This is a genomic window from Ruminococcus sp. OM04-4AA (genome assembly GCF_003462585.1).
Lineage (GTDB): Bacteria > Bacillota > Clostridia > Lachnospirales > Lachnospiraceae > Mediterraneibacter > Mediterraneibacter faecis.
Window position 1 is genome coordinate 1 of record NZ_QTZH01000013.1, and the last position, 57,671, is coordinate 57,671.

Annotated in this window: 55 protein-coding genes, 1 tRNA gene, 3 pseudogenes and 1 riboswitch (1 of these 60 running past the window's edge); of the genes and pseudogenes, 12 read left to right on the top strand and 47 right to left on the bottom strand. The window is 40.9% G+C overall.

Features of this window, described 5'->3' with window-relative positions; all coding sequences use genetic code 11:
- Positions 1-180: 180 nt before the first annotated feature.
- On the bottom strand, positions 181-372 hold the full coding sequence (locus DXB52_RS05760; RefSeq protein WP_118106724.1) for a helix-turn-helix domain-containing protein: 192 nt from the start codon (positions 370-372) through the stop codon (positions 181-183).
- A gap of 202 nt (positions 373-574) precedes the next feature.
- On the opposite strand from DXB52_RS05760, the gene DXB52_RS16750 reads away from it, so the two are divergent.
- From DXB52_RS16750 to DXB52_RS05775, 3 genes are all read left to right on the top strand, one after another.
- Positions 575-886 carry a helix-turn-helix domain-containing protein gene (locus DXB52_RS16750; protein ID WP_270370477.1) on the top strand — a complete coding sequence of 104 codons (312 nt, stop codon included), beginning with the start codon at positions 575-577 and terminating at the stop codon, positions 884-886.
- Positions 887-1,135: 249 nt separating this feature from the next.
- Positions 1,136-1,387 (top strand): hypothetical protein, encoded by a 252-nt coding sequence (locus tag DXB52_RS05770; protein ID WP_118106725.1) that lies wholly within the window; start codon positions 1,136-1,138, stop codon positions 1,385-1,387.
- A gap of 3 nt (positions 1,388-1,390) precedes the next feature.
- Complete coding sequence (locus DXB52_RS05775) at positions 1,391-1,936, top strand: TRADD-N-associated membrane domain-containing protein (protein WP_009461571.1); 546 nt, start codon at positions 1,391-1,393, stop codon at positions 1,934-1,936.
- Between the two features lie 261 nt (positions 1,937-2,197).
- On the opposite strand, the gene DXB52_RS05780 is transcribed toward DXB52_RS05775, so the two are convergent.
- From DXB52_RS05780 to DXB52_RS05835, 14 genes are all read right to left on the bottom strand, one after another.
- Positions 2,198-2,758, bottom strand: coding sequence for a thiamine phosphate synthase (locus tag DXB52_RS05780; protein ID WP_330677888.1), 561 nt, complete (start codon positions 2,756-2,758; stop codon positions 2,198-2,200).
- A 28-nt stretch (positions 2,759-2,786) separates the two neighbouring features.
- On the bottom strand, positions 2,787-4,001 hold the full coding sequence (gene thiH / locus DXB52_RS05785) for a 2-iminoacetate synthase ThiH (RefSeq protein ID WP_118106727.1): 1,215 nt from the start codon (positions 3,999-4,001) through the stop codon (positions 2,787-2,789).
- A 12-nt stretch (positions 4,002-4,013) separates the two neighbouring features.
- Positions 4,014-4,787, bottom strand: coding sequence for a thiazole synthase (locus DXB52_RS05790; RefSeq protein ID WP_117825034.1), 774 nt, complete (start codon positions 4,785-4,787; stop codon positions 4,014-4,016).
- Between the two features lie 42 nt (positions 4,788-4,829).
- Positions 4,830-5,477: a sulfur carrier protein ThiS adenylyltransferase ThiF gene (thiF, locus tag DXB52_RS05795; protein WP_118106728.1), complete on the bottom strand. Its 648-nt coding sequence runs from the start codon at positions 5,475-5,477 to the stop codon at positions 4,830-4,832.
- Between the two features lie 6 nt (positions 5,478-5,483).
- A complete protein-coding gene (thiS, locus tag DXB52_RS05800; protein ID WP_020436697.1) occupies positions 5,484-5,681 on the bottom strand; it encodes a sulfur carrier protein ThiS in 198 nt (65 codons plus the stop codon).
- A gap of 161 nt (positions 5,682-5,842) precedes the next feature.
- A riboswitch (TPP riboswitch) is annotated at positions 5,843-5,948 on the bottom strand.
- The gene (locus DXB52_RS05805; RefSeq protein WP_181989168.1) at positions 5,915-8,053 is read right to left on the bottom strand and encodes an AAA family ATPase; all 2,139 of its coding nucleotides are present in this window, start codon (positions 8,051-8,053) and stop codon (positions 5,915-5,917) included. Its footprint overlaps the riboswitch before it by 34 nt.
- A 143-nt stretch (positions 8,054-8,196) precedes the next feature.
- Positions 8,197-8,646 (bottom strand): SDR family oxidoreductase, encoded by a 450-nt coding sequence (locus DXB52_RS16755; RefSeq protein WP_472519985.1) that lies wholly within the window; start codon positions 8,644-8,646, stop codon positions 8,197-8,199.
- Positions 8,647-8,659: 13 nt separating this feature from the next.
- Entirely contained in the window at positions 8,660-8,953 is a 294-nt protein-coding gene (locus DXB52_RS16760; RefSeq protein ID WP_472519977.1) for an SDR family NAD(P)-dependent oxidoreductase, read from the bottom strand.
- Between the two features lie 89 nt (positions 8,954-9,042).
- Positions 9,043-10,905 carry an amylosucrase gene (locus DXB52_RS05815; protein WP_118106729.1) on the bottom strand — a complete coding sequence of 621 codons (1,863 nt, stop codon included), beginning with the start codon at positions 10,903-10,905 and terminating at the stop codon, positions 9,043-9,045.
- Between the two features lie 16 nt (positions 10,906-10,921).
- Positions 10,922-12,193: an alpha-galactosidase gene (locus tag DXB52_RS16765; protein ID WP_472519978.1), complete on the bottom strand. Its 1,272-nt coding sequence runs from the start codon at positions 12,191-12,193 to the stop codon at positions 10,922-10,924.
- A 5-nt stretch (positions 12,194-12,198) separates the two neighbouring features.
- Positions 12,199-13,110, bottom strand: coding sequence for a glycoside hydrolase family 36 N-terminal domain-containing protein (locus DXB52_RS16770; protein ID WP_472519979.1), 912 nt, complete (start codon positions 13,108-13,110; stop codon positions 12,199-12,201).
- Positions 13,111-13,192: 82 nt separating this feature from the next.
- Positions 13,193-14,038, bottom strand: coding sequence for a carbohydrate ABC transporter permease (locus tag DXB52_RS05825; protein ID WP_015529572.1), 846 nt, complete (start codon positions 14,036-14,038; stop codon positions 13,193-13,195).
- Entirely contained in the window at positions 14,038-14,901 is an 864-nt protein-coding gene (locus DXB52_RS05830) for a carbohydrate ABC transporter permease (RefSeq protein WP_472519986.1), read from the bottom strand. Before DXB52_RS05830 ends, DXB52_RS05825 begins: the two co-directional genes overlap by 1 nt.
- 32 nt (positions 14,902-14,933) lie before the next feature.
- Complete coding sequence (locus tag DXB52_RS05835) at positions 14,934-16,226, bottom strand: ABC transporter substrate-binding protein (RefSeq protein ID WP_118106730.1); 1,293 nt, start codon at positions 16,224-16,226, stop codon at positions 14,934-14,936.
- A gap of 223 nt (positions 16,227-16,449) precedes the next feature.
- On the opposite strand from DXB52_RS05835, the gene DXB52_RS05840 reads away from it, so the two are divergent.
- Positions 16,450-17,298 (top strand): AraC family transcriptional regulator, encoded by an 849-nt coding sequence (locus DXB52_RS05840; RefSeq protein ID WP_118106731.1) that lies wholly within the window; start codon positions 16,450-16,452, stop codon positions 17,296-17,298.
- A 41-nt stretch (positions 17,299-17,339) separates the two neighbouring features.
- Here the strand turns inward: DXB52_RS05840 and DXB52_RS05845 are convergent, their stop codons facing one another.
- The 7 genes from DXB52_RS05845 to ftsH all read right to left on the bottom strand — a co-directional run bounded on the left by DXB52_RS05845 (position 17,340) and on the right by ftsH (position 27,893).
- Positions 17,340-18,578: a Wadjet anti-phage system protein JetD domain-containing protein gene (locus DXB52_RS05845; RefSeq protein ID WP_118106732.1), complete on the bottom strand. Its 1,239-nt coding sequence runs from the start codon at positions 18,576-18,578 to the stop codon at positions 17,340-17,342.
- 26 nt (positions 18,579-18,604) lie between these two features.
- Positions 18,605-19,321 carry an AAA family ATPase gene (locus DXB52_RS05850; RefSeq protein ID WP_118106733.1) on the bottom strand — a complete coding sequence of 239 codons (717 nt, stop codon included), beginning with the start codon at positions 19,319-19,321 and terminating at the stop codon, positions 18,605-18,607.
- Positions 19,322-19,382: 61 nt separating this feature from the next.
- On the bottom strand, positions 19,383-22,754 hold the full coding sequence (locus DXB52_RS05855; protein WP_118106734.1) for an SbcC/MukB-like Walker B domain-containing protein: 3,372 nt from the start codon (positions 22,752-22,754) through the stop codon (positions 19,383-19,385).
- The gene (locus tag DXB52_RS05860) at positions 22,720-23,415 is read right to left on the bottom strand and encodes a DUF4194 domain-containing protein (RefSeq protein WP_118106735.1); all 696 of its coding nucleotides are present in this window, start codon (positions 23,413-23,415) and stop codon (positions 22,720-22,722) included. Before DXB52_RS05860 ends, DXB52_RS05855 begins: the two co-directional genes overlap by 35 nt.
- Positions 23,408-24,820: a Wadjet anti-phage system protein JetA family protein gene (locus DXB52_RS05865; protein ID WP_015529547.1), complete on the bottom strand. Its 1,413-nt coding sequence runs from the start codon at positions 24,818-24,820 to the stop codon at positions 23,408-23,410. The genes DXB52_RS05860 and DXB52_RS05865 overlap by 8 nt, the downstream gene beginning before the upstream one ends.
- A 60-nt stretch (positions 24,821-24,880) precedes the next feature.
- The gene (locus DXB52_RS05870) at positions 24,881-25,594 is read right to left on the bottom strand and encodes an HAD family hydrolase (protein ID WP_181989169.1); all 714 of its coding nucleotides are present in this window, start codon (positions 25,592-25,594) and stop codon (positions 24,881-24,883) included.
- A 130-nt stretch (positions 25,595-25,724) separates the two neighbouring features.
- A complete protein-coding gene (gene ftsH, locus DXB52_RS05875; RefSeq protein ID WP_117861039.1) occupies positions 25,725-27,893 on the bottom strand; it encodes an ATP-dependent zinc metalloprotease FtsH in 2,169 nt (722 codons plus the stop codon).
- A gap of 248 nt (positions 27,894-28,141) precedes the next feature.
- Between ftsH and DXB52_RS05880 the strand changes: the two genes are divergently transcribed.
- Positions 28,142-29,617, top strand: a complete 1,476-nt coding sequence (locus DXB52_RS05880; protein WP_117569308.1) for a DUF1846 domain-containing protein — start codon at positions 28,142-28,144, stop codon at positions 29,615-29,617.
- A 271-nt stretch (positions 29,618-29,888) separates the two neighbouring features.
- The gene (locus DXB52_RS05885; protein ID WP_117540572.1) at positions 29,889-31,505 is read left to right on the top strand and encodes a CTP synthase; all 1,617 of its coding nucleotides are present in this window, start codon (positions 29,889-29,891) and stop codon (positions 31,503-31,505) included.
- Positions 31,506-31,620: 115 nt separating this feature from the next.
- Here DXB52_RS05885 and DXB52_RS05890 read toward each other — a convergent pair whose 3' ends face one another.
- Positions 31,621-32,196: a phosphatase PAP2 family protein gene (locus DXB52_RS05890; protein WP_118106737.1), complete on the bottom strand. Its 576-nt coding sequence runs from the start codon at positions 32,194-32,196 to the stop codon at positions 31,621-31,623.
- A 23-nt stretch (positions 32,197-32,219) separates the two neighbouring features.
- Positions 32,220-33,152, bottom strand: coding sequence for a tRNA dihydrouridine synthase (locus tag DXB52_RS05895; RefSeq protein WP_118106738.1), 933 nt, complete (start codon positions 33,150-33,152; stop codon positions 32,220-32,222).
- A gap of 290 nt (positions 33,153-33,442) precedes the next feature.
- Here DXB52_RS05895 and DXB52_RS05900 point away from each other — a divergent pair, with 290 nt between their 5' ends.
- Positions 33,443-35,167 (top strand): ABC transporter ATP-binding protein, encoded by a 1,725-nt coding sequence (locus DXB52_RS05900; protein ID WP_118106739.1) that lies wholly within the window; start codon positions 33,443-33,445, stop codon positions 35,165-35,167.
- A 235-nt stretch (positions 35,168-35,402) separates the two neighbouring features.
- Here the strand turns inward: DXB52_RS05900 and thrS are convergent.
- From thrS to DXB52_RS05920, 5 genes and pseudogenes are all read right to left on the bottom strand, one after another.
- Positions 35,403-37,354: pseudogene (gene thrS, locus DXB52_RS05905) on the bottom strand (threonine--tRNA ligase).
- Between the two features lie 442 nt (positions 37,355-37,796).
- Positions 37,797-38,707, bottom strand: a pseudogene (locus DXB52_RS05910) (magnesium transporter CorA family protein).
- Positions 38,708-38,716: 9 nt separating this feature from the next.
- Positions 38,717-38,842, bottom strand: a complete 126-nt coding sequence (locus tag DXB52_RS16775; protein WP_264466047.1) for a hypothetical protein — start codon at positions 38,840-38,842, stop codon at positions 38,717-38,719.
- A gap of 116 nt (positions 38,843-38,958) precedes the next feature.
- Positions 38,959-39,681, bottom strand: coding sequence for an HAD family hydrolase (locus DXB52_RS05915; RefSeq protein WP_118106740.1), 723 nt, complete (start codon positions 39,679-39,681; stop codon positions 38,959-38,961).
- Between the two features lie 177 nt (positions 39,682-39,858).
- A complete protein-coding gene (locus DXB52_RS05920) occupies positions 39,859-40,725 on the bottom strand; it encodes a LysR family transcriptional regulator (RefSeq protein ID WP_118106741.1) in 867 nt (288 codons plus the stop codon).
- 220 nt (positions 40,726-40,945) lie between these two features.
- Between DXB52_RS05920 and proB the strand changes: the two genes are divergently transcribed.
- On the top strand, positions 40,946-41,743 hold the full coding sequence (proB, locus tag DXB52_RS05925) for a glutamate 5-kinase (RefSeq protein WP_015529532.1): 798 nt from the start codon (positions 40,946-40,948) through the stop codon (positions 41,741-41,743).
- A gap of 93 nt (positions 41,744-41,836) precedes the next feature.
- Here the strand turns inward: proB and DXB52_RS05930 are convergent, their stop codons facing one another.
- The 17 genes and pseudogenes from DXB52_RS05930 to ylxM all read right to left on the bottom strand — a co-directional run bounded on the left by DXB52_RS05930 (position 41,837) and on the right by ylxM (position 54,061).
- The gene (locus DXB52_RS05930; RefSeq protein ID WP_472519980.1) at positions 41,837-42,940 is read right to left on the bottom strand and encodes an aromatic acid exporter family protein; all 1,104 of its coding nucleotides are present in this window, start codon (positions 42,938-42,940) and stop codon (positions 41,837-41,839) included.
- A 173-nt stretch (positions 42,941-43,113) separates the two neighbouring features.
- Positions 43,114-43,848, bottom strand: coding sequence for a GntR family transcriptional regulator (locus DXB52_RS05935; protein ID WP_118106742.1), 735 nt, complete (start codon positions 43,846-43,848; stop codon positions 43,114-43,116).
- Positions 43,849-44,201: 353 nt separating this feature from the next.
- Positions 44,202-44,274 (bottom strand) — tRNA-Thr (locus DXB52_RS05940).
- Positions 44,275-44,407: 133 nt separating this feature from the next.
- Positions 44,408-45,358 carry a mechanosensitive ion channel family protein gene (locus DXB52_RS05945; RefSeq protein ID WP_472519981.1) on the bottom strand — a complete coding sequence of 317 codons (951 nt, stop codon included), beginning with the start codon at positions 45,356-45,358 and terminating at the stop codon, positions 44,408-44,410.
- A 13-nt stretch (positions 45,359-45,371) separates the two neighbouring features.
- Positions 45,372-46,220 carry a peptidoglycan editing factor PgeF gene (pgeF, locus tag DXB52_RS05950; protein WP_118106751.1) on the bottom strand — a complete coding sequence of 283 codons (849 nt, stop codon included), beginning with the start codon at positions 46,218-46,220 and terminating at the stop codon, positions 45,372-45,374.
- 17 nt (positions 46,221-46,237) lie between these two features.
- Positions 46,238-46,603, bottom strand: a complete 366-nt coding sequence (locus DXB52_RS05955) for a YraN family protein (RefSeq protein WP_015529527.1) — start codon at positions 46,601-46,603, stop codon at positions 46,238-46,240.
- Positions 46,604-46,694: 91 nt separating this feature from the next.
- On the bottom strand, positions 46,695-47,453 hold the full coding sequence (locus tag DXB52_RS05960) for a ribonuclease HII (protein WP_015529526.1): 759 nt from the start codon (positions 47,451-47,453) through the stop codon (positions 46,695-46,697).
- Positions 47,446-47,982 (bottom strand): signal peptidase I, encoded by a 537-nt coding sequence (gene lepB, locus DXB52_RS05965; RefSeq protein ID WP_015529525.1) that lies wholly within the window; start codon positions 47,980-47,982, stop codon positions 47,446-47,448. The genes DXB52_RS05960 and lepB (DXB52_RS05965) overlap by 8 nt, the downstream gene beginning before the upstream one ends.
- A 6-nt stretch (positions 47,983-47,988) precedes the next feature.
- The gene (gene ylqF, locus DXB52_RS05970; protein WP_020436872.1) at positions 47,989-48,837 is read right to left on the bottom strand and encodes a ribosome biogenesis GTPase YlqF; all 849 of its coding nucleotides are present in this window, start codon (positions 48,835-48,837) and stop codon (positions 47,989-47,991) included.
- Positions 48,838-48,868: 31 nt separating this feature from the next.
- The gene (lepB, locus tag DXB52_RS05975) at positions 48,869-49,468 is read right to left on the bottom strand and encodes a signal peptidase I (RefSeq protein WP_419029243.1); all 600 of its coding nucleotides are present in this window, start codon (positions 49,466-49,468) and stop codon (positions 48,869-48,871) included.
- Between the two features lie 228 nt (positions 49,469-49,696).
- Entirely contained in the window at positions 49,697-50,044 is a 348-nt protein-coding gene (rplS, locus tag DXB52_RS05980; RefSeq protein ID WP_020436870.1) for a 50S ribosomal protein L19, read from the bottom strand.
- Positions 50,045-50,162: 118 nt separating this feature from the next.
- A complete protein-coding gene (gene trmD / locus DXB52_RS05985; protein WP_118106743.1) occupies positions 50,163-51,023 on the bottom strand; it encodes a tRNA (guanosine(37)-N1)-methyltransferase TrmD in 861 nt (286 codons plus the stop codon).
- Positions 51,023-51,532, bottom strand: a complete 510-nt coding sequence (rimM, locus tag DXB52_RS05990) for a ribosome maturation factor RimM (protein ID WP_118106744.1) — start codon at positions 51,530-51,532, stop codon at positions 51,023-51,025. Before rimM ends, trmD begins: the two co-directional genes overlap by 1 nt.
- A gap of 217 nt (positions 51,533-51,749) precedes the next feature.
- A complete protein-coding gene (locus tag DXB52_RS05995; RefSeq protein ID WP_118106745.1) occupies positions 51,750-51,977 on the bottom strand; it encodes a KH domain-containing protein in 228 nt (75 codons plus the stop codon).
- Positions 51,978-52,056: 79 nt separating this feature from the next.
- Positions 52,057-52,302, bottom strand: coding sequence for a 30S ribosomal protein S16 (gene rpsP / locus DXB52_RS06000; RefSeq protein ID WP_015529518.1), 246 nt, complete (start codon positions 52,300-52,302; stop codon positions 52,057-52,059).
- A 52-nt stretch (positions 52,303-52,354) separates the two neighbouring features.
- A pseudogene (gene ffh / locus DXB52_RS06005) lies at positions 52,355-53,709 on the bottom strand (signal recognition particle protein).
- Position 53,710: 1 nt separating this feature from the next.
- Positions 53,711-54,061, bottom strand: a complete 351-nt coding sequence (gene ylxM, locus DXB52_RS06010) for a YlxM family DNA-binding protein (RefSeq protein WP_015529516.1) — start codon at positions 54,059-54,061, stop codon at positions 53,711-53,713.
- A 279-nt stretch (positions 54,062-54,340) separates the two neighbouring features.
- Between ylxM and DXB52_RS06015 the strand changes: the two genes are divergently transcribed.
- Positions 54,341-55,285 (top strand): S8 family peptidase, encoded by a 945-nt coding sequence (locus tag DXB52_RS06015; protein WP_118106746.1) that lies wholly within the window; start codon positions 54,341-54,343, stop codon positions 55,283-55,285.
- A gap of 110 nt (positions 55,286-55,395) precedes the next feature.
- Complete coding sequence (locus tag DXB52_RS06020) at positions 55,396-55,692, top strand: hypothetical protein (RefSeq protein ID WP_015529512.1); 297 nt, start codon at positions 55,396-55,398, stop codon at positions 55,690-55,692.
- A gap of 60 nt (positions 55,693-55,752) precedes the next feature.
- Here DXB52_RS06020 and DXB52_RS16140 read toward each other — a convergent pair whose 3' ends face one another.
- The gene (locus tag DXB52_RS16140; protein ID WP_020436864.1) at positions 55,753-55,917 is read right to left on the bottom strand and encodes a hypothetical protein; all 165 of its coding nucleotides are present in this window, start codon (positions 55,915-55,917) and stop codon (positions 55,753-55,755) included.
- A gap of 604 nt (positions 55,918-56,521) precedes the next feature.
- Here DXB52_RS16140 and DXB52_RS06025 point away from each other — a divergent pair.
- Positions 56,522-56,806, top strand: a complete 285-nt coding sequence (locus DXB52_RS06025) for a hypothetical protein (protein ID WP_118106747.1) — start codon at positions 56,522-56,524, stop codon at positions 56,804-56,806.
- 132 nt (positions 56,807-56,938) lie between these two features.
- On the top strand, positions 56,939-57,671 hold the 5' portion of the coding sequence (locus tag DXB52_RS06030; protein WP_117835952.1) for a tRNA pseudouridine synthase A. It continues 50 nt past the right edge of the window; the window shows 733 of its 783 coding nt (coding positions 1-733); the start codon lies at positions 56,939-56,941; the stop codon falls past the right edge of the window.

A 57,671-nucleotide genomic window follows, 5' to 3' on the forward strand; every position in this document is an offset into this window, starting at 1 on the left:
GGAGCATATCAAACAATACAATGCTTCCAAATGCGACATGGCTGCATAAAATACTGTACATCCAACGAATCAATATCTTTCAAAAGAACGATATTTTCACCAAGGGGGATGTCTACCCTTTTTTAGCCAGAAAATAAGAGCAATTTTTTCATTTAACTATTGACATTTATTAGCTGGACTTCATACTGCTCTCTGAGAGCATCCATAAAATTTTGTTTCCCAATAAGGACGTGGTATCTTCCCACGAACTGCCACATATCCTTCCTTTGCCAGTTCATCATTAAGCTGCTTCAGAATGGAATATGCCTTACTGCGTTTTACACCTAATTCTTCCATGACATCATCAACAATCATCATATAATTAGTTCTCATATTGTCCTTCTTTCCAGTTACTTTTGTGACTCTTTTGATGTTTTTTACTGCAATTTACTTTTGTGACTTTGTCAATAACCTTTTGCGAATTTTATTTTTATATTCCGTTCTACATTTTCATACTCTGCGAAAATCACCCTCTTTCGTATCATTCACTTTTGTGCTAGAATAGAATCACAAATATTATTAAGGAAACAGCATTATGGTAGGTAAAAAAATCCGGGCATACCGGGAATTCAGAGGGTACAGTCAGATACAGTTAGCCGAGCTGTCCGGCATTAACGTAGGTACGATCAGAAAATATGAACTGGGAATCCGGAATCCAAAACCGGATCAGTTAGAAAAGATAGCAACTGCACTGGGATTAAATGTTAGTGTTTTTCTGGATTTTAATATTGAAACAGTCGGAGATGTGCTCTCCCTGTTGTTTTCTATTGATAATTCAGTGAACCTCTCACTTGCAGAAACACCTGATCAGAAGGTTTCACTGACGTTCGATAATCCTACAATGTAGGACTTTTTCTGGAAATGGTGTCAATTTAAAAATGTCTATGAAAAGGAAAAAGCTGAAATATTAGCTATTGAAGATGAAGATAAAAGACAGGAAGAAATGGGTAAGCTGAACGCTACCCAGGAAGAATGGAAACTGCGTGCCATGGGAACTACGATAGGTTGTCATACTATCGTTAAAAAGGTACCGAGGGCAATACTATCAAGGCATATTCTTTAACTTAATATAAAATGTTTGAAAGGAACGAATACCATGAAAAAAATAAATAACAATGAAATTATAAACTTTTTAAATTCTAAATGGCAAGGAAGTACTTGTCCAATGTGTCATGCTGGAAATTGGAATGTCAGTAATAAAGTTTTTGAACTTCGTGAATTTAACAATGGAGATTTGGTTATTGGCGGTCCCTCAAGTGCTATCACTCCCGTTGTGCCTGTCACCTGTTCGAATTGTGGCAATACAATTTTTATCAATGTTTTATCAACTGGATTGTTAAAGGAGTAGTCAATGTCCGAAATTCATACTAATGATTCAAAAATAATTTCTGAAACCAATAATACATTTTTACACTCAAAAGAGAAAAAATCACAAATAACTATTGCTGACGATACATGGCTACCAGACAAAGCCAAAAACAATTATCACACTCAAAGACTCAAACAGTCAAAGTGGGCATTTTGGCTTAGCTTTTGGGGTGCTATTGCCGGATTTGCTGTTTTAATTATTACAACTTTTATATATATTGCTTCAGATAATCCTTCTGCTGTTGGATATATTTCTGGTATTATTATTGAAGCAACATCTGCTCTATTTTTCACATTGTCTAATAAAGCAAATGAAAAAATATCTGAGTTTTTCGACAAACTCACTTTAGATTCAAATACAACACACGCAATGCATATGACGAAAGAAATTTCCAATTCTGATGTAAGAGATCAACTACTTGTAAAGCTTTCATTACATCTTGCTGGAATTAATGAAGACAAAATTTGTAAACAAACCATCGAAATTTGTACTAACTCGCAGAATGAATCTTCAAATCAAGCTGATTAACTACATATTTTGTTATCATTCTGTTATCACAAACGGTTGTCAGGATACTCTCCCGGCAACCGTTTTTCTATACTGTTCGTTATTCTTTACTGCTCTTTTTACATATTTCCAGGTAACAGAAAAACCCGTAGAACCGAAGTTCTACGGGTATCTTACGTTTGGACACAACGTTATCTTGCGATAACAAATCTATATTCAGATTGTATTACTCGATGATTGTAGCAACACTTCCTGATCCTACAGTACGTCCACCTTCACGGTTTACACCTCCATCATTCCGGACATAATACATCCACCGGAAGCGCCTTTTTGTTTCAATTCTTCCCACTGTTTTTCATCAAACTTGATTCCACCAATCGCATATACCGGAACATTCACCGTACTGCAGACATCTTTTAAGAATCCAAGCCCTCTCGGTGCCAGGCCTTTCTTGCAATCTGTAACATAAATATGTCCTGCTGTCATGTAAGACACACCAAGTCTTTCTGCTTCCTTTGCATCTTCCACTGAATGAACGGAAGTACCGATTCTTTGAAATTGTTCTTTCACACCTTCCGGAAGTTTCCTTAATTCCGGCAATGGCAGATGTACAGATGTACATTCCAATTCCAGTGCTGTTTTCCAGAACTTATGTAAAATACACGGAATCTCATACTTCTTGCAAACAGACAGAACTTCTTCTGACAGAATCCGATATTCCTCTTCTGACAGATCTTTTTCACGCAAAATAATTGCCTGCGGTTTCATCTGACAAACCCGTTCAATCTGCTCCAAAAATGGTCTTTCGCACAGTTTTCTATTACTGACAGCTATAATTTTCAAATCTATCTCCGATAAATCGCATTTCATCTTACACATAAATATAATCACTCATAACCGGCTGGAGATTATTTTTCAATAATGCATCATAAACCTCATCTACCGAACGTTCATCTGAAATCTCAAACTGGTCATCGCCCTTATCCTCGATATCATCCACATGGCTTCCAATTCCTGTGCTTACCCCTGCTGAAATCTTAGTTGCTGCAATATTTACAAGATTATCTCTGACACGCGCACACTCTCTTGTTGAAACTGTAATGCTTGCAAATGGCATAAACAGACGATATGCACAGACAACCTGCAGAAGCTGTGGCTCATGAACATCCATCGGATTGATTCTGTCATTATTGATGATTGGGCGAAGTCTTGGGCAGGAAAATGCGATTTCTGCATGTGGATATTTTCTCTGTAACAGATATGCGTGATATCCTGTTGCAAAAGCATCTTTTCTAAAATCATCCAGTCCTAAAAGCGCACCGAATCCGACTCCTCGCATACCACCTTTCACTGCTCTCTCCTGTGCATTGACACGGTATGGGAAGATTCTTTTATGTCCTGCCAGATGAAGCGTCTCGTACTTATCTGAATTATATGTTTCCTGGAATACTGTTACATAGTCAGCTCCACATTCATGCAGATACGCATACTCATCTGAATTGACCGGATAGATTTCCAGACCGATCACTTTGAAATACTTTCTTGCAATCTTGCATGCCTCTCCAATATACTCTACTGTAGATTTGTTGCGGCTTTCCCCTGTCAGGATCAGGATTTCCTGTAATCCTGTCTCTGCGATTGCTGCCATTTCTTTCTCAATCTCTTCTGCATTCAATTGCGCACGGTTGATCTTATTGTGACAGTTAAATCCACAATAAATACAATAGTTTTCACAATAGTTTGCAATATAAATCGGTGTGAACATATAAACACTGTTTCCAAAATGTTTTCTTGTCTCTGTCTGGGCTGCCTGGGCGATTTCTTCCAAAAATGGAAGGGCTGCCGGTGATAACAATGCTTTAAAATCTTCCGGAGTACGTTCCGAATGTGCAAGTGCATTTTTCACATCTGCTGCCGTATATTTACTATAATCATAGGCTTCCATTGCCTCGATCACCTGAGCCATGATTTCTGATCCGATATCCTCCATTCCCGGAAGATAAGTCATATGATCGATTCTGTTTTTCTTCTGATCTTCCAGTATTTCTTCACTTAAAATACTTTCATTAACATGTGTATCATTCATCTCAACTGCCTCCTAGTCTTCCAGAAATCCTGTCAATGGTGAAGATGCACTTGCACCTCGTTCAATTGTTCTTCCAAGACCTGAAAGATAAGCACTTCTTCCTGCTTCAATTGCTTTCTTGAATGCCTCAGCCATCTCCTCGACATTTCCTGCTGTTGCGATTGCTGTATTCGCCATAACAGCTGTTGCTCCCATTTCCATTGCCTCGCATGCCTGAGATGGACGTCCGATTCCTGCATCTACAATAATCGGCAGATCAATCTCATCAATCAAAATCTGGATGAAGTCTTTTGTACAAAGTCCTTTGTTAGAACCAATCGGTGCCCCAAGTGGCATTACACAGGCAGCCCCTGCATTCACCAGATCTCTTGCCGCATTCAGATCCGGATACATATATGGCATAACTACAAAGCCTTCTTTTGCAAGAATTTCTGTTGCCTTGATTGTCTCATAGTTGTCTGGGAGAAGATATTTGGAATCTCTGACAACTTCGATTTTTACAAAGTTACCACAACCAACTTCTCTGGAAAGTCTTGCAATACGAACTGCTTCCTCTGCATTTCTTGCTCCGGAAGTATTCGGAAGAAGTGTTACATTTTCCGGAATATAATCCAAAATATTCGCAAGTCCTCCTTCATTCGCACGGCGAAGCGCGAGTGTAATGATCTGCGCTCCTGCTTTTTCTACACATGCTTTTACAAGATCAAGTGAAAATTTTCCTGATCCAAGAATAAAACGTGAACTAAATTCTTTTCCTCCAAGTGTAAATGTATCTTTCTGATTCATAACTTAAATCCTTCTTTCTTTTTTATTCATTTAGATGTCTTTCTATACATCCTCTTCTCCAAGAAGCAAACGCGTGATCATATTTGCTTCATGCCCTGCACAGATTGCAACTCGTGGAGCCATTAATCCATTCCCATAAGTCGGCTCTGTCACACGATCTCCACATAAATAAAAGTTCTTCATCATTCTCTTAGTACTGATTATATTGCTGCTTTCATAGCCTGCCATACCTGTTGCAGACACAAGCTTCTTCTCCGGAAAATGCTCCAGAATTCCATTCACCAGCATTGCTTTTGCTACCGGATTATCAAATGCTTCACAGACAATCTGTGCATCTGCAAACAGCTCTTTCAGATTTGCTTCCGTCACCTTCACACAATCCGTACGGATATCCAGATATGGATTGATCTTTAAAAGCAGTGACTTTAGCGCATCGGTCTTATACATTCCGATATGCTCCATGAAATACTGCTGCCGATTCAAATTGGTAATATCCACCACATCAAAATCAATCAGATGCAGATGCCCTACTCCAATTCGTGCAAGTGAATACGCTACATTGGAACCTAGTCCACCAAGTCCGGCAATCGTCACCTGACCGACTGATAAAAGCTTCTGTTTTTCCGGCGAATGGCGTTCATTCAGCGCTGTTTCGATTTCTTCTTTGCTTAATATTCTTTCTGATGCCATCTGATATCAGCCTCCTCCTACAAATGTCACAACCTCCAGACGGTCACCGTCTTTGAGCATTGTCTCTGAATAGCTGTATTTCGGAAGAATCTCTTCGTTCATTTCAACTGCGATTCTATTAATCTGGTAATTGTTCTGCTCCAGATAATCCGCAACACTCATTTCAGATGTCAGCTGGATCTGCTTTCCATTTACTGTAATCATAACTACTCCTTTCCGGATAATTGAAAAAAGAGTTCATGAAAGAAATGTACCCGTGGTGGTGCACCCCTTCATGAACTCTCGCTCAATCTCAACTTATCCGATCTTCAATTGTCAATTTTGTCTGATTAAAAAAGAGAGATACCAACAAATGTATCTCTCTAAAGTACTGCTTTATACATTCCTACGTTGGCATTATCCAAATCAGGTTATGGGTCGAAGTTCTCAACTTCCTCTCAGCCTGGTACACAAGCTCCCCGTGTTTTCTTCACATGATTAGTATAAAAGCTTGTCTGATAGATGTCAACCGTTTTTTCTCCATCTGATACAAGATCTTTTCCGTTACTGTTCACACAATGTGCGACCAGCAACGCATCTCGCCATTTTAAATTGCCTTTGGCGATGGGGCGAGATGCATTCAAGCCAAAACATCCATCCTCCGTGTCAATCAGCGGAGTGATTGACACGGGAGTGAACAGTAACTCTTTTCCACAATGTGCCAGTCCAACATAACACACTTCTCCGGTCATTTCTGCGTCATATTGTTTTTCTTTTATCTGTTCCAGTGCCTTTTCTGCAAGCTTTTCTAAATCGTCTTTTTCATCTTTGGTATACTTGAATTCCAAAATTAAATTTGGATATCTGTCATGTTTTGCATAAAGACAGATATCACTTCTGCCTTCTCCGGTTTCCCGATTGCTTTTGATATCATAATCCTTTCTAAGAAATGCACACATTCCAAGCGTCATCATATGGTAACTATTCTCATCTTTCAGGTCATGATAAGATGGCAATTCCAAAAGAACTCTCTGATACTCTTCTGCAAAACGTTCCATATCCTTTCTTTTAAGAGCATTTAACATCTTCTCCATATGTCTCTCATCGATTTTCAGATGACATGCTGTTAATTCTTTGAATACTTTCCACACTTCCAGATTAGGAACCCGAAGTCGGTAATAGTCCTCTTCGATTTCTTTTGTAATTGTTACAATTCCGGCATTTACAAGAAGTCCCCATAGATTTGCTTCGTCCATTTTTTCATAATAAGCCATTGAAAAATCTACTGTCACTTCTACTTCACCTTCTGTGACCAAGGCCTCATATTCTTTCTCAAAAGACCTTCCCTGTACTTCAAGTGCATTACGTAAAATACTGTTCTCGCTTGTATTAACCCAATAAGATTCCATCCTTCTTCTTGCCGCATAACACGATATTGACCATGGATTATATACATCTGTACTGCCAAAATGATATCCATCGTACATCTTTTTCAGCTCATCTGAAAATTCTGCTTTACAATAAGCAAGCAGCTCTTTTACTTCTTGCTCTGTAAAACCAAAACAGTCATCATAATCTTCGTCCTGCACTGTGCAGACAACTAAATTATTGAGACCCGAAAATATATTTTCCTTCGCAATTCTCTGAATTCCTGTCAGAATTGCCTTTTGAAGATAATCGTTGCCTTTCAGGGACGTTGCCAGAAAACGATTCAACATGGCTCTTACTTCATCATAATATCCTTCGGAATTTGCAGACATAAACGGAGTATCATATTCATCTAACAGCAAAAATACTTTTTCTCCATAATACGTACTCAGTGTCTGACAAAGAACAGCAATTGAACGAATTACATGATTTTCTATTTCTTTTCCGATGCATTCCTGATATAAACTGTTATAAATCATATTGAATTCTTTTACCTGGAATTCTGACAGTCTTCCATCATTAAGTATCTGATAAAAGCGCTCATACTCCGCACGTACAGTATCTTTCAATGCATAACAAAGAGATTCTGCATCCCCCGCTTTCACGTTAAGGAAAGACAAAAATACAACAGGATATCGATTCAGCTCCTTGTAGTGGACAGATTTTGTAATCTTTGTTCCACAAAATAAATCGGAGGAATCTTTTGTACAGTCAAGAAATTCTGCCAACATTGACATATTAAGTGTCTTACCGAACCTTCTCGGTCTTGTAATTAATGTAATCTGATACCAGGATTCTAAAAACTGTTCAATAAACTGTGTTTTATCCACATAATAGGCTTGTTTTTCACGCAAATCACGAAAGTCCTGTACTCCTATTGCAAGTTTAGGTTTTTCCTCTTGTATCCTAGATACATTGTACAGACTGCTGTCTTCCTTTACCACGTCACAACTTGCAACATAAGTTGGTTTTCTTCCAAATAATTCATCTAAGGAACAGGCTAACACCTCACTTATTCGTTCCAGTACTTCAAAGTCCGGTGTCCGGTTTCCATTCTCATAATTGGTATAAGTCGATCTGGAAATCCCCAGTTTTTCTGCCATCTGCGCCTGAGTGTAGACCCTGGATTTACGTAATTTTGTCAAATACTCGTTAAATTTTGTTTTCATAGAATCACCGCTTTTTTTCTTTTAGTATACGCTTTTATGTTTCATTTTGCAACATTCTTTTTTATTTATATACAAAGAAGGACAGAAAGGTTTCGCTTTGTTAACCTTTCTGTCCTTTTTAAATAGTTGCTATCTTATTTTCCTTACAGCATAGCTCCGAAATCTGTTACGATTGCCTGTCCTGTAATCGCCTTTGATTCATCGCTTGCAAAGAACAGGATTACATTTGCTACATCTTCTGCTGTACAAGATGGTGTTCTAAGATTACTGTGTGTTGACATTGCACCGATCATATCCGGGTCAAGTGATGCCGGATTTGTTCCTGATGTCATTGGTGTAATGATATTTCCCGGGCAGATTGCATTACAACGGATTCCTGTTGCCTGGAAACGAAGTGCTGTATGCTTTGTCACTCCTACGATTGCTGCTTTAGATGCTACATAAGCAGCTCCGCCACATCCTTTCACTCCAGCGATAGAAGCAACATTTACGATAGATGCTCCTGCCTGCATCTTCTGTGATGCAGCACGCATGCAACGCATAGTTCCTTTTTCGTTCGTCTCTATGATACGATCAAGATCTTCGTCTGAGATCGATCGATTGGTTTCAGTCCTTCCTCAAGATTCCTGCATTATTCACAAGAATGTCTACCTTGCCATATTTCTCGATCACGAGATCCATCAGTCGCTCCGGATCTCCCTTCTTTGAGATATCTGTTGAAACAGCGAAAACTTCTCCTCCTGCTGCCTTAATCTCTTCTGCTACTTTCTCCAGTGCAGCCTCTCTTCTCGCTGTGATAACAACAGTTGCGCCCTCTTTTGCGAACATCTTTGCTGTTGCTTCTCCAACTCCTGAGTTACCTCCTGTAATAATAGCTACTTTACCTTTCAAACGATCCATTTCAAAGATCCTCCTTTGTTGTTATAGGTAAAATTATACAATTCTTCTTTCAGTATTTCAATCTATTTATCTATATTTTACATTTTGTTTTATGCTTTATATTTCATCCAAACAAATTCATAGCCTTTCAAAACTGGATCTTTCACTTCTACAATTTCACCATTCACCAGATTTCTAAAAATGCCTTCCTCCTGCATCCACGCAGTCTGTTCATTTTCGCTGAAATTAAACAGTGCAATAAATCGTTCTCCCTTATACTCTCTAAGGATTCCTAAAATACTATCATTGTGAACATCATAAGTATATACTTCCGCTTCCTGGGAAAAGACATTTTCCTGTCTTCGGATCTGTTCCAATCGGTTCAACATCTGAAATAATTGTCCCTGTACAGTAGAAAGATCTTTCCTCTTATCCGCAAGTATCCACTGAAATATTCCTCGGTGGAGATACCGTGAATCAGATACTTTTTCAGCATCTTCTTTATAGCTATAATCATTCACCTGTCCTAACTCATCCCCGCTGTAAAGCATCGGGATTCCTGACTGTGTCAACATGTAAGCGTGGAGCATGAGATCTTCTTGAATTGCCGTCTGCATTTTTTCTGCATTTCCTTCAAATCCTGCTGCTTCAATTCCACACATGGATGCTGTTGTTCCACAAAATCGTGCATCTTGAGTTACAGGATCATCGTTATATAGCTCTCCACGGCTGATGCTGTCTGCTATCTTTCCTGTAAAATAATCATTGAGGTAACGCTTGTGGGAAGGCTCTTCCATTCCCCATTGTTTCATTGTATCAAAATCAAGCCCCCACCCGATATCATCGTGACAACGAAGGTAATTCAAAAATGTATATTGCTTTGGCAGACGGCTAACTATATCCATCTGTTTCTTCAAAAGCCGGATGTCTCTTGTCGCAATACTATTCCAGGTCGTCGCCATTGTTGTCACATTATAGAGCATATGACATTCCGGTTTTTCAACTGTACCAAAGTACGGCACCACCTTTTCCGGCTCCATAACCACTTCGCCAAGAAGTATCACGCTTGGGCAGACAATTTCCGCAATCATACGCATCATTCTTACAATTGTATGTACTTCTTTCAGATTACGACAGCTTGTTCCAAGTTCTTTCCAGATATAAGGAACTGCATCGATACGGATAATATCCATTCCCTGATTCGCAAGAAAAAGGAAGTTATACATCATCTCATTAAATACTCTTGGATTACGATAATTCAAATCCCACTGATATGGATAAAACGTCGTAAGCACATAATGTCCGATTTCCGGAAGCCATGTAAAGTTTCCAGGTGCTGTTGTAGGAAAGACCTGTGGAACGGTTTCTTCATATCTTGCCGGAATATCACCGTTATCATAGAAGAAATAACGGCTCATGTACTCTCCTTCACCTGCTCTGGCACGTTTTGCCCACTCATGTTCCTCAGAAGTATGATTCATCACGAAATCCATGCATACATTCATACCATTTTCATGACATTTTTCTGTCAATCTGGCAAGATCTTTCATTGTACCGAGATCCGGTCTTACTTTCCGAAAATCTGCCACGGCATATCCGCCGTCTGATTTTCCTTTCGGAGTATCCAGAAAAGGCATAAGATGAAGACAATTTACATTACACTCTTTCAGATAAGCTAACTTTTTTTCTACACCTTTCAGATTACCGGCAAAGTTGTCAATGTACAACATCATGCCAAGCATTTCTTTTTCCTTAAACCAGTCAGGATTCTTTTCTTTCTTAATATCTCTTTTTTTCAACTCTGTGCTACGCTTCAAGTAGTACTCATGCATCTGCTCACAAAGTTCTGCATACATTGCATCATTTCCATACAACTCCATGTAAAGCCAGCGTAATTCATCCTGATGTTTTTCCATACGCTGTGCAAAGATTTTTTCTGTATTATTCACATTCTTCACCATTTTCTGTTCCATCGTCAACTAATTTATTTTACTCTTTCACAAAACAATACTGATATGCCTGATATTCGCCTGGCTCTATCGGAAGCGGCATGCCGCCATACATAAGTGCAGCTCCGGTGTATCTTTTTCCACTCTTTTCTTCTCGATATACAGCTGTTTCTTCAAGCCCTTGAAGTTTTACATAATTTACTGTCATATTTCCATGAATCACCTGCATAACTATATTTAAAAGAACTTTACTTTGTTCTTTCTCATCTGTATGCACAAACTCCCATGCACAGATTTCTTCTGTTGTCGGATCTGAGAGACGATAGTACAGTCCATTCTGAATGATCGGCGCATAGCTCTTATATTCTGCGATTTGCTCTCTGATCTCCTGCTTTTCTTCTTCAGAAAGTTTCATAAGATTCAGCTCATACCCAAAAGTTCCGGACATTGCAACAACACCTCTTGTATGAAGTGGGGTCTTTCTTCCCGTCTGATGATTCGGCACTGCTGACACGTGAGAACCTACTACCGATACCGGATAACTAAAGGATGTTCCATACTGAATCCGTAATCTGTCAATTGCATCCGTATTATCACTACACCAGATCTGCGGAGTGTAATACATCATACCGGCATCAAATCTTCCACCTCCACCGCTGCAGCCTTCGATCAGCAGATTCGGATATCTCTGCACAAGACGTTCCAGAAAATCATATAGTCCCAATACATAATCATGTAACACTCTTCCCTGATCTCTTGTTACAGAAGAATAAACATCCATCAGGCTTCGGTTCATATCCCATTTTACATATTCGATATTACCCTGATCCAACACCTTGCAAATCTGATCATAAATTTCATCTACAACTTCTTTTCTTGAAAAATCCAATACAAGCTGATTTCTGCTTCTGACCGGATTTCTGCCCGGAACCGTCAATGCCCAATCCGGGTGTTTCCGATAAAGATCACTGTCTTCTGAAACCATTTCCGGCTCGATCCAGATACCAAACTTCACACCCAAATCATTAATTCTCTTGATCAGATTTCCAAGTGTGCCACCAAGTTTCTTCTCATTCACAAACCAGTCACCCAGTCCGCTGTTATCGTCATCACGTTTTCCAAACCAGCCGTCATCCATAACAAGCATGTCAATATTGACTTCCTTCGCCGCTTTGGCAAGCTCATAGATCGTATCTCCGGTAAAATCGAAATAAGCTGCTTCCCAGCTATTGATCAAGATTGGACGAATTTCTTCTTTATATTTGCCTCTGCAGATATGTTGTCTGATACAATGATGCAGATTCTGAGACAAACGATTCATCCTTCTGAGGAATAGGATAAAATCACTTCCGGAGCCTGGAACATTTCTCCTGCTTCCAACGGATAGCGAAAAGCTTCTTCCTGAAGTCCTAGCATCATTCTTGTCTGGTTTAACTGATCTTTCAACACTTCTCCCTGGAAACATCCACTGTATACAAAGGACATTGCATAACAATTTCCTTTGTCTTCTGTCGTTTCTTTTTCTGCAAGGATCATCATCGGATTGTACTGATGACTGGAGGTTCCTCTGACACTTCCGATTTTCTGTGTTCCATGCACAACCGGAACTCTCTGAACATTTCGCTCCATCGCATGTCTACCATAAAATGTTAGAAGCTCATAATCTCCGTAAAGGAAATCCAGACTTGCTGACTCAATTTTGTTTAAATAGATTTTGCCACTGCTTTCATTTTTCACACACACACTTCTTGTAATAATATCCTGTGCGGGAAGCACTCCATAAAGAAGCACCACCTTAACTCCCGTCACCGGATCTTCCATTAAGATTTCCAGTGTCTGTGCTTCCTGCTCACTTGCATAAACTGCCGGAAGTCCTTCCAGATTATATTTTCCATCAAAGATTTTATGACTCTTGTAACGAAGGTCGCAGCTCATACTTCCATCTGCATTTTCTACTGCAAATGCTGTACTTCTGAAATCCCCGTTCCCGTAACAAGGAAATTCCTGTGGAAGTGTATCCATTGAATACGTACGATCTTCTCCTGCATCATATGGATTTCCCGAAAATCCCCTGTCATAATATGTCAGAAGATAGTCCATACATCCATCGGTTTTCTTCCCGTAATATAGATGTAACAAAAATCCATAGCGATCCACCTGCATCTGATATGTTGTATTTTTTGTCTGTAAAGTAAATGTTCTGTCTTTCTCGCAATATATAATTCCCATATCTAAATACTCCTGTTTTCCATTTTAGCGAAGCAAGATCTGCATTACTGTCTGTTCTCGCTTCGCTATCTTTTACTTTTTATTATTTCACTGCTCCATTAACAACTCCGTTGAGGATATGCTTCTGACAGATCAGATAGAAGATCAGAATCGGAAGCAATGCCAACAGATAGGAGGCAAATGCCAGATTATAATTTGTTCCAAACTGTGTCTGGAAGTTTAACTGTGCCAGCGGAAGTGTATTTCCGCTTCCTGAACCGGACATGATGACGAGTGGTGTCATTACATCGTTCCATGTACCAAGTGCTGTCAGAACTGCAACTGTCGCATGCATTGGTTTCATGATTGGGAAAACAATCTTCCAATATGTTTTCCATGTACTCGCACCATCCACACAGGCTGCTTCTTCCAATGCCAACGGGATATTTGTAAGATATCCGGAATAAAGCAGTACATTCATTGGCATATAAAATACAACGTACAGAATAATAACTCCTGCTCTGTTTGCCAGTCCCATCTGCGCCGTCTGTTTTACAACAGGCATCATCAGAATTGCAAATGGCACAAACATTCCGCTGACAACATAGAAATAAATGAATTTGTAAAATTTACTCTTCTTATTTCTTCCGATTGCATACCCCAACAGTGAATGAATCAGAATTGAAAGGACAACTGTTACAAGTGTAATAAATACACTGTTTCCGAGAGAATGCCAGAAATCTGTCACTCTCATTGCCTCAGCAAAATTATCAAGGCTCAAATGACTTGGCAAGGAAAGGATTCCGCTGATACTATTCGTCATCTCAGAAGGCTTCTTCAGTGCAATTACGATTGTCATATACAGTGGAAAAGCAACCGTAATCAGACCAAGTAAAAGTAAAATCGTTACAGGCCAGTTTACTCGTTCTTTTATTTTCATTTTTTCCATTACAGCTGTTCCTCCTTTTTCCCTGTGATTGTCATCTGTAATACAGAAATTACAACAATAACGATAAAGAATATCACTGCGTTTGCACTCTGGAATCCAAACTGACCGCCACTCATACCATTGTTATAAATCAGATAAGAAATGGATTCTGTACTCTGTGCCGGACCTCCTTTGGTCAACGCCATGATCTGATCAAATACCATCAGGAAGTTTTTCACACAGAGTACCATATTTATGCTAAAGAATGGAATAATGAGAGGGAATGTCAGATGTCTGAACTTATTCCATCCTGTTGCACCGTCAATCGCTCCTGCTTCGTAAACATCCTCCGGAACTGTCTGCAGTCCTGAAATATAAATAATTGTATTCATCGCGATCGACTGCCATGCACATACGATTACAACTGCGATCCATGCCAGTTTTGTACTGGACAGCATACTGGAAGAAAGGGGCTTGCTTCCAAGCATTTCTCCGAAAGCCGGAAGAATGTATGTAAAAAAGTAATTGAAAATGTATCCTACAACCAACGCTCCGAGAACATTTGGAATAAAGTAGGCACCACGAAACGCACTCTTGAATTTAATCTTACTATTCAGTCCGAGTGCAAGGATCAAACTGATTACATTTGTCACAATCGTAGCTACAATTGCAAGTTTAAATGTAAACAGATAAGAACCTCCGACTCTGCTGTCTGTAAAAAGATCCTGATAATTTCTAAGTCCTACCCAGTCAAAGCTTCCATAACCTTTGAAATTCGTAAAACTGTAAATCACACCTTTGATCAGTGGCAATGTATTAAAACAGAAAAACAGTGCCACAATCGGAATTGTAATCAGAAGAAAGGTCATTTTTCTTCCACTCATTGATTTCTTTCCCATGCTTGAATTCCCCTTCCTTAATCTTCGTCCGCATGCTCTTTCTCGTAATCTTCCACTTTGCGGATGATATCACGGTTATATCTCTTCCAGTCTGTATCAAACTTTGTTAAGAATGCATCCACATCCCCTTTCATAAGAAATGTCTGAATCTGTGCATCTACTGACATCTCTGAAGGATAGTAATGATCCTGGTAATCTGCCATTCTTCCTTCTTCTATGAAAGATTTCACTCCATCAAGTGTTGAAGCAAGTTCAAAATCTCCTTCCTTACAAGGAACCGCTTTCTGTTCATCCAGATAACTCTGTACATTTTCATCTTTCAAAAGGAAATCAAGCACTTCATACGCTGCCTCTTTGTTCTCGCAATCTTTCATAACACTGAACTGAAGATCCACACCGGAGTTCAGCTTGTTCTCTGATGCATCATTATTAGCCGGCATTACAAAGGAATCGATATCCATATCTGGATTTACTGTCTGAATCTGTGGGATTGCATAACTTCCGATCGTGTACATTGCAGATTCTCCGTTTGCAAATGCTGTACAAGCTCCATTGTAATCATAAGCGAAAGGATCTTTCGGTCCATATGCAAGCAGTGCCTTTGTCTTTTCTGCTACTTCTCTATATTCATCTGAAAATGTTGTCTCTCCTTTGTTCACCTGGCTGCAGACATCTGCCGGTGCAAGATCAACGGCGATCGCATTCCACGGTGCAAGACAAGTCCATGTATCTTTAAAACCAAAATACAATGGCTGGATTCCTTCACTCTGGATCTGTTCACAGAGGGCTATAAATTCATCCCAGGTTTCCGGAATTTCCCAGCCATATTCCTCAAACATTGCTCTGTTGTACAGAACTCCTGCTGCATTTGCCACATATGGAACGGCATACACGCCATCCTCCGGTACAAATTCAAGCGCTTTGTCTATATCCAGGTAAGCCTGTTTAATAGAGTCCAGGCCTTCATAATCTGAAATATCCATCAACATATCAGAATCAATAAAGTTAGAGAAATTGACATCTCCACCGATTCCGATAATATCCGGAGCATCTTCTCTAATAAAACGTGTTTTAAGTACTGTCATTGCATCATTTGGAGATTCGATCGTCAAATGAATATCATCATGAGTTGCATTGAATTCTTCTTCAATCTTTTCAAAGGTTTTTACTGCCTCCGGTTTATACTGTACAAGCTCGATTTCTATCTTTCCGCTATTTTCACTCTTCTGTCCGCAACCTCCGAGTACCATTGCCGAAGTCATACAAAGCATCAATCCCATGCAAATGATTCGATTGCTCTTCTTATACATTTCCTTACTCCTTCCTTCTACCATACACCTTTCATTTTGACACATTCCGGAATATTTTTGTCTCTTTATTCGGGTTTTCTATTTGATAAATAAATTCTAACATATCTTTATGCGACTATAAATATCTGTATTTTTTTATGTTTTATAGCAAAATGCAATTTTCTCTCTCATATATTGAAGTTATCTAGCATTTTGATATATAATGATATCAGAGGTGATTTAAATGAGCGATTTACTTTTTTCTGTATTTCCAAATGAAAATTTTGTTGATCTTGGATTATATCAATATGGATGGGAACAATGTGCACCGGCACATTCTTTTGGTCCTGCCGCAAGAAATCATTACCTTTTCCATTATGTAATTTCCGGAACAGGAACATTACTTGCAAATGATGAAAACGGAAACACCATCACTTGGCAGGTAAAAAGCGGACAGGGCTTCATGCTTTTCCCCGGACAGGTCAATACTTATATTGCTGATTCTAAACTTCCGTGGGAATATACGTGGGTAGAATTCGACGGTCTTCGTGCCCGTGAGATTGTTACAACCGCAGGACTGAGCTTGAACCAGCCTGTTTATCATGCAAGTTCAAAAGAACTTCGCAATCAGATGATGGGAGAGATGCTTTATCTCAGCAGGCATTCGGAAGAGTCCCCTTTTCATCTGATTGGACATCTCTATTTATTTTTAGATTATTTCATGCGTTCTGCTGCGACAGTTCATGTAAAGCAAAACGGAAGTATCCGGGATTTTTATATTAAAGAAGCTCTTTCTTATATAGAACAGAATTTTCAGAATGATATTTCTGTAGAAGATATTTCCGCATTCTGCGGATTGAATCGAAGTTATTTTGGGAAAATCTTTCATGACACGATTGGACGTTCTCCGCAGGAATTCCTGATCAGTTATCGTATGACCAAGGCTGCAGAGCTTTTGAAGATCACTTCACTCTCGATCGCAGATATTGGAAATGCCGTCGGATATCCGAATCAGCTGCATTTTTCACGTGCATTCAAAAATGTCTATGGGATATCCCCAAGAAATTGGAGAATTGAAAATAAGATTGAATAATAGGGACTGTGGTTTTCTCCACAGTCCCTTAATAAATCACATTATCCTATTAACATCTCCTGTTCAATTTCCATTTCACTTTCCAGGATACATTGCTTCAACGCTTCCAATTTACCGGCATTTAATGCCTCTAACTTTTTCTGCTTTCCGCTGCTTAGCTTAATTCCTTTTCCATTTTCCAGCGCTGCCTTATAAGAGGGCTCGTCCATCTTCCATGGAATCAGATTTGGGAAAATATTATTCTCATTGTATAAAAAGATCTGTATTCCACCGTAATCCATATCTCCCCAGTGATAACACTGGATTTCTTCCGGTGCTGTCTTCATTAACATTTGCAAAAAGCGGACTTCTTTGGGCGAAAAGTAGCCATGACAAAAGAGATACAAAATTTTTGGATCATATTCCATACTTTCATAATTCGCTTTATTCTCAATCACAATGATTTTTTCAACACTATTTCGTAAAGTTGGAATAGCATGCTCTAATGTCTGTGCATTAATTACTGTTCCATAATAATTCGAAGAAGTGTCAATTTTCTTCTCGCTCGCTATGCCATTTCGATCTGTCAGGCAATACTCCACGGCACCTTTCCATTCTAATGTCTGAGAATAACTCAATATTCCATGTGTTGCTAGTATCTCATCATCTGACATGCCCTCTTCATATTGCGGAGAGTATTTCAAAGCTTCAATGACTGCACCTTGATAAATGCGTTCGAAAACTTTAGATGGTGTGATATCATTTTTCTTTTCAAATACTTTAGAGCTGAACACACGCTTCCATTCCGGTTCTTTCAGATGAGCTAATGCTTTCAGGCATTTAAGAAATTCTTCATCCTCCGCTTTGGATAACTCTTTCGTATTTCCTTTATTCAGCTGTTCTAACACATGATCACAATAAGCGCTTAGACAGCTTTCGGATACATCCACCTGCAGTTTGCATATTCTTGAAATTGCCTGTAACTGGCGTTCTCTTGGATCCATGATTCCAATCAGCTCACATAATCTTGGAATCACTTCTACCCGATAATCAATCCTCGTAATATCTGTATTCATTTCTCTCCAGTCAAAATGCAGATATTCTTTTCCGCCTAATGCTGGAATTCGTTCCAAAACTTTTGCCTGTCTGACCAGTTCCTCTCTGCCACCTACTGTTTTCAAAAGATTCCCATCCACCTTTGGATGTTTCATTCCTGAGAGATTTCCTATGCGATAGTCCTTTGTATTCGTCTTATTAATCAGCCATTTTGCCAACGGCATATTCTTTTTATTCAATTCCATATTTTATCCTTCGATTTTCATCAGCACTAATCTGTGAGCAGTCTATCAAGCAACATCTGCCTATTATTTATGAACATTTCCGTTATCTGATAGCTCTCTGTTTCTTCATATTCGCATAAATGAATTCGCCCATTATCAAAACAATAGATGTCTGCGTCTGGTATACCTAATAGAATAGGCGAATGGGTAACTATAAAAAACTGTGCTCCTTCTTTTGCAAATCGGTATATTTGCATTAACAATGTAAGCTGTCTTTGGGGTGATAATGCAGCTTCTGGTTCATCAAAAAGATACAGGCCATTTGAATGCAAATTATTCTGTGCTAATGCAAGAAAACTTTCTCCATGTGACTTTTCATGGTATTTAGCGGAAGGGTGCTTTAAATCTGCATATTCTTCTTCCTGCGTTGCAACATTATAAAAACTTTCAGCTCTAAGAAAATATCCCCACTTTTCCTTACGATAACCTTTTGAAATTCTTATTGCATCATATAATTCTGAATGTGTATCATGAGTAGAAAAAATATAATTCTTTGTTCCACCCTCCGGATTAAAACCATGTGCCACAGCAAGTGCTTCCAACAAAGTCGATTTACCACTGCCATTTTCTCCCACAAAAAAAGTTATCGCTTTATTAAAATCGAGTTTCTCAACACCTTTAAAAGCCTCAATTTTCTTTAAATAGCTGTCATTATCAATTCTATCCCAATCGAATATTACTCCGTGTATAAATTGATCATTCATTTTAAACCTCTATTCTTCTATTTTCATCATAACCTTACATTTCTTTTTATAGCATGCGATTCTATTCCTTATTTCCCTCAACCATATCCAGGTAATCACCTTTATCAATGTGCATCATAGATACCTGATTCTGATGTCTTCGGAAACCGTATACACAGTCTACATTTCGAATCAACGACTGCAGACGTTCATCCGGTACACATACGATCAGCTGAAGCTCCAGCTCTCTCGCATAATGAAGACACACTTCGCTTCGCTCCTTATCCATCTTAGAAAATGCTTCATCAAGAAGCACCAGACGGATCTTAGAATCACGATTTGTCTGCTGCATATAGAGCATCGCAAAGCCTGCAAGCAGTGCAACATATTTCGGGTTCTGTCCCTCTCCTCCGGAGTCACGGCCTGCCATATCATCGACTGCATTTTTGCGGATATTTCCATTCTCATCTTCCACCTTTTCATACATACTGAAAGTCAGATAATTACGGTAATCTACATACTGCTCCATCTGCTGACGATACTGGCTTAAGGATCTTGCATCTTCCTCCTTCGGAGGCATGAACTTCTCAGTCAGACGCTTGATATCTTCTTCATACTTCTGATAAAACTCATCCTCGCCAAGACTTAACTGACCTTCAAATCCGTAGTCATCGAACACTTTGCTGTCTAGTTCAGGTGCTGTAAGCATCTCATAGAACTGTCCGTTTTCATTCTGAGCCGGTATGATATCAATCTGGTAAATACTATCTGAGAACTTGATCTTCGCAAGCAGACGGTTGATCTCTTTTTTATGTCTGTAAGCTGCCTTGATTTCACCATGAATGGAAGCAATCACATTTTCACGCAATGTATAGTAAACCAGATTATACTGCTTATCGAATTCTTCCTTGTACTTCGGTTCGAAATCTTTCCTGCACTGATTTAGCACTTTGTCATACACATCATTTTCATGTTCTATTCCTGTAAAACCATAGACCGGATAAGCATTATTGAACTTATTTCTACTTCTTTGCAGTTCTTCTCTCTCCGCCTCTTCCAACGTTTCCAAAGCATCCTTTTCTTTTGTCTTGTCTCTCTTATAAGCTGCTTCGCTCTGTACTTTTAACGCATCTGTTACTTCATTCTGAAGCTGTTCGTTGACAACAAATCCCTCTGTCAGGAAGTTTATCTTTTCTGAAAATGATTTGATATTACTCTCGATTTGTCCCTGTGTCTTCGCATACTGTACTACTTCACTTTGAATGCCATCAAGAATCTCTGCATTTTTCTTAAGCAACTCCAGTAATTCCTGCTTTTTCTTCTTCAATTCGACGGTCCGGTCGCCTCGTTTCAATTCTTCTACTTCCAGACGTAATTTTTCCTGTTTCTCGTAATAATCCTGAAGCTGTCCTGCTGCTTTTGAAAGATGTAAGATCTGTTCTGTGCTCTGGTTCAGACACTCGAATTTCTGTGCTGCACGCAGTGCCATCTCAACACGGCAGTCCTCTTCCACTTCCTGTTTCAGCTTCGCTGCTTCTTCTTCCAACTCAAGAAGTTTCGCCTTTGACACTTTCGTTCCGATACAGGCATATTTCTCATAATCATTCTTTCTTAAATGTCTGAAAATGTAATTGCTGTAGGAATAACAGTCCTTTGTGACACCATCTCTCGTCTCATGAAGTTCTTCCACCGTCTCACATTTCTTAATGCGGCCTAAGTATCGCTTCAGACAAGTATCTACATAAGCTTCCTCTGCGCGCACACACTCGTACAGTGTATTCTCATCTGCCTTCGGCTTGTCTCTCACGATTGCCGCAGTATCCATGAGTTCGACATCCTCGATCCCCTTCATCTGCTTCATTTTGCGAAATGCTTTCGCAGCATCTAACGTATATTCAGGTGCTGTCACCAGACTGTGTTTCACACGTCCCATACGTCCTTCGATTGCATTTTTCCACTCTTCATCCGTAATATCAAACAAGTCCGCAAAGATATTTACATGGATCGTTCTTCCATACTGAGTACTAAGTATATTCTGTAATTCCTGTCTTGCACGCTTCAATTCCGCACGATATGGTTTTCTGTCATTTTTGAGGTCTTCTACCATCTCCCGCTTCTCTTGAAGTTCTTTCTGATTCTCACGAATTCTTTCGCGGACATCACCTAATTCTGTATTGATGTTGTCGAGTGCATCACTTAAATATTGCTTTAGCTTTTCAATCGAATCTTCACTCACAACACCCTCTCGGATATCATCAATTCTATGCAGCGCCTGATTGCTCACATAAGCACTGACTTCATCGTCTTCCTCCCAGGCTGAAAGACCTTTTACGATATCTCTCCATTGTTCTGAATTCGTTGCCAGGAGCTGGATCGTATTTTCAATCTCCTTTAGCTCCTTCTCTTTCTGTCCATAATCGCTGGCTTTGAGTTCTGCCTCGACTTCTACCTGCTCTTTCGTATAAGCATCTTTCTCTGCTAAATAAGATTTTCTCTTCTCTTCTTTTTCCTCAATCTTCTTGAGAATATCCTGCAGATCATCCTCTTTCGATTGCAAATGTGCTTTACAATTTTCTATTTCAATATATTTTAAGATCTGTTCCACATAGATCTTATCAGCTCTTGCTTTCTGCAAGGCTAGATTATGCTGACTGATCTCGTCAAGCATTTTAATTCTCTGCTCCAGATCTTCTACGCGTTCCTTGATCTCACGGTAAGCGCCAAGCTGATCACTGATTGTTGCAACTGTGTCTTCCTTGCTCTTTGGGAACATATAATCTTTGATAAACTGTCCCGTTCCGTTCGTCATACGAAGTGCGATCGCGCTTTTCTCCATTGTCATCATACGGCCCGGCTCTACATAACCAAAGATTGCATCATAAACCGTTTTCAAATACGCTTCTTTCGATGGATATACACGGTTCACATCTCCGCGACCTCTGTTGTCAGCCGATTCTATCCTTGCTTCTACCAATTTTTTAAGTTTCGCGATTGTATACGGAACACCTTCTTCTGTCAAATATTCATCCTCCGGAATCTTTCCGGAATGACTGAAGAAACAATATTTCCTGATGTCTGTATCTGCCTTTCCAACCTCAAATGAAACACCAATACAAGTATGTGTATTCTTTCCTGTATCCTTAATCTCCAAGACGATCTGAGAACAGAAGTCCTGGTCTTCTCGGTTAAAGGAACCGTCTTTCTGCGCTCCTCTAAGATAACTTAGAACACTACGCCTGTTCTTCGCGTCATCCGCCGCTTTATTCAAGAATGTGGAAGATATACTTCCATATAAAACAACCTGGATCGCATCCATAACAGTAGACTTACCAGATCCACTTTTCCCACTGAAAAGATTCACATACTCATGGAACTCCATCACTTTGTGACTGATACCGCCCCAGTTATTCATTAACATTCTAGTAAATATTTTCTTCGACTGTTTCTCTTTCATCTTCCACACCTCCCTCTGCTTCTTCCTGGATTTCCTGTTCAAAAACTTCTTCTGTAATCTCTTCCTCCGCGTACTGATCTTCCTGATATTCTTTGATCAACGCAGTAATATCCATACTTCCACAATATAGATTGATCGTGCTGTAGATATAAATCGGAGTCTCATCCTCAACATTCTGGATTGCTCCCGGCACTTCAATGATCTGATGCTTACTCATCACATATAAAGCTTCTTTCCACTCACCCATCGTAAGCTTATAATTAATCAGATTCGTATTCTTTCCATATTCACGAATCTCCGCCAGATTCGTCACTGTAGCTTTCAAGCCTTCTCCTAAAATCTTATCTCTGTAAATTAATTTAACAAGTAAGATTACTTTTGTAACGGTGGCATTTATCTTTTCTATCGCGATTCCATCTCCATGTAAACGGTAAATGTGTTCCTGTGGGTCATGCACTAATTCACAGCTTAAAACAGACAGATAGTCTTCAATAAACTTTCTGTGTCTTGTACAGATCTCATAATGCAGATTGTCTCTTGGGACAAGTGTTACAGGATCATATTTCATCTGTAAAATACATGTCTGTCTGAATAATGCAGCAATTGTTTTCTTCAGGTTATCAGCTTCTGTCACTGACAATTCTTCCATATAATTAACCATCTGATTCTACTCCCTCTATCGTAAGTTTTGAAAATCGGAAACCAGCCTCATTCTCCATCTCCTGCGCCACTTCAATCTGTGCCTTACTGTCCGCAGATTCTGTTGCATGCTGCCATACCATAAATAACTTCTCCAAATCTTCTATTGATTTTACAGTATCTTTTGTCACTGTGAATTTTCCATTCTGTTCATTTTTCTTTCGGAAATCTCTGATCTCTTTCTGCGTATACAGTGGTTCCAGGACAAATTCTGTCATATTCTCTTCCTGTGATTTCTCAGGTGTTACCGCCTGTGGAGTGAACTTTTCCTTCTGATTTTCACGTCTTTGATACAGACTCTTCTCTGTCATAATCTTATATGGCTCCGAAAACCTAAGTTTTGAAGACAACTTATCCAGAATCTCTTCCGACTTGCCACTTTCATTGATCAGATTAATCAGTGCGACTGTCTGATCTTCTTCCATTACACCTTCCATCATAATGTACCGGATTCTTGCTGCGGCACGGCTTGCAAATACTGTCTTTTGTTCAATCAGCTTATTATATCTGCGCTCAATCGCATCAAACTCTCTCGAAATCTTATAGAGCATATCTGTCGCCTCTTCACAGATCTCGATCATTCTTCGCAGACGATAAGATTTTCTCGTATTTTCCTCTTCGCTTAAGAGTTCTGTTTCAAATGAGTATTTTCTTGCTTCTGTCTTTTCCAGATTTTCTTCGATCAACTCTTTTACAGCTTCTTTGTATCGATAAAAGCTGTCTGTTGTAGTCAATATCGCATATTTTTTGCTATCACTGTTATTGATCTCTTTCACAAGTACTTCCTGGATTCCTCGAAAACTTCTCTGCTTTGACAGTTCATCGAAATAACCTCGCATTCCCTCCTGCATGTTCGCGAGCATCTGTAGAAGTGCTCTTGATGTATGAAGCGCACTTTTTAAAATCTCATTATTCTTCTCTTTGTCTAAACTGTAGGTATAGAGATGACTGTATACCGTAAGCACACTCTCTCGTTCCTTACCGTCATTTTCACTGTATAATTTCTGAAATAATTCTACAAACAGCTGACTGTATTCCGGAAATGAAACGACATAACTATTCAACGTTTCATCATAATCCCTTCTAAGCCATCCCCAGTCTTCAAAATGCTTCAGACTGACTGATGCCATGTTGGCTCTGGTAATCAGTTCTCCTTCTTCATCGACTCTTGCCTCACTCCAGTCCAGTGCCATCTTCGCCAGTCGTTCATTCATGATCATCTGACACTCTCGTTCCGTAAGCCCGAGAAGAGAATAAGACTGACTGCTCTCCTCATAAAGCGCTACCAGAAACTGCATATAGAATTCCATATATTTACTTCCAAATATTTTATATAGATCCTTTGGAACTTTTTCGACCAGTTTCATGTTTTTTCTTATGTCTCCTTTTTATTCCTATTAAAGTTTCTTTTACATCTTTTTCGTTTCTTACAACATCTTCTCTGCTTCAAAAAACTGAGAAAAATGTGCAATGACCGGACATTTTCCCTTCTCTGTCTGAAGCCACTCGATCTCATTCACATTTTCCTTCGGCCGATACAAGATCACCGGCATTCCTATATTCTGTGCTCCTGTCACATCATGTGCGATGCTGTCTCCGATAAAGATACTTTCTTCCACCATCACTCCTGCTTTTTCAACACAGAGATCAAAAAGTTTTCGATGCGGTTTTTCCTCGCCAGACTCTTCACTTGTCACAATTCCATCAATATACTTACCTAATCCAAGCTTTAATATCTTCCGATACTGGACGTCTGAAGTCATATTGGATCCTATACCGATATAAATGCCTCGCTGTTTCAATTCTTTCATCAACTCTTCAATTCCAGGAGATGGAATAATCTGATCGATCAATGTGTCCCAGTACAGATTATACATCTCATACGCATATGGGAAAACTGGCTTTCCAAGTGTCTCCAGCATACACTGAAATCTCACCAGGCGATTATGGTTCACCGCATAATCTCTTCCGGCTCTGTCATCTGCCTTCACTCTTGCCTCGGCAACATATTTCTCCAAGTCTTCTTTTGCTATGCCTAAGTTCTCATATGCCCATTCTTTCATCACCGACATCGTATTATTATGCGCTCCAATATAATCATAAATGGTGTCATCTATATCAAAAAATACTGCTTTCATCATCCTAATGTCTCCTGTCTCTGCCTTGCCTTTTCTACTTCGTTCATTATACCATGTTTTTTCAAAAGAAAAAGAGTTTCGCAAATGACTTTTCCTCTCCATCTGCGAAACTCTTACTACTGATAATCAGCTCTTACTCTGACTTTTCTTCTTCCACCGTTTCTTGTGGCTGTATTTCCGTTGTCTGTGTTTCCGGTTCTTTGACTGCTTCCGACTCTGCTGCCTGTGTCTCTGTCGGCTTCATCAGGATTCTTCCGGACTCCTGCTCTTCTTTCTTCTCTCCATCTGCTTCTTCCGGTTCAGGGATTCCCTTCACTTCACGGAAGATCTTCATGAATTCCTTACCTGTGATCGTCTCTTTCTCGATCAGGAAGGCTGCAATCTTATCAAGAGCATCTCTATTTGCGCTCAAGAGGCGTTTTGCTTCTTCATAAGAAGCTTTGAGCATCTTCATGATCTCTTCATCGATCTCCGCTGCTGTCGCTTCACCACAGTTACGGACTGCACGACCATCTAAGTACCGGCTCTGAACAGATTCAAGTCCCATCAGACCGAAGCGCTCTGACATACCATACTGTGTGATCATTGCTCTGGCGATCTTCGTTGCCTGCTCGATATCATTCGATGCACCTGTCGTAACAGTGTCAAATACAATCTCTTCTGCTGCACGTCCACCGAGTGCAACAACGATCATTGCTTCAAGCTCTTTCTTCGTATTTAAGAACTTCTCTTCCTCCGGTGTCTGCATTACATAACCGAGTGCTCCCATTGTTCTAGGAACGATTGTGATCTTCTGTACCGGTTCTGTATTCTTCTGAAGTGCTGTGACAAGCGCATGTCCAACCTCATGGTAAGATACGATTCTTCGCTCTTCTGCACTCATGATACGGTCTTTCTTCTCTTTACCTACAAGTACAACTTCCACTGCCTCAAAGAGGTCTTTCTGGCTGACAACCTGTCTGCCATGCTTAACTGCAGTGATTGCAGCCTCATTGATCATATTGGCAAGATCTGATCCAACTGCTCCTGAAGTTGCAAGCGCAATCTCTTCCAGATTGACTGTCTCATCCATCTTAACATCCTTCGCATGAACCTTAAGAATCTCGACACGACCTTTCAGATCCGGCTTATCTACTATGATACGGCGATCGAAACGTCCCGGTCTCAACAGCGCCGGATCAAGTATCTCCGGACGGTTTGTTGCTGCAAGAACAAGTAGTCCCTTATTCGTATCGAATCCATCCATCTCTGCAAGAAGCTGGTTTAATGTCTGCTCACGCTCGTCATTACCGCCACCGCCAAGTGCGCTGTCACGGCTCTTACCGATTGCATCGATCTCATCGATAAATACAATACATGGAGCCATCTGCTGTGCCTGTTTGAACAGGTCACGCACACGGGAAGCACCTACACCGACATACATCTCTACGAATGCAGATCCTGACAAGGAGAAAAACGGAACCTTCGCCTCTCCTGCAACTGCTTTCGCAAGAAGTGTCTTACCTGTTCCCGGAGGTCCTACAAGAAGTGCTCCCTTCGGAAGCTTCGCTCCGATACCTGTATATTTTCCAGGATTATGCAGGAAATCAACAACTTCCTGCAAGGACTCCTTCGCTTCATCTTCACCTGCAACATCTAAGAATGTCACACCTGTCTGCTTCTCCATATACATCTTGGCATTGCTCTTGCCGATTCCCATCATGCCGCCGCCCTTAGACATCTTCTTCATAAGGAAATTAAACATGAATACAAGAAGTACGATCGGAAGGATCACTGTGATGAAGATATCCATGATCAGTGAACTTGCCGTATCCGGAATCTGGGATTTAAACTCTACCCCTGCCTTATCTAAACGCTTTACAAGTGTGTCATCTGATACATTTCCTGTGTAATAATCCGGTTCCTTGCTCTTGGAGCTCCCCTGCATCTGACTGATCTGGCCAAGCAGACTGTCCATAACATTTTCCTGATCTTCGCTTTCCTTAGAATCTGAACTATCACTCTGGTCTGCAGAAGCTTTCTCATTATCCTTTACTTCTGTAAGTTTTCCCTCTGCCTTTTCCTTTCTGGCGTCATCTGTCAAAACGATATTAATCCTTGAATTGGTAAATGTAACAGACTCTACTTTTCCATTATCAACTAATTTCAGAAATTTATCATAGCTGATCTCAGAAGCGCTTCCGCCCTGCATCATAGAATATAGGCCCATAACAACAAAAGTAACCAACAAGGTAGTGAACAAAATAATTCCCCAACCCTGTCGGTTCTTGTTCGGTCCATTGTTTTTATTGTTATTCTCCATTGTCTTCCTCCAAAACTTGAATAGTGGTTATTTTCTCATCTGCATTTCACATCATCATGTGTAAAAAATAACTACTTCTTACCATTATAAATAGTGGATTTCCATAAATCAATAAAAAGATTATGAAAATATTGTAAAAACGTGCCATTTCATAGTATACTAGAAAAGTAATGCCTGTTTAGAACAGGTCTATCTGTTAACAGTTTTAATAACAGTTCGGCAAATTTTATAATAAGGAAGAGAAAAAGATGAAAATTGGATTTGACAATGACAAATATTTGAAAATGCAATCCGAACATATCCGCGAACGTATCGGAAAATTCGGTGGCAAGCTCTACCTTGAGTTCGGTGGCAAGCTTTTTGATGACTATCATGCATCCCGTGTACTTCCGGGATTTGAGCCTGACAGCAAGCTGCGTCTCTTAAAGGAACTCAGTGACCAGGCTGAGATCGTCTTTGCAATCAGTGCAAAAGACATTGAGAAGAATAAGATCCGTGGAGATCTTGGTATCACTTATGATTCTGATGTAATCCGTCTGATCGGTACTTACCGTGAGCAGGGACTTTTCGTAGGAAGTGTTGTGATCACACAGTTCTCCGGACAGGAAAGTGCACTTCTGTTCAAGAACCGCCTTGAGAATCTTGGAATCTCTGTATACATTCATTACAACATTCCGGGATATCCATCCAACATTCCGCTGATTGTCAGCGAGAACGGTTACGGAAAGAACGATTATATCGAGACTTCACATCCACTTGTTATTGTAACAGCTCCGGGACCTGGAAGTGGAAAGATGGCTGTCTGCCTGTCTCAGTTATATCAGGAGCACCAGCGCGGAATCGAAGCCGGATATGCGAAGTTCGAAACATTCCCTATCTGGAATCTGCCACTGAAACACCCGGTAAACCTCGCTTACGAGGCTGCTACAGCTGACCTTAATGATGTAAATATGATCGACCCATATCATCTTGAAGCTTATGGTGTAACAACTGTAAACTATAACCGTGACGTGGAGATCTTCCCTGTTCTGAATACAATCTTCGAGAAGATCTACGGTTCCAGCCCATACAAATCACCTACAGACATGGGGGTAAATATGGCCGGAAATTGTATCTGTGATGATGAGGCCTGCCGCGAAGCTTCTCGCCAGGAGATCATCCGACGCTACTATGCAGCACTCAATGCGCTTCTGAAAGGTGATGCTTCTGAGAAAGAAGCTGAGAAAATCGAGCTTCTTATGAATATGGAAGGGATCACTGTTTCTGACCGAAAAGTTGCTGTCAAGGCACTGGAGCGTGCTCAGGAAACAGGTGGACCTGCCGCCGCACTGGAACTTGAAGACGGACGCATCATTACCGGAAAAACTTCCAACCTGCTCGGTGCGAGTGCTGCCCTTCTTGTAAATGTACTGAAAGAGCTGGCCGGCATCGATCATAATGTCCATATCATCTCTCCGGAGGCGATTGAACCAATCCAAAAACTGAAAGTAGATTACTTGAACAGCAAGAACCCTCGTCTTCATACAGATGAAATCCTGATCGCACTTTCCGCAAGTGCTGCTGTCAATCCAATCGCTGAGCTTGCGCTCTCCCAGCTTCCGAAACTGAAAGGTTGCCAGGCTCATACTTCTGTAATGCTTTCAAGTGTTGATATCAAGACATTTAAAAAGCTTGGAGTACAGCTCACAAGTGAAGCTGTGAACGAACATCAGATTTTAAGCTAAAGACAAATCCTTTCCAATACAGAAAGATATCATAAAAACCTCTCTGCAGTTTCAGGTATATCCACCTGCTGTCTGAGAGGTTTTTTCTGCATTTCTCCCATTTTACAAGGTTTTTTCGCCTTTGCTTCTTTACATCACCTCGTCAAAAAAGCTTCACCCCATCTTTTTTATATGTTTTTATCAAAAAAGTATTGTAATTTTTTTCTGAATAGGTGTATACTTGGAAAGTATTTTTTTTGATAACAACTATTCACGGAGGAGGAAAGACACTATGGCAGTAAAATATGTATTTGTTACAGGCGGAGTTGTATCCGGTCTTGGAAAAGGAATTACAGCTGCATCTTTGGGACGACTTTTGAAAGCGCGTGGTTACACTGTGACTATGCAGAAATTCGATCCTTACATCAATATTGACCCAGGTACAATGAACCCGGTACAGCACGGAGAGGTTTTCGTTACGGATGACGGTGCAGAAACTGACCTTGACCTTGGTCATTACGAAAGATTTATCGATGAAAGCCTGACAAAGAATTCCAATGTTACAACAGGAAAGATCTACTGGTCCGTTCTTCAGAAAGAACGCCGCGGAGATTTTGGCGGAGGAACTGTTCAGGTAATCCCTCATATTACAAATGAGATCAAGAGCCGTTTTTACCGTAATCCGGCTGCAACAGATACTGAGATTGCTATCATCGAAGTCGGCGGTACAGTAGGTGATATTGAAAGCCAGCCTTTCCTTGAATCCATCCGTCAGTTTCAACATGAGCGCGGAGCAGAAAATGTTATTCTGATCCATGTTACTCTGATTCCTTATTTAAGAGCATCTCAGGAAATGAAGACAAAACCGACACAGGCAAGTGTAAAAGAACTTCAGGGAATGGGAATCCAGCCGGATATCATTGTCTGCCGTTCCGAATATCCACTGGATGATGCGATGAGAAACAAGATTTCTCTGTTCTGTAATCTCCCGGCTGACCATGTACTTCAGAACCTGGATGTAGAATATCTCTATGAGGCCCCACTTGCCATGGAGAAAGAGCATCTTGCACAGGTTGTATGTGAATCTCTGCATCTTGACTGCCCGGAACCAGATCTTGCTGACTGGACTGATATGGTTGAAAACCTTCGTCATCCAACTCAGGAAGTTACTGTCGCACTGGTTGGAAAATATATCCAGCTTCATGACGCATACATCAGTGTTGTAGAGGCATTAAAGCACGGCGGAATCTACACACACACAACAGTGAATATCAAATGGATCGATTCCGAAACTGTAACAGAAGAAAATGCTGAAGAACTCTTCTCTGACGTAAGCGGTATCCTTGTTCCGGGTGGATTTGGCCACCGCGGTGTAGAAGGAAAGATCACAGCGATCAAATACGCCCGTACACACAACGTTCCGTTCCTTGGTCTCTGCCTTGGTATGCAGCTGTCTATCGTTGAATTTGCAAGAAATGTCATCGGTTACAAAGATGCACACAGCATGGAGCTCAATCCGGATACAACACATCCGGTCATCCATATCATGTCTGATCAGATTGGTATTGAAGATATTGGTGGTACTTTAAGACTTGGTTCTTATCCATGTGTGCTGAAAGACAACTCTCTTGCTTATAAACTGTATGGAAAGAAAGAGATTGAAGAGCGTCACCGTCATCGCTATGAAGTAAACAATGACTACCGTGAAGTTCTTGAAGAAAACGGAATGTCCCTTTGCGGACTTTCACCGGACAGCCGTATTGTAGAGATGGTTGAGATTCCGTCTCATCCATGGTTTATCGCAACTCAGGCGCATCCAGAGCTGAAATCCAGACCAAACAGACCGCATCCACTGTTCAAGGGATTCGTTGAAGCTGCACTGGAGAATCAGAAAGAGAAAAATAAATAGCAAATTTTAAAAGTCACACTCTAAAGTGGACTCAAAAAAGGATTTGATCGTATCTGGCAAAACCCAGATGAATCAAATCCTTTTTCTATCTGACAGGTTCTTAAATTCCTGTCCTTCACTTATTATCAGCAGTTTTCTTTTTCTCTGCTCTCTTTTTCATGATCAGCTCTTCAATCTTACATCCTGCCCAGCCCGAGAATAGTCCGACGATCAATCCTCCGAGAACGTCGGTCGGATAATGTACCCCTACATATAATCTCGATAATGCGATCAAAGTAGCCAATACCATTGCCGCAGTTCTCCATTTCTTCGGAAACACTTCCTTGCACTTGTAGATTGCAAATGCTGATGCAAAGGATGCACATGTATGACCGGAAGGGAAAGAAAAATCCTTCTGTTTCTCAATCATAAGTTCTAATTCCTGTATCACTTCATACGGCCTTATTCTGGCAACCACATTCTTTATCGCCACATTTGTGATCAGTGTTCCTATAATAAGTGCCAACGCTGATGCAAGCCCGGCCTTCCTTGTCTTCTTAGGAATCAGTAGAACAATCGTTAGAAGAATCCAGAAGATTCCAAAATCTCCAAGATGCGTGATCCCTTTCCAGAACCAGTCCATCCAGTCATGACGGATATATTCTTGAATAAAAAGCAGAATGTTCTGATCTAATTGTAAAATAGCGTCCATTTCTTTTTGTCACCTCATTCAAATCATTTGTAGCTTCTCAAAAACAATTCCTTCACTACAGATTCATATACTACACATTTCTCACATTTCTTGATCTTCTTGAAATACTTTCTTCCATCTGTAAAGATTGGGTGAAGATAGAACCACATTTCTTTCATCTTATAAAGAACCGTCCGGTCTCCTGACATTTCTTCACAATATGCCGCATAGAGAAGATCATGGAATTTCTTTAGTTCTTCTATCGTTGCGGCACTTCCGCCTTTTAGCTTTCTTCCCAGTGCCGGATCAGCCAGCACACCGCGTCCCATCATCACCGTATCCGTCTGCGGAAATCTTGTTTTCAACTGTTCCATATCTTCCACGGTACAGATATCCCCATTGTAACAAAGCGGATGTTGACTATGTTCCACTGCCCATGCATATGTATCAAGCTTGGGTGTGTTCTTATAGAACTCTTTCTGCACGCGCGGATGAATGATCAGCTCCTTCAGCGGATATTTATTATAGATAGGAAGGATTGTCTCGAATTCCTCCGGATCTTCCATTCCGATTCTTGTTTTGATTGAGATTTCCAGATTACATTTCTCAAAAACCGCATCCAGAAATCGATCCAACTTCTGTGGCTCATCCAAAAATCCCGCTCCTCTTCCCTTCGTCACAACAGTTCTAGACGGACATCCAAGATTCAGATTCACTTCCTTATATCCATAATCTCCAAGCTTCTTTGCTGTGCATAAGAAATCTTCCACATTATTTGTAAGGATCTGCGGCACGGCATACATTCCCTGATTATGCTCCGGCATCACATCCTTCTTCTCTCTTGTGCTGAAATGTCCTTTCTGATTCGGACTGATAAATGGAATAAAATACTTATCAAATCCATCAAAGCACTGATGCAGTGCATTTCTATAAATATGTCCTGTAATTCCCTCCAGCGGGGCAAGATATAAATTCATTGATTATTCTCCTGACTTTTTCCACTTCTTTACATTATGTTAAACATGTTACTGTTCACAGGTAATATCCCGCGAGGTGTTTTGCCATGAATATGGCAAAATCCCGAGACATACGGGGCAAAATTCCATCACCGAAGGTGATTTGGAATGAATTTTGACCAAGTTGCTGTAAACGGAGTAAACAGTAACTTAAACAGTAATAACATTTTTATCATACCCCGACTTTCTTGTCAAGAATATTCACTTGTGCTAAACTAATGTATATAAGAAAAAACTGGGAGGATTTGTTTATGAATACACTAAAAAAATTCATCCACTACTATGGCCCGTACAAAACGGTCTTTTTTATTGACCTTCTCTGTGCAGCCATTATCAGTCTTGTGGATCTTGCGTATCCGCAGATTCTGCGAAGTGCGACCAAGACACTTTTTACTCAGGATAAAGCAATCATCCTGCAGGCACTTCCGTGGATTGCAATCGGACTCTTTATGATGTATGTCATCCAAAGTTTCTGCAAATATTATGTCAGCTGTCAGGGACATATCATGGGAGCCAAGATGGAGAGGGATATGCGCCAGGAACTCTTCGAACACTATGAAGAACTATCCTTTTCCTATTACAGTCAGAACAATTCCGGTCAGATGATGAGCAAACTGGTCAGTGACCTGTTCGACATTTCCGAATTTGCACACCACGGCCCGGAGAACTTATTTATCTCGTTAGTTAAGATCGTAGGATCCTTTATTTTCCTTTTCTTAATTAATAAGAAATTGGCTCTTCCGCTGATCGTACTTGTGATCCTGATGTTTCTCTTCTCTTTCCGTCAGAACCAGAAGATGCAGCGCACCTTTATGGAAAACAGAAAGAAAATCGGTGATGTCAACGCAAGCCTTCAGGATACATTATCCGGAATCCGTGTTGTCCAGTCTTTTACAAATGAAGAGATTGAGAAGAACAAGTTCCAGAAGAGTAACCACGCATTCCTTGTCTCCAAGAAAGACAATTACAGGTGTATGGGCGAATTCATGAGCTCGAACCTGTTTTTCCAGGGAATGATGTATCTGGTCACACTTGTATATGGCGGCTATCTGATTGCAAATAATGAAATGTCAGCTGCTGATCTTGCGATGTACGCACTTTATATCGGAATCTTCATCAGCCCGATCCAGATTCTTGTAGAGCTGATGGAAATGATGCAGAAAGGACTTTCCGGTTTCCGCCGTTTCCTTGATGTTATGGAAACTGAACCTGAGATTAAAGATGCACCGGATGCAGTAGAACTCAAAGATGTGAAAGGTCGTGTCTGCTACGAAGATGTCTCCTTCCATTACAGCGACGATGAAACGACTGTTCTCTCTCACGTATCGATCGAAATTCCTGCTGGGAAGTCAGTTGCATTGGTCGGTCCATCCGGCGGTGGAAAGACAACAATCTGTTCCCTGTTGCCTCGCTTCTACGACGTAACTGGCGGACGCGTCACCGTAGACGGACAGGATATCCGCTCTCTTACATTGAAGAGTCTTAGAAGCCAGATCGGTGTCGTTCAGCAGGATGTCTACCTCTTCTCCGGTTCCATCCGCGACAACATTGCCTATGGCAAGACGGATGCGACAGAAGAAGAAATCATCGAAGCAGCAAAATGTGCGAACATCCACGACTTTATCATGGAACTGCCTGATCAGTACGATACATTCGTCGGCGAGCGCGGCGCAAGACTTTCCGGTGGTCAGAAACAGCGTATCTCGATTGCCCGTGTCTTCTTAAAGAATCCACCGATCCTGATCCTTGATGAAGCAACCAGTGCTCTTGATAACGAGAGTGAACGCTGGATCCAGCACAGTCTGGAAGAACTATCCAAGAACAGAACAACTATCACGATTGCACACCGTCTGTCCACGATCAAAAATGCAGACGAGATTATTGTTATTACAGAAAATGGTATCGCAGAGCGCGGAACACATGAGACTCTGCTTGAGAAAAATGGTATTTATGCCGGATATTATAATATGATGTAACTGTTCAGAGCCAAGCAAAATTTCATAAAACAGGTGTAAAATGCTTGCATTTTTAAGACTGTTTTTGAAATTTTATTTGGCGGATACGCCACACCGACGAAATGCGTAGCATTTTGGAGGTTGGCTCTGAACAGTTACAATATAGCATAAAATAAGAATCTCCCGTAGAAATCAGTATTTTCATACTTGAACTTCTTCGGGAGATTCGCATTTTTGTTGTTTCGGGTAACTATTCTTACTCTTCTACTTCAATCTTACGGATTGTTTTCTTTGCAATCTCATCCTTGATTGCTTCGATGAATTCTCCAAGATCCTTAGAACCTTCATCTCCAAGATATCTGCTTCTTACAGATACTTTCTGCTCTTCCTCTTCCTTCGCTCCAACGATCAGCATATATGGAACTCTGTTCAGACGAGCCTCACGGATCTTGTATCCCATCTTCTCAGAACGTCCATCTACTGAGCAGCGGATATTAGCTCTTTAAGCTGTGCTTCCACTTTCGCTGCATAATCATTGTATTTATCAGAAATCGGAATTACACGAACCTGCTCCGGACACAGCCATGTCGGGAACATTCCTGCATATTTCTCGATCAGCCATGCCAGTGTTCTCTCGTAGCATCCCATAGATGTACGGTGGATGATGTACGGACGCTGTTTGTCACCATTTTCATCGATATAGTACATATCAAACTGCTCAGCAAGAAGTGCATCCCACTGGATTGTGATCATTGTGTCTTCCTTACCATATACGTTCTTCGCATTGATATCAACTTTCGGTCCGTAGAAAGCAGCCTCTCCGACATCCTCTACGAATGGAATGTTGAGTTCCTGAAGCATTGTACGGATATGACCTTCTGTCTCTTCCCATACTTCCGGTGCTCCGATGTATTTCTTAGTATCTTTCGGATCCCATTTAGAAAGGTGATATGTTACATCCTCTTCTACTCCGAGAACCTGCAGACAGTACTGTGCAAGTGCGATACAATCTTTGAACTCCTTTACCATCTGATCCGGTCTTACTACTAAATGTCCCTCAGAGATCGTGAACTGACGAACACGTGTCAGACCATGCATCTCTCCGGAATCCTCGTTACGGAACAGTGTAGATGTCTCACCATAACGAAGTGGCAGATCACGGTAGCTGTGCTGCTCTGCTTTGTATACATAATACTGGAATGGACATGTCATCGGACGAAGAGCAAATACTTCTTTGTCTTTCTCCTCATCTCCTAAAACGAACATTCCTTCTTTATAGTGATCCCAATGTCCGGAAATCTTATAAAGATCGCTCTTTGCCATAAGTGGTGTCTTTGTACGGATATATCCACGTTTTTCCTCTTCATCCTCGATCCAGCGCTGCAATTCCTGCATGATAATAACACCGTTTGGCATGATCAGCGGAAGTCCCTGTCCGATTACATCTACCGTTGTGAAAAGCTTCATCTCACGGCCAAGTTTGTTATGATCACGTTTCTTTGCTTCCTCTAACTGTGTCAGATGCTCTTTCAGCTCATCCTTTGTTGCATAAGCTGTACCGTAAATACGTGTCAGCATATGCTTGTTCTCATCACCTCTCCAGTAAGCTCCTGAAGATGATAACAGCTTGAATGCTTTGATTCCCTTTGTGCTCATCAGGTGTGGGCCTGCACATAAGTCAACCCAGTCTCCCTGAGAATAGAAGGAAATCTCTTCTCCTTCCGGAAGATCCTCGATCAGTTCAACCTTGTATGGCTCATTTTTCTCTTTGAAAAATGCGATCGCATCCTCTCTTGATTTTGTAAATCTTTCGATCTTAGCGCCCTTCTTGATGATCTTCTTCATCTCTTTCTCGATAGCGTCAAGGTCATCTCTTGAAAATGACTGACATTCGAAATCATAGTAAAATCCTGTATCAATAGAAGGTCCGATTGCAACCTTTGCCTCTGGGAAAAGTGTCTGAACAGCTTCTGCCATTACATGAGATGCTGTGTGACGAAGTACTGCCAATCCTTTCTCATCTCTTGCTGTAAGGATGTTCAGTTCACAGTCTTTATCAAGAACTGTACGAAGGTCTACAACCTCTCCGTCTACTTCTCCTGCACAGGCTGCGCGTGCAAGTCCTTCACTGATGTCAAATGCAACGTCGATTACTGATTTTGCTTCTGAATATTCTTTTTTTGATCCATCTTTTAATGTAATAATCATTTTCGCTTCCTCCTATTTTCTTCAAGTAACTATGCATGCTTTCATTCGGGGATTCTACGGAAAAAGAAAAGACTTCATCTGTCCCCTGCACTCACATGCAAGGGACGGATAAAGTCTGATTATCAATTACTTTACTATCCGCGGTTCCACCCTTTTTGTTTTCAAGATCACAGTAAATGTACTGCTTTAAAACCACTTCATTCATGATTATAACGGAATCACCGGACCGGATTGGGGCCACTCAGAGGTAGTCTTCAAATGATTCCTGCTAAGATACTTCCAGCAAATGTATCTCTCTCTGTAACATTCCACATCCTACTCGTCTCGTCATCGTGTTATCGGCTAAGAACTATGTTGCTTTATAATCCTTAACTTCTTCTGACCATCATTATAGCATTCAATCGAGGATTGTCAACGCTATTTTTACAGTTTTTTCAGTTTTTTAGATAATCTTCTTTTTCTTGAAGATCAAAATACAGATCACGATAATGACAATACTAAGTGCCATTACCGCTGGATATCCATTTTCAAGTCCAGGCATATCTTTAAAGTTCATTCCAAACCATCCCGTGATCAATGTCAGTGGGAAGAAAATCGTGGAAATCACTGTTAAAACTGCATGTTGTTATTCTGTCTATTGTCAATCTGAGACTGGTAAGCCTCCTTTACCTGACGGGCATATTCCAACAGATGAGAAGTACGGCTCATCAGACGGTCTGCACGGTCAGTAAGTGTTCCGAAGTATTTCAATTGATCATTCAAAAACAATCCATTCTCGTTCTCTTCAAGCTCTTTTGTCAAGTCCATCATCTCATCATAATAGCTTCTCAGATTCAGAAGTTCCCTTCGGATTGGCATCAGTCGGTTCTGGATCGTATCTGTATGATCCTGGGACACATCCTCTTCCATACGAAGAAGTCTGCGCTCATAAGCCACAAGGATCTCCAGATCACGACTCATGAACTCTGCAATATAATTATAAAGGAATCGTTCCTTCGTCTCGCCCTGATGCATTCGTTTTCTCTTGATTCTGTTAATAAGTCTTTCCGAAAATGTCTCGTCATCTACGATAACAACATTATCTTCATTTACAAACATGTACATTCGGTATCTGCTTCCTAATACATCAAGAAGCTTTGGAATACAGAAAGTTCCTACCATACATTCCTGCTGATTCTCAATCTTACAGAATCCGATCTTTGCAATCTGGATCTCACTTTCATATATGATCCCTGCTGTTGCCAATGTCTCCTCCGCATGATTGGAATCTGTGAGGAACACAGCAGGACACTTTTCTTTCTCCCATTCTTCCTGACTGATCTCTGTCAGACGTTCCCCGAATTTATAGATCATTCTATCACCTTATTTTCTGTCTGTTGTACAGCCGCCTCCAACTGATTGATTACTACTGTTCACTGCTGCTTTCGCATAGGCTTCCTGGTAAAGAAGTTCCTGTGAGTTAATTGGCTGTCCCTTACATTCTACCACAGAATAGGTTCCTTTTGCATCCTACTTTCGCGCTTTTTTGTTATCACTTAACATCAAATCAAAAAGATCCTGCAGACATTTCTTTAATCGTTCGGAATAAACCGGCGCTGCAACTTCTACACTTCCGGCAGTTCTTTTACAAATTCCAGCAACTCTTCCATCGAGCCCTGATATTCGGAGTCGATCGGAAGGTTTTTCTTATTCTCCATCGTATCTGTGATAAGAAATACAGGAACTCCAAGCGCACGGATCGCAAGATCTTCCTCCACGTCATTTCCAACCATCAGACACTCTGACGGATCAAGCTCAAACTGTTCCAGAATTTGACGGAAATATTCCGGATTTGGCTTACAATATACATGATCTTCATATGTTGTAATAATCTTAAAATCTTCCGGATCCAGTCCCGCCCAGTCGATACGATTCATTGTTGCACATCTTGGAAAGATCGGGTTCGTTGCAAGATAAACTTCAATGCCTTTCTTCTTCGCCTCTTTTATAACCATATCTGAAAGTGGTGTCGGCTGTGTCGTGCACTTGGCCTGATTGAATTCATCCTCATAAAATGCATCTGCGATTGCCTCTGATTCTTCCACAGAAAGCGGCAGGAATTCATCAATATAACTCCAGAATGCCTCTCGGTTTGTTTTGGAACCATCGTTTTTCACCATCGCCTCATAGCCTTTCCATACTGCACCAATGAATCCTTTTGGATCCATTTCCACGCCTTTCTTCAAATATGCCTTTGCAAGAAGCGGCATATAAAAACGGACAAATTCGTCCTGTACCATCGGTAAAAGTGTTCCGTCTAAGTCAAATAAAATATGTTTAATCGACATCTTTTTCTCCTTCTTTCAATCTTTGTGCTCTTCTCTGATTGCTGATGACTCTTATAATGTCGGTCATAGAATAAGCCCTTTTTATCATAATAGTAACATTATACTCTCATATATTTCCTTCTATCAAGCAAATTATCATTCAGAACATGCCACTTCATAAAAGTTTCACATTTCTTATTATCTATACTGCAGATACTCTAGGAACCGCTTCACCGCCGGAGTTGCACCTTTTCTGTTACGCATGGCAAGTCCTATATTACGATACGCCGGGATTTCCAGTTCTCGTGTAACAATTCGATACGGAATCCGTTTCAAGATCAGTTCCGGCAAAACACTGATTCCAAGCCCGCTCTCAACCATCGCCATGATCGCGTAGTCATCCCATGTTGTGAAATGTACTTTCGGCTTTAAATTACTTCTTTCAAAGATCTCAGAAACTTCTGCCTTAGCACCTTTCTCCAATAGCATAAACGGTTCCTCACAAAGCGCACTGACCGGAATCTTCTTAAGTTCTGTCAGCGGATGTCCTTCCGGAAGCACGACAAGCAGCCTGTCCTGCTCCAGGAAAATTGTATCCACCTCATCCCTTACCGGCAATCTTGTGAATCCACAGTCAATTCGCCCTTCCATGATCCATTCTTCAATATCCGTATAATCTCCCAAAAGCATCTCGTAATCAATGTTCGGGTAATTCTTTTGGAATTCCTTGATAATATTCGGCAGCCAATGTGTTGCTACGCTGGAAAATGTACCGATACGGATCAATCCTGACTTTAACCCTTGAAGCTCATCAACTTCCAATTGAAGTTTCTCGTATTCTCTGCAGACCCGTTCCGCATAAGGAAGTAACTTCATCCCGCTGCTTGTAAGCTTTACTCCTGACTTGCTTCGTTCAAGCAGAACTACCTTCCATTCCTTTTCCAGATCATTGATCATTCGGCTGATCCCGGACTGGGAATAACTCAACTGTTCCGCTGCCTTTGTAAAACTTCCACACTCTACTGTCTTAACAAATGCCATGTATTTCTGAATACTTCCATCCATGAATTTAACACTCCTTTCGCTTTACATTTTCCCATCTGTTTTCGCTACGAAAAATCTCTTCACTTACTTTATATTTGATTTTGTCATGTAATCTATGAGAAACATTCGCTTTTGTAATTGATAACTGTATGATACTATAAAACAGTCGAGAAGACAAGGCTGGTTGTTAACTGACATCCGGAAATTATTTTAAAAGATATTCAGCAAGGAGTTATGTATTATGGGACTTTATAATAATCGAATCGTAGTAAAAGTTGGAACATCTACACTTACCAATGACGCCGGAAAGAGCGATCTTCGTACAACAGACCGTCTTGCCTGTGTACTTTCTGATATCCAGAACATGGGATATGAAGTTGTACTCGTTTCCTCCGGAGCGATCGCAGTCGGAAGAAATAAACTGAACATGACTGCTAAACCAGACAGTATGCGTATGAAACAGGCTGCTGCTGCAGTTGGACAGTGTAGTCTGATGTATCTGTATGACAAGTTCTTCGGTGACTATGACAAGACAGTTGCCCAGATCCTGCTCAATGCAGATGATATTGAAGAAGAAGAAAAAAAGGAAAATCTGATCAATACATTCAATGCGCTTCTCGAGATGGGTGTAATCCCGATTGTAAACGAAAATGACTCCGTAAGCTATAAAGAAATCGAATCCGAGGATCGTCTCTTCGGTGATAACGACATGCTCTCAGCTGTCGTTGCAGTACTCTGCCGCGCAAAGCATCTGGTCATTTTCTCCGACATTGATGGATTTTATGACCACGATCCAAGATTGTATCCAAATGCACAGCTAATCGATCAGATTGATACAATTGATGACAGCGTCTATGCTTTAGCCGGTGGCGCAGGTTCCCGACGTGGAACAGGCGGAATGCGTACAAAACTTCAGGCCGCATCCCTTGCCACTTCCCAGGGAACAAACACAATTGTTACAAACGGAAAGCGTCCGGAAGTCCTTTATGATATTGTAAAAGGCGGAAGAGCCGGCACATTATTCCCGGGAAAAATCTGATTCTTTCAGTAACATATTATAATTAATAAAAACGGATTAAAATCAGAAAATGCTTTGTTTTTGTTTCTTCTGACTTTAATCCGTTTCTTTCCATCATTTCTGCAACTCGTTTGCACTATCTTTTTGCTCCATCTCCTGTTTCCAGTAGATACGAAGCTTCTTCTCATCCAATCCATTCACAAATCGCTTCTTATATACAAGAAATTCCTCTAGATCCATCAAAATATGATACAGAAGTGCTCGTCCTTCGAACTCTTCGCGCGTCTTTGGAAGTTCTTCTTGCTTCATTTGCTCCGAAATCTCTTCCAACTTCTCGATCTGCTGATCTGGAATATTCATCTCAACAACATAATCTGCCATATACATGATATAATCTGCGATCACAAGTGCCTGCTTCGGCATCTTACGGATCTTCTTGATCTCATAATGCAGGTTATGAAGTACCTGCAGCTGCGCCAGACGCATTTCAAAGTAATCTATATAGTATCCCGGATGCGAATGAAATGTATTATCCTGGTAATCATACGCTGCCTTGATAAATTCATGCATTCTCCCCTCAAAGGCGATGATCCGATCCCAGACATTGATCTCCATATCTTTATTATGAAGATACGCTGCAAGTTCACACAAAAGAATCTGTAGCTGATTCTCTGTCTCCCTCATATAACGAATCAGATCCTGCCTCTGTCCTTCATAATCATAGAACAAATTCAGTACAATCGCGATTGTGATTCCAATCATTACTAAAAACAGCTCATTGCGAATAAACTCCGGACTAAAATCTCTTGTCATAAGAAAATGTGTGCCGATAACGGCATTTACCGAAATTGTTGCCGACCATCCAAGACTATGACTGACCGCAACGATCAGAAATACATAGATTCCATACGCCAACCAGGAACTCGTCATATGTCCAAATGTCAACGCCGCCAGAACTACCGCCAAAACAAATGTCGCCATACGATAAAAAGATAATTTCACCGTCTCCCATTTTGTTGTTACTAACGTAAGCAGTGTGATACTTCCGGCAGATGCCTCATACTCCAATCCCAGTATATGCGCTAGATAAATTGCTACACTGCTGCCCACCGCGATCTTAATTGCCTGCAGCAGGACTCTTTTTACTTGTCGTGCTTTTTCCATCGTCCTCCCTTTCCAATTTTCTAACCCATCATCTGATTTATATTTTATCATCATATTTGCGATATAATCCAGTGTTTTTTTAACACAGCTTGTACAAAATGACGAACATGAGGTGCCTTTGCTACTATAGCAATCGCTCACTAACAAATCTAGATAAAACTTTGTTTATAGAAAAAGGGGTGATTACAACCTACATATGTATGTAATCACCCCTATAACAATTCAACCTATTTTTCTGTTTCTTCTGCCTTCTTCTCCCATCTTTCTACAAAAGCATCAGCATAAGAAAGATAGTATTCTCGAAGTCCCATTCGGATCTTCTGCTCACTATTCTCTGCAATACCTTCTGTGATACGGCGAAGCTGCTCTAACTTCTGCTGCTTATCTCCCATCTTCTCAATTGCATAAGCTACATAACCATCCATCGTCTTCCCCTGAAGCTGTGACAGATATGGATTCTCAAACAAACTGATGAGTCTCTCCTGATAAACCATCTCCCACTCTGCCTTCTTCTCTGGTCTCAATGCATTCTCCATGCCGGAAAGTATCTGAAAAAGCTGCTCGCTTGGAGTTTTCTCAATCTCTTGCTCAAGGAAAAGCTTGCTCTGTCCATCTTCTTCGAATTCTGTCTGACTCGTTTGTTCCACATTTTTCCTTCGAAGCATCTGCTCTTTCTTTGCAACTAAGATCGTATTTTCTGCTGCCATTGCTGCAATCACATGAAATACATCATGAATCTGCTGTGCACTCAAAACTACTGCCTGGATATGACGGTTTGGAAGACGTACCGCAAATCCCTCCTGAACAAGATTCTGTAATGCCTCACGGATCGGCATTCTTGAAACACCAAGACGCTCTGCAAGTGCTTCCTGCGCCAGCTCTTCCCCCGGTTTCATAACTCCTGAAAGAATCTCCTCTTTAATTAACTGTACAATGTAATCTTTTGTCTGTACTGATGCCATATTTTCACCCTCTGTATTTTTCTATTTCTCTACTTCTGTCTAATCTTGTTTTAAAAGAATTAATTTTATTTCTTTCTACTTTATTAGAGAAAATCTTGTTTTAAAAGAATTAATTTTATTTCTTTCTACTTTATTAGAGAAAATTTTTCATCTTTTTTTATAAACTCGTAACAATATTGTATCCATTTTTATTTCCTTCGTCAAGATGCTTTTTCGTATCCGTTCTAAGTTTGTTATAAGTGCGCATCCTAAGCGGAGCGTTTTTTTATATATTAGGAAAGAACTTTCCTAATATATAAAAAACCGCTGCTGATTCCAGATACAACTGAAATCAACAACGGTCTTTACTCTTCAGCCGAAAATCGGACTCGAACCGACGACCCCTTCATTACGAGTGAAGTGCTCTACCAACTGAGCTATTTCGGCATATGGTCGTCAATTCTGACGACCTTTGTTATTATATCGCGTTTGGATATAAATTTCAACCACTTTTTTAATCAACTTCTATAGACTTTTATCATTCTAATAAATAATAACTAATGATTTGCCATATGAACTGTCAACTGATTATATGGGATGTCAATGCCTTCCTCATCAAAAGACATTTTAATCTCCTCAAGGATTCTCCAGCGCGTTGTCCAGTAGCTTCTGTCTTCACCCAGGCTCTAAGTCCGATCACAACACTGCTGTCTGCAAGTTCTGATACGAACACTTTAATCTCTTCATCCTGAATAACATCTTCATCCTTCAGTAGAAGATTCTCTACGATCTCTTTTGCTTTCTTCAGATCAGATTCATAAGAAATTCCTACTTTAAGGTCCAGCTGACGTTCCGGTCTTGCTGTTACATTTGTCAGACTGTTACTTGTCAGAATACTGTTTGGCACAACAATCGTCTTATTATCGATTGTTGTCATCTTTGTATAGAAGATCTGAATTACCTTTACTGTTCCTTCGATTCCCTCTGAATTCACAATAATATAATCTCCAACTGCAAATGGTCTGAGAAGAAGAATCAAGATACCTCCTGCAAAGTTCGACAGACTCCCTTGTAATGCCAGACCAATTGCCACACCGGCGGAAGCGATGATCGCTGCTACAGAAGAAGATTCCACGCCAAATTTTGTTGCGATCATAAAGATCAGAAGTGCGTATAACCCAAATTTCAACATAGAATCAACAAACTGACGAACTCCAACATCCGCATTGGATCTCTCCATTGATTTGCCTACCACTTTACGTATAACAGATATCACCTTAGATCCGATCAGGTAAAATACTATCGCGAAAATCACCTTCAACCCAAAGGCAATCAGATTCGGAATATTATCATTAAAATATTGTACAAAGCGATTCACTTCATCTGCTGTGCTTGCTGTTACTTCCTGTGCAGAATCAAGCACATCATTGACGGAACTGTTATTCGTCTGCGTTGCTGTTTGGGTCAGTGCAAAGGCTGTCCCCTTTGTCAGTAATACTGTTCCAAGTTCTTTCACTGTTGTCAGATACATACTTTTAACCTCCTTATTTTAATGCAAGAAATGCGCACAGATTTCCCCTGTTGTTCCCCATCGTCCGGTGAGAATATAGGATCTTACTATTGCAATGTGTACAAACATTTGTGATTGCCATATGCTCCGGCAGAATTCCACTTTCCAGGAAGATCAGTTCATTTGCCTTCCATAAATTCAACTGATATTTTCCGTTCTCTTTCTTATAGAAAAGATCCTCCCAGTATTTCTTTTCAAAAGCTTCTTTAAACTGCTCAATTACATCCTCACTGACCTCATAGCAATCCATACATACTGATGGTCCTACTGCTGCAAGCAGATCTTCCGGTTTGGATCCAAAATTCTCCTGCATCAGCTGAACAGTATTTTTTCCAATCTTACCAACAGTTCCTCTCCAGCCGGAATGACTCAGCCCGATTGCCTTTTTCACCGGATCCACAAAGTAAAGTGGTACACAATCTGCATAGGAAGTCACAAGACAGATTCCCGGAACATTTGTGATCATCCCATCCACATCTGTATAATTGCGTTCCCGCATAACACCTTTTCCCTTATCTTCCTCTGTAACCACACGGACATTCGTTGTATGTGTCTGCTTTGACAGAACCATATCTTCTACAGCGACGCCCATTGATGCTCCAATCCTTTTAAAATTCTCTAATACCCTTGCCGGGTCATCTCCACGATCAAAGCTTAGATTTAAAGAAGAATAATAGCCCTCACTGACTCCTCCAAGTCGTGTAGAAAAAGCACTCGTTACAATGCCCGTCTTCTGAAACAATGGATATTCCAGATAAGGAGTTTTCTTTTCTACTTCATCAAAAATATGTGCCGCGTTCTTATAAATCAATCCTAAACTCATATTCTGTCCTTTCTTCTCTATCCGCAAAATGCATTCTTCACCAGCTGGATCCTTGTCCCTTCAATACCGATCACATCAAATCTGCACGGGACATCACTAATATGATATTCCGTCAGATAATACATTGCTGCCTGAAATATCTTTCTCTGCTTTCTTGCATCTACAGCTTCCAGCGGACTCCCCTTGCCAGGACCCGTCCTGTACTTCACTTCACAGAATACCAGATTCTCCCCCTCTTTTGCAACAATATCAATCTCTCCTATGCGACAGCGATAATTGTACTGTAGTATCTGATAGCCATGCTGTTCCAGATAAAAACCTGCTGCCTGCTCATAGTTTCCACCTGTCTTGCGGTTATTCTTTTCTTTTTTCGGATCCTTCATCTACCTTATTCCCCTCTTCTAATCCGTCGAACTTTCGGATTTAAGAAGAGCTGCCATTGGCAGCTCTTTCTTTTATACAACCCTGATATCATTAAATAAACTTCTTGATAAATGTCTTTCTATGTATCGGTGTCGGTCCATATTTCTTGATTGCCTCAATATGTTCTTTGGATCCATATCCTTTGTGGCCTGCAAATCCATACTCTGGCATCACTTTATCATATTCTACCATCAGCCGATCCCTTGTCACTTTTGCAAGAATACTTGCCGCTGCAATAGACACACTCTTCGCATCTCCTTTAATAATCGGAACCTGCGGAATGATCATCTCCGGAATCGTCACAGCATCATTCAAAAGAATCCCTGGTTCTACTGCCAGCTTTGAAATTGCTTCACGCATTGCCTCATAAGTTGCCTGTAGAATATTAATTTCATCGATTCTCGCCGGACTTGCCATACCTACTGCCGCTGCAACCGCTTTCTCCATAATCTCATCATACAACTCTTCTCTCTTTGCAGCAGACAGTTTTTTTGAATCATTCAGATAGAGAATCTCACAATCCTTTGGGAGAATCACTGCACCGGCTACTACCGGTCCTGCCAGAGGACCTCTTCCTGCCTCGTCAATCCCACAGATAAAACTATAATCCGCATATTTTCTCTCGAATGTTTTCATTACCTCGAGGCGTTCTCTCTCCTGAACAAGTGCCTGCTGCTTCTTCCGATATCTTGCTGTCAGATTTTTTACACCTGTTCTAGAATCCGTCTCGTATTCCTGACAAAGTGCTTCCCACTGTTGTTCTCCTGCCTGTTCAAATTCTATCTTGATCTCGCTAATACTTTTACTCATGATGTATCACCCCAATTTGACTCAATGGCCACACGCGAATCCACGCCCTTCCGATCAGATCTTTTCTATGGATCAAACCAACATCGGATGCTCTGCTGTCGCTGCTGTTATTCCGATTATCTCCAAGTACAAAATATTCATCCTCACCCAGTGTTAATGGTTCTTCTGCAATGCCTGGATTCTCCATTATTTCATTCCCATAATGTTCATCCAGACGCATCCCATCAATATAAACCATTCCGGATAAAATCTGTACTGTCTCTCCCGGCAGCCCGATGATCCGCTTAATGTAATAGGTATTGTCCTGATATTGATATGGAAATACTACGATGTCATATCGTTTCGGATCTCTGAATCGGTAAGTCATTTTGTCAACGATCAGCTGATCCTTATCTGACAGCGTAGTTTCCATAGAAGAACCACTGACTTCTGTTCTCTGCCCCACAAAGGTAACCACGGTCCAGGTAAGAGCAATGATCAGTACAATATACAGAAGCCATCCCGACAGTTCTTTTATAATTTCTTTCATACCGTATTAATTCTCCTCTGGAAGCTCCAGTGTAAGCCTTCCAAGGCGGCCATTACGGAAATCATCCAAAAGAATTGCCGCTGCTTTTTCCACATCTAATTCGCTTCCTCTGACCAGACAGTGTCTGCTTTCTGCAATTCTTCTTAACACTTCATAATTATCTTCTGAAGATTCTATCGTGTACTTCTCTTCAAGAACTCCCGGATATGACTGATTTAAAAATTTCACAAGCTCACTTGCCAGTTCTTCTGTCTGAAGAATCTCGTCTTTAATCGAACCGATAAACGCAAGACGCAAACCTACTGTCTGGTCTTCAAACTTCGGCCAGAGAATTCCCGGTGTATCCAAAAGTTCTACATTCTTATTCAGACGGATCCACTGTTTTCCCTTTGTCACTCCAGGCTTATTTCCTGTTTTTGCACAGGCTTTTCCTGCCAGCGCATTGATAAAGGTAGATTTTCCTACGTTCGGAATTCCTACCACCATGGCACGTACCGGACGGTTCAGGATTCCACGCTTTCTGTCACGTTCCATCTTCTCCTTACATGCTTCCTGGATCACAGACTGGATCGACTTGATTCCGCCGCCTTTCTTAGAATTCACTTTCACGACAGAATATCCCTGCTTCTTGAAATATTCCATCCACTCATCATTTCTTCTGTCTTCCGCAAGATCTGCCTTATTCAAAAGAATCAGTCTCGCCTTATTCTTTCCAAGCTCATCAATGTCCGGATTACGACTGCTGAGCGGCACTCTTGCGTCCACCAGCTCAATAATCAGATCGATCAGCTTAATATTCTCCTGCATCATTCTTCTGGCCTTTGTCATATGGCCAGGATACCACTGAAAATGCATTGCATTCCTCCTGTTATTTTTTCATTCTATTTTATCTTTTTACAAATCCGAAATGTTCCCCGGAGCTTACATTGAACCAGACCTTTCCATAGATCTCATCTGCCTTTACCACTCCGACCGTCTCAGATCTGCTGTCTTCGCCTGACTCTTCATTATCTCCGAGCACAAAGTACTCGTCTTTGCCAAGCTTTATCTCATCAGAAGCTATCCCCGCATCTTTTATCTCTGATACATGAATATGTTTCTTCTGCTCTTTTCCATTAATATAAACAGTTCCATCCTTGATCTGGATAGTCTCTCCCGGAAGACCGACAATCCTTCTAATTAAAAGATGAACTTCGCGGTTTCCGTCTGGTCGAAATGCCACCACAGTTCCTCTGGAAGGTGTCTTCATATCCACGATCAGACGATCTACAAGAACAACCTCTCCATTCTCAATTGCCGGACTCATGGCATCTCCCGCATTGCTTACACGATGCCCGAAAAATGCGATTAAAAGTACTGCCACCAGGCACACACACAGTATCTCTCCTGCGAGAATCAAAGAATTTTTTGTTATATGATAATTCTTCTTTTCAAACTTTAATTTCTTACTTCGGTTTGTAAATTTCAGATGGTTTTTCTTCTTCATCTGCGGCTTCTTCTTTTTCTTTCTTCTGTTATTCTTTCGAAAACTCAGATTCTGCCCCATAGGTTCCTTATTTTCCTTCCCAACTATAAGAAACACGCTCCGCGAGTTTCTCAAATTATCGCGGCAGTCACCAAGGTCTCGTGCAAGCACGGACTTTGGCTCGTTGCTCGCGTAAGCTATAAGAAAAGGGACAATATACAAGTTCTGTAATTGTCCCTCTCATAGTTACTATTTTACTAATTCTTTTACCTTAGCAGCTTTACCAACACGCTGTCTTAAGTAGTTCAGTTTCGCTCTTCTTACTTTACCTCTGCGAACAACTTCTACTCTCTCAACATGTGGAGAATGTACCGGCCATGTCTTCTCAACACCGATTCCGTTAGATGTCTTTCTTACTGTGAAAGTCTCTCTTGCTCCGCCACCCTGTCTTTTCAGGACTGTTCCTTCGAAAACCTGGATTCTTTCGCGGTTACCCTCTTTGATCTTGGCATATACTTTTACTGTATCACCAACATGAAATTCAGGTGCGTTCTCCTTTAACTGTTCTGCTTCGATTTTTCTAATGATTTCGTTCATTTTGTGTGACCTCCTTAATATTTGACGTTCTTAACACTTCACTTTTGTGCCAGAGGACCATCGCGCTTCTTTTCACAACTTTTGTAGTTTACCACATTTCCGGGCTTTTTTCAAGTCCCTATTTCATTTTTTCTGCTTCTTTGCGTTCCCGTTTCACCTGGCGGATCCATTTCTTCTCTTTATCCGTCAGATTGCTCTCCTTGAGAAGATCCGGGCGCCGCTCCATTGTACGAAGGATTGACTGCTCTCTTCTCCATTTTTCAATATTCGCATGATGTCCGGACAGAAGGATGGACGGAACTTTCTTCCCTCTCCACTCTTCCGGTCTGGAATACTGCGGATACTCCAGAAGATTATCCTGAAATGACTCAAATTCTGCTGAGACATCATTGTGAAGCACTCCCGGAACCAGTCTTGAGATCGTATCGATCATGACCATTGCCGGAAGCTCGCCTCCAGTCAGTACATAATCTCCGATGGAAACATAATCTGTCACGATTTCTTCCAGAACGCGTTCGTCGATTCCTTCATAATGACCGCAAAGCAACACAAGGTCTTCCTCCTGGGCCATCTCCTCTGCCATCTTCTGGTTAAATACATCTCCCTGTGGAGAGAGATAGACTACACGCAGTGGACGCTTCTTCGAATTTTCATCCTGCAAATCACTGTTGCGCACTTCAGAACAATCCGCTGGTTCCGTTGACGTGACTTCTTCCGACTTGATGTTCTCCTGCTTTCTCTTGTCGATCTGCTCTTTCACAGCCTCATAAGCCAGATACACCGGTTCTGCCTGCATCAACATGCCTGCACCGCCGCCATATGGATAATCATCCACACTGTTATGCTTATTAAATGCATAATCACGGATATTCACTGCATTGATCGAAAGAAGTCCATTGTTGATTGCACGGCCTGTAATACTTGTATTCACACCTTGCTCGATCATCTCCGGAAATAAAGTCAATACATGGAAATTCATTACAGTAATCCCTCCATCAGATGCACTTTCATCTTCTTCGCTTCTACATCAATATCCAGAATACACTCGTGAATTGCAGGAAGCAGCACTTCTCCGTGATTCTCAGAAGTAATGATATACACTTCGTTTGCTCCTGTCTCCATCACGTCTTTGAGTACTCCAAAGCGTTCCTCACTGTCATCTGTATAGACCTCCATACCGATCAGATCACCGATATAATACTCGTCCTCTTCCAGTTCGACAGCATTTTCTCTTGTTACAAAGAGACTTTTTCCTTTATATTTCTCAATATCATTGATATTATCAATGCCCTTGAATTTCACAATTACAAATTGCTTGAAAAAACGAACAGACTGAATCTCAAGATCCAACTTTTTCCTTCCTGTATCAAGGACAACATTTTTCAATGTCTGAAAACGCGCAGCATCATCCGTTGTCGGGAATACCTTAACTTCACCACGCAGACCATGTGTGGAAGAAATCACTCCCACCTGAAGAAATTGTTCCATTCCTGATTCCTTTCTTATGAAACTATGAGAAACACACTTCGCGAGTTTCTCAAGTTATCGCGGCAGTCGCCAAGGTCTCGTGCAAGCACGGACTTTGACTCGTTGCTCACGTAAAAAGAAAGGGGCAGTCTCTTCTTTATGAAGGCTGTCCCTTTTTTAAGCCCTGCTTTACCAAGCAATGACTCTGTTACTTTTTTCTTTCGTCCTGATACTGTTCTTAAACAATATCGACAACGACTTTCTTGTCTTCCTTTGTTGCTGCTGCCTTAACAACAGAACGGATTGCTTTTGCAATACGACCCTGCTTACCGATCACTTTACCCATGTCGCCATCTGCTACATGAAGTTCCAGTACAGTAGTTTTGCCTTCCTTTTTCTCAGTAACTGAGACTTCATCCGGCTGATCTACCAGTGCCTTTGCAATAACTTCAACTAATTCTTTCATGATACTCGCCCTCCGCGGAGACATCGTTATTTATCTGCAGCTGATCACTCAGCTACAGACATTACTCATACAGATTCGATTATTTCTCGATTCCTGCTGCTTTGAAGATCTTTCCAACAACTTCTGTTGGCTGAGCACCATTGTTGAGCCATTTCTTAGCTGCTTCCTCGTCTACTTTGATTGCGCTTGGCTCAAGGTTCGGATCGTATGTTCCGATTTCCTCGATGAATCTTCCGTCTCTTGGAGATCTAGAATCTGCTACTACGATTCTGTAAAAAGGAGCCTTCTTCTGTCCCATTCTCTTTAATCTGATCTTTACTGCCATTTTTTTCACCTCATAATTTTTCTTAATTTTTTGTTATTGTTTCATTTATATGTCAAAAGGGAAGCTTGAATTTGCCCCTTTTTCCACCTTTGCCACCCATCATTCCAGGAAGTTTCTTCATCATCTTTCTGGATTCGTTGAACTGTTTTACCATACGGTTCACATCTGCGATATCCACACCCGCACCCTTGGCAATTCTGTGCTTTCTGGATGGATTCAGCAGATCCGGGTTTCTTCTCTCTTCCAAAGTCATGGAGTAGATGATTGCTTCCATCTGAGCCATCTTCTTCTCATTCTCTTCGGAATCAAAATCAGGCATCTTACCTCCGAGATTACCCATTCCAGGCAGCATTCCCATGATGCTGGACAAACCGCCCATCTTACGCATCTGTTCCATACTGTCAAGGTAATCCTCAAAGTCAAACTGAGCTTTCTTCATCTTATCAGCCATCTTCTTGGCTTTCTCTTCATCAAGCTCAGCGCCTGCCTTCTCAATCAGGGAAAGGACATCTCCCATTCCCAGAATTCGAGATGCCATTCTGTCCGGATAAAACTGCTCCAGATCAGAAAGCTTCTCTCCCATACCGACGTAAAGGATCGGTCTTCCTGTCACTGCCTTGATAGACAATGCAGCACCGCCTCGTGTATCACCGTCAAGCTTTGTGACGATCACACCGTCGATTCCAATCTTATCGTTAAAGGAACTTGCTACATTCACCGCATCCTGTCCGGTCATCGCATCGACAACCAGGATCGTCTGATGAACTTCCACAGCTTCCTTGATCTCCTGAAGCTCTGCCATCATATCTTCATCTACATGAAGACGTCCTGCAGTATCAAGGATCACAATATTGTTACCATTCTTTGCTGCATGCTCAACTGCTGCCTTCGCAATATCCGCCGGCTTGTTCTTGTCTCCCATGGAGAACATCTCTACGCCCTGCTTCTCTGCGTTGATCTCCAACTGCTTAATTGCAGCCGGACGGTAAACATCACATGCTACCAGAAGTGGTTTCTTACCTTTTAACTTAAATTTTCCTGCAAGCTTTGCAGTTGTTGTTGTCTTACCTGCTCCCTGAAGACCTGCCATCATGATCACTGTGATCGCACTGCCCGGTTGAAGCTTGATCTCTGTTGTCTCAGATCCCATAAGCTTAACCAGCTCTTCATTAACGATCTTGATCACCATCTGTCCCGGATTCAGTCCGTTCATCACATCCTGACCAACAGCCCTCTCCTGAACATCCTTAATGAAGCCCTTAACAACCTTGAAGTTACATCCGCTTCAAGAAGCGCCATCTTAACTTCCTTCAGAGCTGCCTTAACATCATCCTCTGTCAGTCTTCCCTTGCTTCGCAGGTTCTTAAATACATTCTGAAGTTTTTCACTTAAGCTGTCAAATGCCATTCTATAACTCCTCTATGATCGCATCCGCAATCTTACGGATCCGCTTCACCATCTCTTCCGGGTCATTCTTCTCGCGTTCCCACTCTGCAAGTGTATCATCAATCTTACTAACCTTCTCCTTCACAGAAAGGAACTTCTCTACAAGATGAAGCTTCATCTCATATCCTTCCAGTGTCTTCTGACACCGCTTCACAAGATCATGTACACCCTGGCGGCTGATCCCCTTCATCTCAGCAATCTCACTGAGCGAAAGATCTTCCAGCGCGAACTGCTCATAAATCTCCTTCTGATGATCTGTAAGCAATTCCCCGTAGAAATCAAACAATAATGCCTGCTCTAAAAACTTATTCATTATCTTCACCTCTGCTATCATACACGAAACGCAAGGTGGTGTCAAGTGTTTTTTCTTTACAGTTTGCCATGCGATAAAAAAGTTGATGGCTCACGTTATAAGCTCGCTTATATAAGAGAGCCGGCAACTTTTTTATCATAGGCGGACGCCCTTAAGCGAAAGAGCTTGCTCTTGAGCTTACCACATGGCAAACGGATGTTTTATCATCTCAGCGTAGACATCTTTGTCATTCATTTAGCATCAGGCATATAATAAAGAAAAAACAAAGGCTTTTCCTTCATGAAATGGGTAAAACAATCCATTCACTACTGGTGTCCGGACACACAAGAACACAAATTTCTCGGACAAAATGTCACTGCTGCTATTCTTGATACCGGAATTTCTCCTCATCCTGATTTTAAAGGTCGTATCCTTTCTTTTCGGGATTTTTCCAGTACCACTGGTTCTTCCGAAAAAGTTCTTTTTTCTTTCTCTCATTTCTCCCCTCTCATCGACAATAGTGGACACGGAACCCATGTAGCCGGAATTCTTGCGGGAAGCGGACTTCTCTCTTCCGGAGCTTATGCCGGAATTGCCCCCTTCTGTAATCTTATTATTGGGAAAATATTAGATCAGAATGGAAACGGATCTATCAAAAATGTCATAAACGGGATTCAATGGATCCGTGATATCTACACGCAATTCCATATCCGGATCATTAACATTTCCGTAGGTACACGACCGGATCTTTCCATTCATCAAAAACTTCTTTTATTGAATGCTGTGGAATCCCTCTGGGATCTTGGGCTCGTCGTAGTTGTCTCTGCCGGCAACTACGGACCTGCTCCCGGTTCCGTCACAGTTCCCGGAAGCAGCCCAAAAGTTATCACTGTTGGTGTTCCCGACACTTTTCCTCTGATCCACACCCAAAGGCATCCTCTCAATTATTCCGGCCGCGGTCCTACAGATGACTGCATTGTCAAACCTGATGTTTTTGCCCCCGGCACAGGAATTGTAAGCTGCAATGCTTTTTACTCTCAATTTCCAAATGCTCCGCCTTATCTTTCCAAAACAGGAACATCCATGGCTGCTCCTGTTGTTTCCGGTGCAATTGCCTGTCTTCTTTCAAAATACCCGTTTCTCACCAATGCAGAAGTTAAATTAAAACTTCACGCTTCCTGTGTGCAGATTCCGGGAACTGAATCCGGTTGGGGAATTTTAGATTTTTCCCGGCTGCTCGAATAATTTTTGCCACTTCACATCTTTATCACTACAAATAATTTCTCATCTCACATTTTCTTTTTCTCCGCATACTATAACATTGTAAATCAAAAAATCTTTCGGAGGATTTAACAATGAGTGAATTAACAGCTACAAACTGCGGATGCGGTTGTGACAACGGATGTGCAAACAGCTGCGGCTGTGGCGGAAACGGAAATGGATGCGGACTGAATAACTCCTGCCTTTGGATCATCCTTCTCCTCTGCTGCTGCGGTGGCTGGGGTGGTAATGGTTGTGGCGGATGTGGTAATGGCTGCGGCAATGACAGTTGTCTGTGGATCATCCTTCTTCTTTGCTGCTGCGGCGGATGGGGCAATAATGGCTTCGGATGCGGCGGTTGCGGTAATGGCTGCAACTGTGGCGGATGCTGATATCTGTTCCTTCTTCCACTTCAAATGGGGCATGCGGAAAAACCGCATGCCCCTTCTGGCTTATCTTTTCAAACGATTCGGTTTTCCGGTAACAACACTCTGTTCCGCTCTCTTCTCGTCTGATGTTATCTTCTTTTCTTTCAATTCTCCAAGCTTTTTCTTTAACATACACTTCTCATCAATTTCATATACTGCATTCCCATCAATAATTAACTTTCTGGACATTTTCGTTTTCCTTTCCTCTTCTTATTATTAAGATATGCCCCTGATTACAAAAGGTCTTTAATTCAGTATACGCATGATCCGATTTTTCACACATCTATATTCATGAACAGGAATATATTTTTTCTGCATTTCATATATATGTATCAGTTCAGCTGAAAGTCAGGAGGGTTTATTTTTTTGAAAACACCGACGCCTATGACCCCCTTTGACGAAGCAACTGCTTCCGGACTTCGCATGCTGAAACTTTTCCTTCCTCTTTTCCCGCCAGCTACACAGAGCATGCTTGCCGTCTTCATTAAATTCATCGAACTGCAAAATGTTCTTCACCAACAGGCTCCTGTCAGTTATGATGCACTTTCTGCCTGTGACTTTTCTTCTGGACGAGGAATAGAAAGTCTTTTTCAAGACAACATAGATTCTATTTTTGACCATCTGTCACCTTATCTCACATCAGAAGAAAAGCAGCTCTTTTCTACTTTCAAGAACATAAAAGAGATGATGTCTATGGCAGATATGTTTACACAATTCTTTTCATCTGCTCCGCCTTCTGATGAAGAGCCAGAAGACACTATAAACAATAGCTCACCGAAAGGAGATCTTAACAATGGAAAACTGGATGAACCATCCTGCAATGAAAACGATCGATCCACTCAAGCTGGAACTGATCAGGACAGCTGCGAAACAGACGAAGGGAAAATCCGGAAATGAACTTGCCCCGATCATGCTCGCTCTTATCACAAATGCAAACCGACAGGGACTTCGTTTCAATCCGGATGAAGTTTCATTAATTCTTGAAGTATTAAAAGAAGGTAAAAGCAAAGAAGAACAAAATCAAATTGACCGCATGATGGAAATGACCAAAAATGTATTTCGAAAACATTTTAAATAAAATCAGAATCACTCTCTTCGCCTTTGCAGTCTTATTTCTCTTCTTTTCTCTATACATTTCCATCTGCATCAGTTAAAATACAAATGATGACTTGTCTGGAAACAGACATTATTTATAAATGGAGAACGATATATGCAGAATATTAAATTAACACTCCAATATGACGGTACACGTTATCTTGGTTGGAAACGCCCGGAAAAAAGCCACAATGATCGCACAGTATCTTATAAAATTGAAAATGTATTAGAAAAAGTAACAGGAACTCCTGTTACTTTATTTGCCGGGATCCGAACAGAACCGGGAGTTCATGCCCGGAATCTCACAGTCAATTTTCTTACAGAAAGCCAACTGACTCCTGCAGAATTCAAAACTGTTCTGAACCAGTATCTGCCACAGGATATTGCCGTTTTAGACGCAGTATCAACACCTGAACGCTTTCGGGCAGACTTAAATGCACGCGAGATCACTTATGAATATGCCATGGATTTATCACCGATCTATGACCTGTTCCACAAAAACTATCGCAGTCGATTAACTGATCTGTTATCAGATTCATTATTTAATCTGTCACCTGAACAAACAGCAGAACTCCCAAATATTCTTCTTATGGAAACCGCTGTCCACTCATTACTTGGGAATCATGATTTTAAGCATTTCTCTTCGATTCGAAAAAAGAAAGGAACTGAAAAAGAAATAAAAGCAATTACTTTTTTCATAGAAGAGTCTACGCTTTATATTCGTATGACAGCCAATGATTTTCTCTATCAAATGGCTCCATTTATTCTGGGAACACTTTTGGATATTGGTATAGGAAAAAGGCCTGTTGAATGTATCAATGCAATCCTCGAAGGAAAGGAAAAGCCTT

Bases quoted from the DNA above. Each gene is read 5' to 3' on its own strand.
- DXB52_RS05760 (WP_118106724.1), bottom strand. From the start codon at position 372: ATGAGAACTAATTATATGATGATTGTTGATGATGTCATGGAAGAATTA.
- DXB52_RS16750 (WP_270370477.1), top strand. From the start codon at position 575: ATGGTAGGTAAAAAAATCCGGGCATACCGGGAATTCAGAGGGTACAGT.
- DXB52_RS05770 (WP_118106725.1), top strand. From the start codon at position 1,136: ATGAAAAAAATAAATAACAATGAAATTATAAACTTTTTAAATTCTAAA.
- DXB52_RS05775 (WP_009461571.1), top strand. From the start codon at position 1,391: ATGTCCGAAATTCATACTAATGATTCAAAAATAATTTCTGAAACCAAT.
- thiH (WP_118106727.1), bottom strand. From the start codon at position 4,001: ATGAATGATACACATGTTAATGAAAGTATTTTAAGTGAAGAAATACTG.
- DXB52_RS05790 (WP_117825034.1), bottom strand. From the start codon at position 4,787: ATGAATCAGAAAGATACATTTACACTTGGAGGAAAAGAATTTAGTTCA.
- thiF (WP_118106728.1), bottom strand. From the start codon at position 5,477: ATGGCATCAGAAAGAATATTAAGCAAAGAAGAAATCGAAACAGCGCTG.
- thiS (WP_020436697.1), bottom strand. From the start codon at position 5,681: ATGATTACAGTAAATGGAAAGCAGATCCAGCTGACATCTGAAATGAGT.
- DXB52_RS05805 (WP_181989168.1), bottom strand. From the start codon at position 8,053: ATGAAAACAAAATTTAACGAGTATTTGACAAAATTACGTAAATCCAGG.
- DXB52_RS16760 (WP_472519977.1), bottom strand. From the start codon at position 8,953: ATGGATCGTTTGAAAGGTAAAGTAGCTATTATTACAGGAGGTAACTCA.
- DXB52_RS05815 (WP_118106729.1), bottom strand. From the start codon at position 10,905: ATGGAACAGAAAATGGTGAAGAATGTGAATAATACAGAAAAAATCTTT.
- DXB52_RS16770 (WP_472519979.1), bottom strand. From the start codon at position 13,110: ATGGGAATTATATATTGCGAGAAAGACAGAACATTTACTTTACAGACA.
- DXB52_RS05825 (WP_015529572.1), bottom strand. From the start codon at position 14,038: ATGGAAAAAATGAAAATAAAAGAACGAGTAAACTGGCCTGTAACGATT.
- DXB52_RS05830 (WP_472519986.1), bottom strand. From the start codon at position 14,901: ATGAGTGGAAGAAAAATGACCTTTCTTCTGATTACAATTCCGATTGTG.
- DXB52_RS05835 (WP_118106730.1), bottom strand. From the start codon at position 16,226: ATGTATAAGAAGAGCAATCGAATCATTTGCATGGGATTGATGCTTTGT.
- DXB52_RS05840 (WP_118106731.1), top strand. From the start codon at position 16,450: ATGAGCGATTTACTTTTTTCTGTATTTCCAAATGAAAATTTTGTTGAT.
- DXB52_RS05845 (WP_118106732.1), bottom strand. From the start codon at position 18,578: ATGGAATTGAATAAAAAGAATATGCCGTTGGCAAAATGGCTGATTAAT.
- DXB52_RS05850 (WP_118106733.1), bottom strand. From the start codon at position 19,321: ATGAATGATCAATTTATACACGGAGTAATATTCGATTGGGATAGAATT.
- DXB52_RS05855 (WP_118106734.1), bottom strand. From the start codon at position 22,754: ATGAAAGAGAAACAGTCGAAGAAAATATTTACTAGAATGTTAATGAAT.
- DXB52_RS05860 (WP_118106735.1), bottom strand. From the start codon at position 23,415: ATGGTTAATTATATGGAAGAATTGTCAGTGACAGAAGCTGATAACCTG.
- DXB52_RS05865 (WP_015529547.1), bottom strand. From the start codon at position 24,820: ATGAAACTGGTCGAAAAAGTTCCAAAGGATCTATATAAAATATTTGGA.
- DXB52_RS05870 (WP_181989169.1), bottom strand. From the start codon at position 25,594: ATGATGAAAGCAGTATTTTTTGATATAGATGACACCATTTATGATTAT.
- ftsH (WP_117861039.1), bottom strand. From the start codon at position 27,893: ATGGAGAATAACAATAAAAACAATGGACCGAACAAGAACCGACAGGGT.
- DXB52_RS05880 (WP_117569308.1), top strand. From the start codon at position 28,142: ATGAAAATTGGATTTGACAATGACAAATATTTGAAAATGCAATCCGAA.
- DXB52_RS05885 (WP_117540572.1), top strand. From the start codon at position 29,889: ATGGCAGTAAAATATGTATTTGTTACAGGCGGAGTTGTATCCGGTCTT.
- DXB52_RS05890 (WP_118106737.1), bottom strand. From the start codon at position 32,196: ATGGACGCTATTTTACAATTAGATCAGAACATTCTGCTTTTTATTCAA.
- DXB52_RS05895 (WP_118106738.1), bottom strand. From the start codon at position 33,152: ATGAATTTATATCTTGCCCCGCTGGAGGGAATTACAGGACATATTTAT.
- DXB52_RS05900 (WP_118106739.1), top strand. From the start codon at position 33,443: ATGAATACACTAAAAAAATTCATCCACTACTATGGCCCGTACAAAACG.
- DXB52_RS05915 (WP_118106740.1), bottom strand. From the start codon at position 39,681: ATGTCGATTAAACATATTTTATTTGACTTAGACGGAACACTTTTACCG.
- DXB52_RS05920 (WP_118106741.1), bottom strand. From the start codon at position 40,725: ATGGATGGAAGTATTCAGAAATACATGGCATTTGTTAAGACAGTAGAG.
- proB (WP_015529532.1), top strand. From the start codon at position 40,946: ATGGGACTTTATAATAATCGAATCGTAGTAAAAGTTGGAACATCTACA.
- DXB52_RS05930 (WP_472519980.1), bottom strand. From the start codon at position 42,940: ATGATGATAAAATATAAATCAGATGATGGGTTAGAAAATTGGAAAGGG.
- DXB52_RS05935 (WP_118106742.1), bottom strand. From the start codon at position 43,848: ATGGCATCAGTACAGACAAAAGATTACATTGTACAGTTAATTAAAGAG.
- DXB52_RS05945 (WP_472519981.1), bottom strand. From the start codon at position 45,358: ATGTATCTGACAACAGTGAAAGAACTTGGAACAGTATTACTGACAAAG.
- pgeF (WP_118106751.1), bottom strand. From the start codon at position 46,220: ATGAGTTTAGGATTGATTTATAAGAACGCGGCACATATTTTTGATGAA.
- DXB52_RS05955 (WP_015529527.1), bottom strand. From the start codon at position 46,603: ATGAAGGATCCGAAAAAAGAAAAGAATAACCGCAAGACAGGTGGAAAC.
- DXB52_RS05960 (WP_015529526.1), bottom strand. From the start codon at position 47,453: ATGAGTAAAAGTATTAGCGAGATCAAGATAGAATTTGAACAGGCAGGA.
- lepB (WP_015529525.1), bottom strand. From the start codon at position 47,982: ATGAAAGAAATTATAAAAGAACTGTCGGGATGGCTTCTGTATATTGTA.
- ylqF (WP_020436872.1), bottom strand. From the start codon at position 48,837: ATGCATTTTCAGTGGTATCCTGGCCATATGACAAAGGCCAGAAGAATG.
- lepB (WP_419029243.1), bottom strand. From the start codon at position 49,468: ATGAAGAAGAAAAACCATCTGAAATTTACAAACCGAAGTAAGAAATTA.
- rplS (WP_020436870.1), bottom strand. From the start codon at position 50,044: ATGAACGAAATCATTAGAAAAATCGAAGCAGAACAGTTAAAGGAGAAC.
- trmD (WP_118106743.1), bottom strand. From the start codon at position 51,023: ATGAATTTCCATGTATTGACTTTATTTCCGGAGATGATCGAGCAAGGT.
- rimM (WP_118106744.1), bottom strand. From the start codon at position 51,532: ATGGAACAATTTCTTCAGGTGGGAGTGATTTCTTCCACACATGGTCTG.
- DXB52_RS05995 (WP_118106745.1), bottom strand. From the start codon at position 51,977: ATGAAAGAATTAGTTGAAGTTATTGCAAAGGCACTGGTAGATCAGCCG.
- rpsP (WP_015529518.1), bottom strand. From the start codon at position 52,302: ATGGCAGTAAAGATCAGATTAAAGAGAATGGGACAGAAGAAGGCTCCT.
- ylxM (WP_015529516.1), bottom strand. From the start codon at position 54,061: ATGAATAAGTTTTTAGAGCAGGCATTATTGTTTGATTTCTACGGGGAA.
- DXB52_RS06015 (WP_118106746.1), top strand. From the start codon at position 54,341: ATGAAATGGGTAAAACAATCCATTCACTACTGGTGTCCGGACACACAA.
- DXB52_RS06020 (WP_015529512.1), top strand. From the start codon at position 55,396: ATGAGTGAATTAACAGCTACAAACTGCGGATGCGGTTGTGACAACGGA.
- DXB52_RS16140 (WP_020436864.1), bottom strand. From the start codon at position 55,917: ATGTCCAGAAAGTTAATTATTGATGGGAATGCAGTATATGAAATTGAT.
- DXB52_RS06025 (WP_118106747.1), top strand. From the start codon at position 56,522: ATGGAAAACTGGATGAACCATCCTGCAATGAAAACGATCGATCCACTC.